This window comes from Plantactinospora sp. B24E8 (genome assembly GCF_039871735.1).
Classification (GTDB): Bacteria; Actinomycetota; Actinomycetes; order Mycobacteriales; family Micromonosporaceae; genus Plantactinospora.
Window position 1 is genome coordinate 57,672 of the sequence record NZ_JBDPMH010000007.1, and the last position, 56,798, is coordinate 114,469.

The 56,798-nt window shown below is 72.2% G+C and carries 49 protein-coding genes and 2 pseudogenes (1 of these 51 only partly in view); 33 read left to right on the forward strand and 18 right to left on the reverse strand.

Annotated features, from left to right (window positions below):
• Both upp and ABGB21_RS13450 read left to right on the forward strand, forming a co-directional pair.
• Positions 1-454 carry the 3' portion of a uracil phosphoribosyltransferase gene (upp, locus tag ABGB21_RS13445; protein ID WP_347653021.1) on the forward strand. Its footprint begins 179 nt before the window's first position, so 454 of the gene's 633 nt are visible here — the last part of the coding sequence; the start codon falls outside the window, past its left edge; its stop codon occupies positions 452-454.
• Between the two features lie 98 nt (positions 455-552).
• Positions 553-1,230, forward strand: coding sequence for a GPP34 family phosphoprotein (locus ABGB21_RS13450; RefSeq protein ID WP_347677977.1), 678 nt, complete (start codon positions 553-555; stop codon positions 1,228-1,230).
• Positions 1,231-1,282: 52 nt separating this feature from the next.
• Here ABGB21_RS13450 and ABGB21_RS13455 read toward each other — a convergent pair whose 3' ends face one another.
• Positions 1,283-2,953, reverse strand: coding sequence for a phospho-sugar mutase (locus ABGB21_RS13455; protein WP_347677979.1), 1,671 nt, complete (start codon positions 2,951-2,953; stop codon positions 1,283-1,285).
• 141 nt (positions 2,954-3,094) lie between these two features.
• Entirely contained in the window at positions 3,095-5,044 is a 1,950-nt protein-coding gene (locus tag ABGB21_RS13460) for a protein kinase (RefSeq protein WP_347677981.1), read from the reverse strand.
• A gap of 320 nt (positions 5,045-5,364) precedes the next feature.
• On the opposite strand from ABGB21_RS13460, the gene ABGB21_RS13465 reads away from it, so the two are divergent.
• Both ABGB21_RS13465 and ABGB21_RS13470 read left to right on the forward strand, forming a co-directional pair.
• Complete coding sequence (locus ABGB21_RS13465; RefSeq protein WP_347677983.1) at positions 5,365-6,948, forward strand: methylmalonyl-CoA mutase family protein; 1,584 nt, start codon at positions 5,365-5,367, stop codon at positions 6,946-6,948.
• 311 nt (positions 6,949-7,259) lie between these two features.
• Positions 7,260-8,699, forward strand: coding sequence for an amidohydrolase (locus ABGB21_RS13470; protein ID WP_347677985.1), 1,440 nt, complete (start codon positions 7,260-7,262; stop codon positions 8,697-8,699).
• A gap of 79 nt (positions 8,700-8,778) precedes the next feature.
• Here ABGB21_RS13470 and ABGB21_RS13475 read toward each other — a convergent pair whose 3' ends face one another.
• Positions 8,779-9,141 carry a DsrE family protein gene (locus ABGB21_RS13475; RefSeq protein WP_347653015.1) on the reverse strand — a complete coding sequence of 121 codons (363 nt, stop codon included), beginning with the start codon at positions 9,139-9,141 and terminating at the stop codon, positions 8,779-8,781.
• Positions 9,142-9,464: 323 nt separating this feature from the next.
• Between ABGB21_RS13475 and ABGB21_RS13480 the strand changes: the two genes are divergently transcribed.
• The 8 genes from ABGB21_RS13480 (at position 9,465) to ABGB21_RS13515 (ending at position 20,942) form a co-directional block, all read left to right on the forward strand.
• Complete coding sequence (locus ABGB21_RS13480; RefSeq protein WP_347677987.1) at positions 9,465-11,861, forward strand: WD40 repeat domain-containing protein; 2,397 nt, start codon at positions 9,465-9,467, stop codon at positions 11,859-11,861.
• On the forward strand, positions 11,842-13,236 hold the full coding sequence (locus ABGB21_RS13485; protein WP_347653013.1) for a hypothetical protein: 1,395 nt from the start codon (positions 11,842-11,844) through the stop codon (positions 13,234-13,236). Before ABGB21_RS13480 ends, ABGB21_RS13485 begins: the two co-directional genes overlap by 20 nt.
• Positions 13,237-13,258: 22 nt before the next feature.
• Positions 13,259-15,220, forward strand: a complete 1,962-nt coding sequence (locus ABGB21_RS13490) for a hypothetical protein (protein ID WP_347677989.1) — start codon at positions 13,259-13,261, stop codon at positions 15,218-15,220.
• 206 nt (positions 15,221-15,426) lie between these two features.
• The gene (locus tag ABGB21_RS13495; protein WP_347677991.1) at positions 15,427-16,146 is read left to right on the forward strand and encodes an aspartate/glutamate racemase family protein; all 720 of its coding nucleotides are present in this window, start codon (positions 15,427-15,429) and stop codon (positions 16,144-16,146) included.
• Between the two features lie 160 nt (positions 16,147-16,306).
• Positions 16,307-17,203, forward strand: a complete 897-nt coding sequence (locus ABGB21_RS13500) for a pyridoxal-phosphate dependent enzyme (RefSeq protein ID WP_347653010.1) — start codon at positions 16,307-16,309, stop codon at positions 17,201-17,203.
• Entirely contained in the window at positions 17,200-18,123 is a 924-nt protein-coding gene (locus ABGB21_RS13505; protein ID WP_347677993.1) for a serine O-acetyltransferase, read from the forward strand. Before ABGB21_RS13500 ends, ABGB21_RS13505 begins: the two co-directional genes overlap by 4 nt.
• 95 nt (positions 18,124-18,218) lie before the next feature.
• Positions 18,219-19,301, forward strand: a complete 1,083-nt coding sequence (locus ABGB21_RS13510) for an aminotransferase class I/II-fold pyridoxal phosphate-dependent enzyme (protein ID WP_347677995.1) — start codon at positions 18,219-18,221, stop codon at positions 19,299-19,301.
• A gap of 30 nt (positions 19,302-19,331) precedes the next feature.
• Positions 19,332-20,942: a hypothetical protein gene (locus tag ABGB21_RS13515; RefSeq protein WP_347677997.1), complete on the forward strand. Its 1,611-nt coding sequence runs from the start codon at positions 19,332-19,334 to the stop codon at positions 20,940-20,942.
• A gap of 106 nt (positions 20,943-21,048) precedes the next feature.
• On the opposite strand, the gene ABGB21_RS13520 is transcribed toward ABGB21_RS13515, so the two are convergent.
• On the reverse strand, positions 21,049-22,059 hold the full coding sequence (locus ABGB21_RS13520; protein ID WP_347677999.1) for a DUF4349 domain-containing protein: 1,011 nt from the start codon (positions 22,057-22,059) through the stop codon (positions 21,049-21,051).
• A gap of 118 nt (positions 22,060-22,177) precedes the next feature.
• Here ABGB21_RS13520 and ABGB21_RS13525 point away from each other — a divergent pair, with 118 nt between their 5' ends.
• From ABGB21_RS13525 to ABGB21_RS13535, 3 genes are read left to right on the forward strand one after another with little or no spacing between them, the layout of a single operon-like run.
• Positions 22,178-22,807 carry an MBL fold metallo-hydrolase gene (locus ABGB21_RS13525; RefSeq protein WP_347653005.1) on the forward strand — a complete coding sequence of 210 codons (630 nt, stop codon included), beginning with the start codon at positions 22,178-22,180 and terminating at the stop codon, positions 22,805-22,807.
• 13 nt (positions 22,808-22,820) lie between these two features.
• Positions 22,821-23,948, forward strand: a complete 1,128-nt coding sequence (locus ABGB21_RS13530; RefSeq protein ID WP_347678001.1) for a hypothetical protein — start codon at positions 22,821-22,823, stop codon at positions 23,946-23,948.
• Positions 23,949-23,992: 44 nt separating this feature from the next.
• A complete protein-coding gene (locus ABGB21_RS13535) occupies positions 23,993-24,751 on the forward strand; it encodes a hypothetical protein (RefSeq protein ID WP_347678003.1) in 759 nt (252 codons plus the stop codon).
• A gap of 57 nt (positions 24,752-24,808) precedes the next feature.
• Here ABGB21_RS13535 and ABGB21_RS13540 read toward each other — a convergent pair whose 3' ends face one another.
• A complete protein-coding gene (locus tag ABGB21_RS13540; RefSeq protein WP_347678005.1) occupies positions 24,809-25,615 on the reverse strand; it encodes an ABC transporter permease in 807 nt (268 codons plus the stop codon).
• On the reverse strand, positions 25,612-26,361 hold the full coding sequence (locus ABGB21_RS13545) for an ABC transporter ATP-binding protein (protein WP_347678007.1): 750 nt from the start codon (positions 26,359-26,361) through the stop codon (positions 25,612-25,614). The genes ABGB21_RS13540 and ABGB21_RS13545 overlap by 4 nt, the downstream gene beginning before the upstream one ends.
• A 132-nt stretch (positions 26,362-26,493) precedes the next feature.
• Here ABGB21_RS13545 and ABGB21_RS13550 point away from each other — a divergent pair, with 132 nt between their 5' ends.
• The gene (locus ABGB21_RS13550; RefSeq protein WP_347678009.1) at positions 26,494-28,452 is read left to right on the forward strand and encodes a histidine kinase; all 1,959 of its coding nucleotides are present in this window, start codon (positions 26,494-26,496) and stop codon (positions 28,450-28,452) included.
• A gap of 61 nt (positions 28,453-28,513) precedes the next feature.
• On the opposite strand, the gene ABGB21_RS13555 is transcribed toward ABGB21_RS13550, so the two are convergent.
• Positions 28,514-28,969, reverse strand: a complete 456-nt coding sequence (locus ABGB21_RS13555) for a gamma-glutamylcyclotransferase (protein WP_347652999.1) — start codon at positions 28,967-28,969, stop codon at positions 28,514-28,516.
• 106 nt (positions 28,970-29,075) lie between these two features.
• On the opposite strand from ABGB21_RS13555, the gene ABGB21_RS13560 reads away from it, so the two are divergent.
• From ABGB21_RS13560 to thrS, 6 genes and pseudogenes are all read left to right on the forward strand, one after another.
• Complete coding sequence (locus ABGB21_RS13560; protein ID WP_347652998.1) at positions 29,076-30,479, forward strand: NAD(P)H-quinone dehydrogenase; 1,404 nt, start codon at positions 29,076-29,078, stop codon at positions 30,477-30,479.
• Between the two features lie 230 nt (positions 30,480-30,709).
• Positions 30,710-31,144 carry a hypothetical protein gene (locus ABGB21_RS13565; RefSeq protein ID WP_347652997.1) on the forward strand — a complete coding sequence of 145 codons (435 nt, stop codon included), beginning with the start codon at positions 30,710-30,712 and terminating at the stop codon, positions 31,142-31,144.
• 61 nt (positions 31,145-31,205) lie between these two features.
• Positions 31,206-32,822: a circularly permuted type 2 ATP-grasp protein gene (locus ABGB21_RS13570; protein ID WP_347678011.1), complete on the forward strand. Its 1,617-nt coding sequence runs from the start codon at positions 31,206-31,208 to the stop codon at positions 32,820-32,822.
• Positions 32,807-33,769: an alpha-E domain-containing protein gene (locus tag ABGB21_RS13575; protein WP_347652995.1), complete on the forward strand. Its 963-nt coding sequence runs from the start codon at positions 32,807-32,809 to the stop codon at positions 33,767-33,769. Before ABGB21_RS13570 ends, ABGB21_RS13575 begins: the two co-directional genes overlap by 16 nt.
• A gap of 46 nt (positions 33,770-33,815) precedes the next feature.
• Positions 33,816-34,679 carry a transglutaminase family protein gene (locus ABGB21_RS13580; protein WP_347678013.1) on the forward strand — a complete coding sequence of 288 codons (864 nt, stop codon included), beginning with the start codon at positions 33,816-33,818 and terminating at the stop codon, positions 34,677-34,679.
• A 329-nt stretch (positions 34,680-35,008) separates the two neighbouring features.
• Positions 35,009-36,220, forward strand: a pseudogene (gene thrS, locus ABGB21_RS13585) (threonine--tRNA ligase); the annotation flags it as partial.
• A 46-nt stretch (positions 36,221-36,266) separates the two neighbouring features.
• Here thrS and ABGB21_RS13590 read toward each other — a convergent pair.
• Both ABGB21_RS13590 and ABGB21_RS13595 read right to left on the reverse strand, forming a co-directional pair.
• The gene (locus tag ABGB21_RS13590) at positions 36,267-37,256 is read right to left on the reverse strand and encodes a BtrH N-terminal domain-containing protein (protein ID WP_347678015.1); all 990 of its coding nucleotides are present in this window, start codon (positions 37,254-37,256) and stop codon (positions 36,267-36,269) included.
• Positions 37,257-37,439: 183 nt separating this feature from the next.
• Positions 37,440-37,889 carry a DoxX family membrane protein gene (locus ABGB21_RS13595; protein WP_347652992.1) on the reverse strand — a complete coding sequence of 150 codons (450 nt, stop codon included), beginning with the start codon at positions 37,887-37,889 and terminating at the stop codon, positions 37,440-37,442.
• An 89-nt stretch (positions 37,890-37,978) separates the two neighbouring features.
• On the opposite strand from ABGB21_RS13595, the gene ABGB21_RS13600 reads away from it, so the two are divergent.
• Positions 37,979-38,626 carry a TetR/AcrR family transcriptional regulator gene (locus ABGB21_RS13600; RefSeq protein ID WP_347678017.1) on the forward strand — a complete coding sequence of 216 codons (648 nt, stop codon included), beginning with the start codon at positions 37,979-37,981 and terminating at the stop codon, positions 38,624-38,626.
• Between the two features lie 64 nt (positions 38,627-38,690).
• Here ABGB21_RS13600 and ABGB21_RS13605 read toward each other — a convergent pair whose 3' ends face one another.
• Positions 38,691-40,130, reverse strand: coding sequence for a GuaB1 family IMP dehydrogenase-related protein (locus ABGB21_RS13605; protein ID WP_347652989.1), 1,440 nt, complete (start codon positions 40,128-40,130; stop codon positions 38,691-38,693).
• A 52-nt stretch (positions 40,131-40,182) separates the two neighbouring features.
• Entirely contained in the window at positions 40,183-41,955 is a 1,773-nt protein-coding gene (locus tag ABGB21_RS13610) for a biotin carboxylase N-terminal domain-containing protein (RefSeq protein WP_347678019.1), read from the reverse strand.
• Between the two features lie 407 nt (positions 41,956-42,362).
• Between ABGB21_RS13610 and ABGB21_RS13615 the strand changes: the two genes are divergently transcribed.
• The 4 genes from ABGB21_RS13615 (at position 42,363) to ABGB21_RS13630 (ending at position 45,290) form a co-directional block, all read left to right on the forward strand.
• Entirely contained in the window at positions 42,363-43,052 is a 690-nt protein-coding gene (locus ABGB21_RS13615; protein ID WP_347652987.1) for a PadR family transcriptional regulator, read from the forward strand.
• A 111-nt stretch (positions 43,053-43,163) separates the two neighbouring features.
• Positions 43,164-44,120, forward strand: coding sequence for an ATP-binding cassette domain-containing protein (locus ABGB21_RS13620; RefSeq protein ID WP_347678021.1), 957 nt, complete (start codon positions 43,164-43,166; stop codon positions 44,118-44,120).
• Positions 44,121-44,176: 56 nt separating this feature from the next.
• Positions 44,177-44,941, forward strand: coding sequence for an ABC transporter permease (locus ABGB21_RS13625; protein ID WP_347652985.1), 765 nt, complete (start codon positions 44,177-44,179; stop codon positions 44,939-44,941).
• A 73-nt stretch (positions 44,942-45,014) separates the two neighbouring features.
• Positions 45,015-45,290, forward strand: a complete 276-nt coding sequence (locus ABGB21_RS13630; RefSeq protein WP_347652984.1) for a hypothetical protein — start codon at positions 45,015-45,017, stop codon at positions 45,288-45,290.
• A gap of 22 nt (positions 45,291-45,312) precedes the next feature.
• Here ABGB21_RS13630 and ABGB21_RS13635 read toward each other — a convergent pair whose 3' ends face one another.
• From ABGB21_RS13635 to ABGB21_RS13655, 5 genes are all read right to left on the reverse strand, one after another.
• Entirely contained in the window at positions 45,313-46,026 is a 714-nt protein-coding gene (locus ABGB21_RS13635) for a Maf family protein (protein WP_347678023.1), read from the reverse strand.
• A gap of 70 nt (positions 46,027-46,096) precedes the next feature.
• Positions 46,097-47,239 carry a type VII secretion-associated serine protease mycosin gene (gene mycP, locus ABGB21_RS13640; RefSeq protein WP_347678025.1) on the reverse strand — a complete coding sequence of 381 codons (1,143 nt, stop codon included), beginning with the start codon at positions 47,237-47,239 and terminating at the stop codon, positions 46,097-46,099.
• Entirely contained in the window at positions 47,236-48,669 is a 1,434-nt protein-coding gene (locus tag ABGB21_RS13645) for a hypothetical protein (protein WP_347678027.1), read from the reverse strand. Before ABGB21_RS13645 ends, mycP begins: the two co-directional genes overlap by 4 nt.
• A gap of 1 nt (position 48,670) precedes the next feature.
• Complete coding sequence (locus ABGB21_RS13650; protein ID WP_347678029.1) at positions 48,671-49,123, reverse strand: hypothetical protein; 453 nt, start codon at positions 49,121-49,123, stop codon at positions 48,671-48,673.
• Positions 49,124-49,225: 102 nt separating this feature from the next.
• Complete coding sequence (locus tag ABGB21_RS13655) at positions 49,226-49,453, reverse strand: acyl-CoA carboxylase subunit epsilon (protein ID WP_347652978.1); 228 nt, start codon at positions 49,451-49,453, stop codon at positions 49,226-49,228.
• A gap of 90 nt (positions 49,454-49,543) precedes the next feature.
• On the opposite strand from ABGB21_RS13655, the gene ABGB21_RS13660 reads away from it, so the two are divergent.
• Together ABGB21_RS13660 and ABGB21_RS13665 are read left to right on the forward strand one after the other, a co-directional pair.
• Positions 49,544-51,547 (forward strand): protein kinase, encoded by a 2,004-nt coding sequence (locus ABGB21_RS13660; RefSeq protein WP_347678031.1) that lies wholly within the window; start codon positions 49,544-49,546, stop codon positions 51,545-51,547.
• Positions 51,548-51,606: 59 nt separating this feature from the next.
• On the forward strand, positions 51,607-51,870 hold the full coding sequence (locus ABGB21_RS13665) for a hypothetical protein (protein ID WP_347652976.1): 264 nt from the start codon (positions 51,607-51,609) through the stop codon (positions 51,868-51,870).
• Positions 51,871-51,971: 101 nt separating this feature from the next.
• On the opposite strand, the gene ABGB21_RS13670 is transcribed toward ABGB21_RS13665, so the two are convergent.
• Positions 51,972-52,178: a hypothetical protein gene (locus ABGB21_RS13670; RefSeq protein WP_347652975.1), complete on the reverse strand. Its 207-nt coding sequence runs from the start codon at positions 52,176-52,178 to the stop codon at positions 51,972-51,974.
• Between the two features lie 204 nt (positions 52,179-52,382).
• On the opposite strand from ABGB21_RS13670, the gene ABGB21_RS13675 reads away from it, so the two are divergent.
• The 3 genes from ABGB21_RS13675 to ABGB21_RS13685 all read left to right on the forward strand — a co-directional run bounded on the left by ABGB21_RS13675 (position 52,383) and on the right by ABGB21_RS13685 (position 54,595).
• Positions 52,383-52,631: a winged helix-turn-helix domain-containing protein gene (locus tag ABGB21_RS13675; RefSeq protein WP_347652974.1), complete on the forward strand. Its 249-nt coding sequence runs from the start codon at positions 52,383-52,385 to the stop codon at positions 52,629-52,631.
• 186 nt (positions 52,632-52,817) lie between these two features.
• Positions 52,818-53,558: a M50 family metallopeptidase gene (locus tag ABGB21_RS13680; RefSeq protein ID WP_347678033.1), complete on the forward strand. Its 741-nt coding sequence runs from the start codon at positions 52,818-52,820 to the stop codon at positions 53,556-53,558.
• Between the two features lie 38 nt (positions 53,559-53,596).
• Complete coding sequence (locus tag ABGB21_RS13685; RefSeq protein WP_347678035.1) at positions 53,597-54,595, forward strand: 2-dehydropantoate 2-reductase N-terminal domain-containing protein; 999 nt, start codon at positions 53,597-53,599, stop codon at positions 54,593-54,595.
• Between the two features lie 27 nt (positions 54,596-54,622).
• Here ABGB21_RS13685 and ABGB21_RS13690 read toward each other — a convergent pair whose 3' ends face one another.
• Entirely contained in the window at positions 54,623-56,218 is a 1,596-nt protein-coding gene (locus ABGB21_RS13690; RefSeq protein WP_347678037.1) for an acyl-CoA carboxylase subunit beta, read from the reverse strand.
• A 36-nt stretch (positions 56,219-56,254) separates the two neighbouring features.
• Here ABGB21_RS13690 and ABGB21_RS13695 point away from each other — a divergent pair.
• Positions 56,255-56,680: pseudogene (locus ABGB21_RS13695) on the forward strand (biotin--[acetyl-CoA-carboxylase] ligase); the annotation flags it as partial.
• Positions 56,681-56,798 lie beyond the last annotated feature (118 nt).

The following is a 56,798-nucleotide window of genomic DNA, read 5'->3' on the forward strand; positions in this document are numbered from 1 at the left end:
GACCCGGGGCATCCGGCTGGCGAACCCGCCGCTGCTGGTCCCGGTGCTCCGGGCCGGGCTCGGGATGGCCGACTCGGCGCTGGCGCTGCTGCCCGAGTCCTCGATGGGTTTTGTCGGGCTGGCCCGCGACGAGCACACCTACGAGCCCCGCGCCTACATGGAGTCGCTGCCGACCGACCTGACCGGCCGGCCGGTGCTGGTCCTGGACCCGATGCTGGCCACCGGAGGGTCGCTGGAGCACTGCTGCCGGCTGCTCGCCGACCGGGGCTGCACCGACATCACCGTGCTCTGCGTACTGGCCGCGCCGACCGGCATCGAGCGGCTGGAGCGTTCCGGTCTGCCGCTGCGGCTGGTCACCGCCGCCATCGACGAGCGGCTCAACGAGAAGATGTTCATCGTGCCCGGCCTCGGCGACGCCGGCGACCGGCAGTTCGGCGGCATGCCCCGGTTCTGAACCGTCGTCGTGGTGGCCGGGCCACTTCCGGTCACCATCGGGACACCGACGGCCGGGACGCATGCACGGCTGGCCCGGACCGGCTACCGTTCCGGGCCATGACAGGTGTTGGGTTGGCCGAGGAGTTGCTGCTGCTCGGCTATGACGACAAATCCGGCAAGGCGACCGGCTCCCGGATCGGACTCGACCTCGGCATGGCCGCCGCCGTCCTGGTCGACCTGGCACTCGCCGGCCGGCTCGCCTTCTCCGACGGTTCGCTGGTGGTCACCGACCCCACCCCGACCGGCGATCCGATCGCCGACGACGTACTCGCCCGGATCGCGGCGGACACCCCGCACACGCCGGCCTCCTGGCTGCAGCGGCTCCGGCACGGGCTGCGCGACCGGATCCTCGGCGACCTCTGCGCCCGGGGTGTGATCAGCGACGTCGACGAGACCCGGCTCGACCACATCCACGTGCACCGCTACCCGGTACTGGACCCGTCCGTCGAGGCGGAGATCCGCGGCCGGTTGGTCGACGCGCTCACCGGGGAGCGGGCCCCGGACGAGCGGACCGCCGCGCTCGCCGCGGTGATGGCGGCGATCCGGGTCGAGCCGAGCCTCGGGCTGACCGGGCCGGCCGCCGAGGACGCCCGCAACCGGCTGCTGGAGATCGCCCGCAGCGCCGGCTTCGCCGACGGCGTCAGCCTGGAGGAGTCGACCATCCGCCCGTCGGTGGCACTGGTCATCGCCGCGCTCTCCCGGGCCATCGAGACCGCGCTCGGCACCCGCGCCTGAACACCGTCGCCGGTGGCCCGGCCCGGGCCACCGGCGACGCCAGCGGCCGCGCCTACCAGATGCCGAGCGCCGCCGCCGTCTCGGTGCGCAGCGCCCGTACCGAGGCCGCCGCGCGCTCCCGGGCCGCCGGCAGGTCACCGTCGACGACCGGCTCCACCACCTCCAGGTACGCCTTCAGCTTCGGTTCCGTGCCGGAGGGCCGGATCACCACCCGGGCGTTGGCGGTACGCAGGATCAGCACGTCCGCCTCGGGCGCGAGGTCCTCGACCGAGGTGACCGGCTCGTCCAGCAGCGTGCCCGGGGTTTTGGTCCGGATGTACGTCATCGCGGTCCCGATCTCGCTCAGGTCGTCGACCCGGACCGAGAGCTGGTCGGTCAGGTGCACCCCGAACTCGCCCGCCAACTCGTCCAACCGGTCGGCGACGGTGCGCCCCTGTGCCTTCAGGGTCGCCGCCAGCTCGGCGACGGTCAGCGCGGCGGTGATCCCGTCCTTGTCCCGGACCTGTCCGGGCGCCACGCAGTAGCCGAGCGCCTCCTCGTAGCCGTACGTCAGTTCGGCGTCCCCGGACTCGGCCCGGACGATCCACTTGAACCCGGTGAGGGTCTCGGCGTACGGCACACCGCGCGCCTCGCACACCGCGCCGAGCAGGGACGACGACACGATCGTGGTGGCGTACAGCCCGGCCCGGCCACGCCGGATCAACTGGTCGGCGAGGAGTACGCCCACCTCGTCGCCGTGCAGCATCCGCCAGCCCCGGACCGGGTCCGGGATCGCCACCGCGCACCGGTCGGCGTCCGGGTCGTTGGCGATCGCCAGGTCGGCGTCGATGGTGCGGGCCAGTGCGATCAGCCGGTCCGTCGCGCCTGGCTCCTCCGGGTTGGGGAAGGGAACGGTCGGGAAGTCCGGGTCCGGCTCGGCCTGCTCCGGCACCACCCCGGGCACCCCGAATCCGGCCCGGGCGAAGACCGAGGTGAGCACCGCCGCCCCCACCCCGTGCAGCGGGGTGTAGGCGATGGTCAGGTCCCGGGGCCCGTCCGGGGCGATCACCGCGGCGGCGGCCCGGACGTACCCGGCGGTGACGTCGTCACCGAGCACCTCGCCGCCCGGCCCGAGCGGCACCGCCGCCAGCGGGCCGACGGTGCGGATCGCCTCCTCGATCTCGGCGTCGACCGGCGGCACGATCTGGGCGCCGGCGCCCCGGGCCCCACCGAGTTCCGTGCCGAGGTAGACCTTGTAGCCGTTGTCCTGGGGCGGGTTGTGGCTGGCGGTGACCATCACCCCGGCGACCCCGCCGAGGGCCCGGACCGCGTACGCCAGCACCGGGGTGGGCAGGGGGCGGGGGAGCAGCAGCGCCGGCCGGCCGGCCCCGGTGGCGACCCGGGCGGTCCGTTCGGCGAACGCCTTCGAGCCGTGCCGGGCGTCGTACCCGATGATCAGCGGGCCGGGGGTGTCGCGGGCCGCGAGCCAGCCGACCAGCCCGGCCGCCGCCTGGGTGACGACGGCGAGGTTCATCCCGTTCGGGCCGGCCCGCAGCGGGCCGCGCAGGCCGGCGGTGCCGAAGGTCAGCGGCCCGGCGAACCGGTCGGCCAGCTCGGCCGCGCTCGCCGGCAGCCGGTCGAGCAGCTGCCGTAGGTCGTCGCGGGTGGCCGGGTCGGGATCGTCGTCGATCCAGGCCTGGGTACGGGCGCGGAGGTCGTCCAGCTCGGTGAGTTCAGCCGCCATCCCGACTTGATAGCACGCCGGCCGGCGGGTCGCCGGGACCGACCCCGGGACAGCCCGACACAACCGGCGTGAAACGGGCACGTGGCGGGCCGGGCCGGGCGTGGCGCCCGGGGATACGTCCGCCGGTCACCGCGCCCGGGTTCAGCCCGCGTTGGTCAGCTTGAACGAGCCGACCATCTCGTCGAAGATCGCCTTGCTCTCCTCGAATCGTGCGTCCGGGGTGGTCAGGTAGAACGAGAAGACCTTGCCGTCCGCGACGACTGCCCGCCAGACGCCGTGTCGCTTCTTGTCACCGTCACCGCAGGTGTACTCCAGCTCTGCCGACGGCTCGCCGGCCACCTCCGCCTCGGTCAGTCCGACCTGCTCGTACGGTTTGGCGCAGCTCTGCGAGTTCTGCGACAGGCGGGTGCCGGCGCTCCTGAGGAACGACATTGGCTGGGTGCTGGAACCCGCCTTCTCCACCAGGATCCGAACCCGGCGGCCGGCGTCCTCGGGGTCGGTGTAGTCGACGTAGACGGCGTTCTTCGGCCCGTTCTTCTTCCAGCCCTTCGGCACGTTGATCGAGACGCCGCGTTCGCTGTGCGTCTGGGTGGGGAAGGCGGCGGCGACCGTGTCCGGGGATCCGCCGGCCTGCGGCGGGGTGTCGGTCCCGCCCGGCTCCTCGCCGCCGCCGAGCGAGAGCACCAGGATGCCGAGCAGCAGCACCACGGCGACCCCGCCAGCGGCGGCGAGCTGCAGCTGACGCGGCCAGCCCTTGACGGTCCGCACCAGGTTGCCGCCGGCGCCGCGGGCTCCGGAGGTGACCCGGCCCAGGCCGCCGCCGCTGGCGACGTGCACCGTGCCGGGGCGGTCGGCCGGCCCGGCCATCGCCCCGGTCGGCGTGTCCAGCGGGCCGCGGCTCGGTGAACTGACCCAGCGGCCGGCACCGGCGGCCGGCATCACCCCGGTCGGCGCGTCGGCCGGATTCGGGCCGCTGTTCGGGGGACGGGTCCCGTTGGGGGTCGCGGCGGCGGTGCTGCGGGCGATCCGGTCGGCGAGGGACTCGCCGGGGGCGAGCATGGCCGTGCCGCCGATCTCGGTGCCCGACCGGGGGCGGGGCTGGCCGGCTGTCGGGTCGCCGGGTTGTTGCCCCGGGGCGTCCGGCTGCTGCCACGGCGACCGCTGGGCCGGCACCACCGCGTACGGGTCGGTGACCAGGTGGCCGGCGGCCTTGCTGGCCAGCGGTCCGGCCAGGAGTTCGCGGAGCATCGTCCGGGCGGCGGTGACGTCCAGCCGGCGGGCCGGGTCCTTCTCGAGCAGTCCCATCAGCACCCGGGTCAGCGGGCCGGACCGGGTGGGCGGCGCCGGCGGGTCCTCCACCACGGCGTGCATGGTCTCGATCGGGTCGCCCTTGTCGAACGGGGGCCGGCCCTCCACCGCGGTGTAGAGGGTGACGCCGAGCGAGAAGAGGTCGCTGGGTGGGCCGAAGTCCTGGCCCATCGCCCGCTCCGGCGAGATGAAGTGCGGGGAGCCGAGCACCATGCCGGGGGTGGTCAGCTGGACGTCGGTCGGCATCCGGGCCACGCCGAAGTCGGTGAGCACGCACCGGCCGTCGGAACAGATCAGCACGTTCGCCGGCTTCACGTCCCGGTGCAGTACGCCGCTCGCGTGCGCCACCTCCAGCGCACCGAGCAGGGCGATACCGATCTTGGCGACCGCGCGCTGGGCCAGCGGCCCGTCCTCGATCACCATGTCGGCGAGGCTGCGCGAGTCGAGCAGCTCCATCACGATCCAGGGCCGTCCGGCCTCGGTCACCACGTCGTAGACCTGGACGACGGCGGGGTGTTGCAGGGCCGCGGCGGCCCGGGCTTCGCGCAGGGTGCGCTGGTACATCGCGTCGCGGTCGCTGGGGGCGAGCCCCGCGGGGAGCACGACCTCCTTGACCGCCACGTCGCGGCGCAGCAGCGTGTCGGCGGCACGCCACACCGTGCCCATGCCGCCGTGGCCGACCGCGGCCCGCAGCGAGTACCGGCCACCGATGGTGATGCCGGGTGCCGCGCGTCCGTTCGGGGGATTGACCGGTCCGCCACTCCACGTCGGGATCTGAGTCACAGAAGAGCCACCGAGAGAATTGAGGGGCACAGGACAGAACCCCCCTATATTGCGGGTTCCGACCGCAGAAGGGAAAGACAACCGGCGGAGTATGGCAGAAGTCGACCGTATGTGTTGATCTCTTCACGGACCGCTCGTTTTTCTCACCGGGAGTGCCGGATCACTCACCCGGTTCCCGACCCGGTGTCCGATTCCCCGGTCCGTCGGGCATCTCCCCCGGTCCACCGGGCGGCCGGCTCCGGTGCCCGGCGGTGCCGGACCGGTCACCGTCGCCCCGCTCACGTGCGCCGTCCCGAAAGCTGGGATCTACCATGCCGGTCATGAGTGAAGGTCGGTTGAGCGAGTCCGGATTCCCGATCAAGGCGGTCTACGGGGCCACCGACGTACCGGCCGGGCTGGACGAGCGGCTTGGCGCGCCGGGGCGGTTCCCGTACACCCGGGGGGTGTACCCGACGATGTACACGTCGCGGCCGTGGACCATGCGGCAGTACGCCGGCTTCGGGACCGCCACCGAATCCAACGCCCGCTACCACCAGCTGCTCGCCGCCGGCACGATGGGCCTCTCCGTCGCCTTCGACCTGCCCACCCAGATGGGGTACGACTCCGACCACCCGATCGCGCACGGCGAGGTCGGCAAGGTCGGGGTGGCGATCGACTCCATCGAGGACATGCGGACCCTGTTCGCCGGGATCCCGCTGGACAGGGTCTCCACCTCCATGACGATCAACGCGCCCGGCTCGGTGCTGCTGCTGCTCTACCAGCTCGTGGCGGAGGAGTCCGGGGTGGCCGGTACGGCGCTCAACGGCACCATCCAGAACGACATCCTCAAGGAGTACATCGCCCGGGGGACGTACATCTTCCCGCCGAAGCCGTCGCTGCGGCTGGTCGCCGACACCTTCGCGTACTGCCGGGCCGAGGTGCCGAAGTGGAACACCATCTCCATCTCCGGCTACCACATGGCGGAGGCCGGGGCGACCCCGGTGCAGGAGATCGCCTTCACCCTGGCCAACGGGATCGCGTACGTCCGGGCCGCGCTCGCCGCCGGGCTGGCCGTCGACGACTTCGCCCCCCGACTGTCGTTCTTCTTCGTCGCCCGGACCACGCTGCTGGAGGAGGTGGCGAAGTTCCGGGCCGCCCGGCGGATCTGGGCCGCGCTGATGCGCGACGAGTTCGGCGCCCGGGACCCGAAGTCGCTGATGCTGCGCTTCCACACCCAGACCGCCGGGGTGCAGCTGACTGCGCAGCAACCCGAGGTGAACCTGGTCCGGGTCGCGGTGCAGGGCCTCGCGGCGGTGCTCGGCGGCACCCAGTCGCTGCACACCAACAGCTTCGACGAGGCGATCGCGCTGCCGACCGAGAAGGCCGCCCGGCTGGCCCTGCGGACCCAGCAGGTGCTGGCGTACGAGACCGACCTGACCAGCACGGTCGACCCGTTCGCCGGCTCGTACGTGGTCGAGGCGATGACCGACGAGATCGAGACCGGGGTCCGCGAGCTGATGGCCCGGGTCGCCGATTACGGTTCGGCGGTGGAGGCGATCGAGGCGGGCTTCCAGAAACGGGAGATCGAGACCTCGGCGTACCGGGTGGCGCAGGAGATCGAGTCCGGGGACCGGGTGGTGGTCGGGGTCAACCGGTTCACCGTGGACGAGGAGGAGCCGTACGAGCCGCTCCGGGTCGACCCGGCGATCGAGGCGGCCCAGGTCGAGCGGCTCGCCCGGCTGCGCGCCGAGCGCGACGCGGAGGCGGTGCGGCGGACGTTGGACGAACTGCGTACCGCCGCCTCCGGGACCGGGAACGTGCTCTATCCGATGCGGGAGGCGCTGCGGGCCCGGGCCACCGTCGGCGAGGTGTGCGGGGTGCTGCGCGAGGTCTGGGGCACGTACCGGCCCAGCGACCAGTTCTGACAGGCCGGGGCGGGCGGCACCGACGGCCCGGGCGACCAGCACCGACGCGGCGGCGGGAATGTTCCGGCGGCATTCGGGGTAAGCCGCCGGAATGGGTCGGGTGGGCACGGTGACGGACATCCTGTCCGTACCGTCTCCGGCCCGGCCTGTCAGGATGCAGATCCCTGTCACCCACACGGTGCCGGTCGGCGATCGTGGTCGCCGGTCTCGGGAAACCGCCCGGATGGTGCGACATTCCGGGCAGGTGACCTGACTCCGGGTCGGGATCGTGACCGGCGATTCCGTCACGCGTTGTAGGAGGTGTGGGACAGATGGCGGCTTCCGAGGGTGGCTTGAGCAGCTACCCGTACGCCGCCGAACGCTCCTACCAGGGATTTCGTGACGCTGTGCTGTCTGATCATCACCAGAACGAGGTTGCGCAGCGTCACCATCGGCGGTTTAGGCTGTCCGAGTCCCATTCCATTCACAGTGATCGAGAATTCGACGTGACAAGTGCAAGTACGTTGGCCGTGCCGCCGCCCGGGGGACCCGGCTCGCCGCTGTCGGAGAGCTTGTCGGGTGAGGTGACCGCGCAGGGCTGCCTCGACCGGTGGCTGGCCGCCCGGGGTGGTCACCTGGTGGCGATCCGTCGACACATCCACGCGCATCCCGAGCTCTCGCACCAGGAGTTCCAGACCGCCGCGCTGGTCGCCCAGGAACTCGCCGCGGTGGGGCTCGAACCACGCCTGCTCGCCGGCGGGAACGGGGTCATCTGTGAGGTCGGGAGCGGGGACCGGGTGATCGCGCTCCGCGCCGATCTGGACGCCCTGCCGCTGCCGGACACCAAGAACGTCCCGTACCGGTCGACGGTGCCCGGGGTGACCCACGCGTGTGGACACGACGTACACACCACGATGCTGCTCGGTGCCGGTCAGGTGCTGGCCCAGCTCGCCGCGAACGACATGCTGACCGGTCGGGTCCGGCTGCTCTTCCAGCCCGCCGAGGAGCACGCGCCGCTGGGCGCACCCCAGATGATCGCCGCCGGGGCGCTGACCGACGCGGAAATGATCTTCGCGTTGCACTGTGCGCCGCACATTCCGACCGGCTACGTCGGGATCCGCCCGGGTCCGATCACGGCCGCCTCGGACCTGGTCGAGGTCCGCCTGCTCGGCCGGGGCGGGCACACCGCCCGGCCGCACCTCACCGCCGACCTGGTGCACGCGCTCGGTCGGGTCGTGGTGGACGCGCCGGCGCTGCTGGCCCGAAGGGTCGACCCGCGGGCCGGGGTGTCGATGGTCTTCGGGGCGGTTCGGGCCGGCGAGGCGCCCAACACCATCCCGATCGAGGGGGTCGCGCGGGCGACCGTCCGGGTACTCAGCCGGGAGACCTGGCGACAGGTGCCGGACCTGGTGACCCAGCTGATCCGGGACGTGGTCGCCGGTACCGGCGTCGAAGTGGAGATCAACTACATCCGCGGCGTGCCACCGGTGATCAACGACCCCACCGCGACCGCCGTCGCCACCGCCGCCGTGGGTGTCGCGCTCGGCCCGGACCGGGTGGTGGAGGCCGAGATCAGCATGGGCGGCGAGGACTTCGCCTTCTACGCCGAGCAGGTGCCGGCCTCGATGCTGCGGCTCGGCACCGGCATCGCCGGAGCCGAGCCGCTCGACATCCACCAGTCCAACTTCGACGTCGACGAGCGGTCGATCGACTGTGGCGTACGTGTGCTGGTGCAGACGGCACTCACCGCGTTGGCCACGCCCGGTCGGTAAGCGGGTACCGGACGGGCTCCGCGGAAACCGGCGGACCGGTCGGTCCCGGGCGCGTCGGCCGCCCGGGTGAACCGATCGGTCAGTAGACCACGGCCCGGGTCGCGTGCAGGCACTCCTCGACGAAGACCGGGGCACCGGCCATCCGTACCCCGGGGCAGAGCGCCCCGGCGGTGATCTCCCGGCGGTTGGCGCAGTGTTTGCAGAGGGTCACCCGGCTGCCGGTGGTGAGCGTGCCGAGCAGTTCCCCCAGCGGCGCGGCGTCGGGTATCTCGATGCCGTCCGTCCGGCCGGGCAGGGCGAACCAGCTGGCGTCGCCGGCGAGCCAGAACGAGACCACGGTCCCGGCGGCGGCGGCTTCGGCGGCGGAGACGAAGGCCAGGGCGCAGCGCTCCGGCGCCTCCCGCATGTCCACCGTCACCTTCACGACCAGCGAACGAGGCATTACCTGAGGGTAGCCATGTCGCGGGGGTACCGGCTCCACTGTGCGGTCCCGTCGACGGGACCGGGTGGCGGCGCCGGGCGCCGGCGGTGCGTCGGCCAGAGAATGATCGTCGATACCGGCAGACCGTCGGTCATCGTCCGATAGCGAAACGTTGTCGCTTTCATCGCCGGACGGGCGCTTGTTGAGCACGCCTCCACTTGGAACACTTTGTCCTCACGGGGATTCCACGGGCTGTTCGCCCGGTTTGTCGAGCCGACCGCCGCTCGGAGGGCCTCCCACATGCCGTCCAGCCACCACACCCGCCAGCCTCCCGGGCCGGTCCGGTGCTGACCGAACCACCACCGTCGCCACCGGCCGGGGCGGACGTGCTGGCCGACCGGCACCGCGCGATCTCCCGCGCGCTCATCGGGGTGGTCCGGACCGGCCTACCGGCCGCGCCCAACCCGTACGTGGTCCGCTACCTCGCCGAACACGTGGCCGAGGCCGGGATCTGGTCCGAACTGGCCTGCGAACCCGACGTGCTGGACGAGTTGGCCCCGAGCGCGGTCGCCGCCGAGGTGCTGCGTACCGAGTTCGGCCGGGCCGACCTGCCGGCGCAGATAGCTGGTGCGCTGGTCGCCAGCCATCGACTGTCCCTGGTGGAGCCGCCCGAGCGCGGGGTGGTACGCGCGGTGGCGGCGGCCCGCTCGACCGGACAGGCCCCGGCGGTACCGGACGAGGGTCGTGGCCGGTGGCGGCTGCGCTGGTCCCGGCTGCGCCGCGACCCGCTGCACGTGGTGCTCACCGGACACGGCAGGGGGGTACGGGCACTGGCCCCGGTCGGGCTCGCCGACGGTCGTGCCCTGCTCGCCAGCGGCAGTCTCGACGGCACGGTACGGCTGTGGAACCCGATCACCGGTCAGCCGGTCGGGGAACCGCTGGACGGCGCGGGTGGTGCGGTCCTGACCCTGGCCGCCACCCGGCTGGCGGACGGCCGTACCCGGTTGGCCAGCGGTGGCGCCGACGGCACCGTCCGGCTGTGGGACCCGGCCGCCGGACGGCTGACCGGAACACTGCGGGCGCACGGTGGCGCGGTGACCGCGTTGACCCGACTGGCCGGACCGGACGGTCGGGACCGGCTGGTCAGCGGCGGGGAGGACGGGGTCATCCGATTCTGGGACCCGGCCACCGGAGAACCGGTCGGCGCCCCCCGCACGGGGCACCGCGGGCAGGTGCGCGCCCTGACCGTACTGCCCCGCCCCGACGGCCCGGACCTGCTGCTCAGCGGAAGCACCGACCACACCGTACGGTGGTGGGACCCGGCCGACCCGACGGCCGGCGGCACCGTCCTCGTCGCGGACGCCGGTCCGGTCAGCGCGATCGCCACGTTCGAGGCCGCGGACGGGCGACGGTTGCTCGCCACCGGCAGCATGGACGCCCGGGTCCGGCTCTGGGACACCTCCGCCGGGCCGGAGCCGGTCGGCGTGTTCGCCGGACACACCGGCCCGATCGTCGCGATCGCCGTGGTCCGGCTCGACGACGGCCGGCCGGTGGTGGCCAGCGGCAGCGACGACAACACGGTCTGGCTCTGGGATCCCGCCACCGGTTCGACCTTCGGCGACCCGCTCACCGGGCACACCGACACGGTCAGCGCCGCGGTCTCCGTCGAACTGCCGGACGGCCGGTCCCTGCTGGCCACCGGCAGCGCCGACCACACCCTGCGGCTGTGGGACCTGACCACCGGCCAGCTCGCCAGCCGACCACTGACCAGCCAGCTCCAGACCGTCGGCTCGGTCACCGCCGTCACCTTCGGCAACGGCCGCGCCCTGCTCGCCACCGGCGGCTTCAACGGCCAGGTACGGCTCTGGGAGCCGGCGACCGGCGACCCGATCGGTGGTCCGTTCGTCGGCCACCGGGACTGGGTCCGGGCGCTCGCCGCCGTGCCGCTGCCCGACGGGCGCAACATCGTGGCCAGCGGGAGCTACGACGGGACGCTGCGACTCTGGGACCCGGTCAGCGGCTGCCCCGTCGGCGGGCCGCTGGTCGGCCACTCGAGCTGGGTCACCAGCGTGGCCCCGGTGCCGCTGCCGGACGGGCGTACGTTGCTGGCCAGCGGCAGCGACGACACCACGGTCCGGCTCTGGGACCCGCGTACCGGGGCCCCGCTCGGCGAGCCGCTGCTCGGGCACACCAGCGCGGTGAGCGCCCTGGTGGCGACGGTGACCCCGCAGGGGGAGCCGATCCTGGCCAGCGCCGGGTACGACGCCACCGTCCGGCTCTGGGATCCGGTGACCGGTATGCCGCTGCGGCAACCGCTGGTCGGTCACACCGGCGGGGTGAGCACGCTCGCCGCGTTGTTCCTGCCGCCGGCCCGGACCGTGCTGGTGAGCGGCAGCGACGACCGGACCGTACGGTTGTGGGACCCGGTCAACGGTCAGCCGATCGGTGGGCCGCTGTTCGGGCACACCAGCTGGGTGACCGCGCTGGCGACGGTGCGGGTGCCGGGCGGCCACCCGCTCGTGGTGAGCGGCAGCATCGACGGCAGCGTCCGGCTCTGGGACCCGACCGACGGCCGACAGTTGCACGTACTCTCGCTCGACCTCGACGTCGCGGACCTGACCTCGGTCGGGTTGCGGCTGGTGATCGGCTGTGAGGTCGGCCTGCTGGTGCTGGAACTGGACCCGACCCGGTTGACCCCGGGCCGGGGCGGGAGGAGGTGGGATGCCGGCGCTGGCGCGTGACGTGAGCCGCGACGCGGTGATCGTGGTGCCCGGGATCATGGGCAGCGAACTGGTCGACGCCGACACCGGGCGGGTGCTCTGGGGGCTGACCGACCCGCGCTGGTACGTCTCGGCGTGGGCGTCGGGCCGGGGACTCGCCGCGTTGCGGGTCACCGAGGCGGAACTGGCCGGGACCGGACCGGTCCGGGTACGGGCGACCGGACTGCTGCGTACCCCGGCGTTCGCCCCCGTACTGCGCGGCGTCGAACCCTACCGGGACCTGCTCCGTGGGGTACGCGCCGCCGTCGCACACCCGGACGCGGTCGTCGCGTTCCCGTACGACTGGCGGCTGCCGGTGGCCCGGTCGGCGAGCGCACTGGCCGATGTGGCCTCGGCGCACCTGCGACGGTGGCGCGCCCATCCCGAGGGCCGCCCCGACGCCCGACTGGTGATCGTCGCGCACTCCATGGGCGGGCTGGTCGCCCGGTACTTCACCTCGGTGCTGGGCGGCGCGGACCTGGTCCGGGCGATGGTGACCCTCGGTACGCCGTTCTTCGGCGCGGCGAAGGCCGTGCAACTGCTCGCCGCCGGCCGGGGTGGGCCGCTGCCGCTGCCCCGCCAGCGGCTCCGCGAACTCGCGGTCACCCTTCCCGGCGTGTACGACCTGCTGCCGACGTACCGGTGTGTGGACGAGGGCACGGGCAGCCGGCTCCTCGGGCCGGCGGACATCGCGGCGATCGGCGCCGACGTGACCCTGGCGGAGCAGGCGGCCCTGACGGCCGGCAAACTCGCCGGGGTGTCGGAGGGGCCGGAACTGCACGCCGTGGTCGGGGTGGGCCAGCCGACGGTGCAGAGCCTGCGGATCCGGTCCGGGGTGGTCGAACCCTGCCACCACACCTGCGAGCCGGACGGCGCCGGCGGCCTGTACCGGGTGGACCGGATGGGCGACTCGACGGTCTACCGGGACGCCGCCGGCGGGCCGGGCAGCCGGCCCGCCTACCTGCCGCAGAGCCACGCGACCCTGGCCCGGTCCCAGGAGGCCGTCGCACATGTCCGGTCGGTGATCACCCAGCGCCCGCTCGGCCCGCCGTTGGGCGTACCGCCGGAGGAGGCGGTCGGGGTCGACCTGCCCGACGTCGTGGTCGCCGGCGAGCCGTTCCCGGTCACCGTACTCGCGGAGGACCCGGCGGCGGTCTCCTGCCGGGTCGTGGACGTCACCACCGAGGAGATCGAGGCGCTGCCCCGGCTGGCGGTCCGGGACGGTGCTCTGGCCGCCGTGCTCGCGCTGCCCCGGCCCGGTCTGTACCGGGTCGAGGCCGCCGGCGGCAGCTTCTCGCCGGTCGCCCAGCTGATGCTGGTGCTGCCGCCCGCGGGGACCGGGGACGGGTTGGCATGAGCGCGGGGCGCGAGGAGACGGCATGAGCAGTGCGGACGAACCGGTCGGGACGCGGGACGACGGATCCGGGACGTTCGCCGTCCTGCCCTTCGGGTTCAGCCGGTACCAGCACCACCGGGACCTGCCGGAGGTGCCCGAGGAGATCGACCGGATCACCACCGTCCTGGCCGGGCTCGGCGGCGTGTCCCGACCGTGGCTGCTCGCCCCGGCCGCCCGCGACCTCTCCCGGGTCGTGGACCGGTTGGCGGACTGGGCCGCCGAGCAGAATCCCGGCAATTCGGTCCTGCTCTGGCTCGGGCACGGTCAGGCGGTGGGGAACGAGGCGTGGCTGGCGGTGCAGGACACCCGCAAGCCGATGCGGGGGACCGGCCTGCATCCCCCGACGCTGGCCGAGCACCTGGTCAACCAGTGGCGACGCCGCGCGCAGGTGCCGGGGGCCTGGACGCTGGTGGTCGTCGAGGCCTGCGGCGCCGACACCTTCGTCCGCCTGCTCGGCGCGACCCTGCTGGAACAGGAGCGGACCGCCGTTCCGGAACGCCTCGCCATCGTCGGGGTGGGTGGCGCCGGAACCAACTACCTGGGGGAGTTCGGCCAGGCACTGGCGGCCACGGTGAACTCCTTCACCGACAACGACCGGGAGGTCCGGCTCAAGGACCTGGTCGCCCGGCTCGACGACCGGATCTCACCGGGCCGGGTGATGACCTTCGGCCTGCACGACGCGACGCCGCTGCGGATCGCCCGGGTACTGCCGGACGCGATATCGGCCCCGCTGGACATCTACGCCGAACTCCGGAGCTTCCTCCAGGAGTTGCCGGCCGACCTGCGCAGTCACTTCGTGGCCAAGGCGCAGGGCGCCGAGCAGGGCGAACTCGCCTGGTACTTCGTCGGCCGCCGGGCCGAGCGGGCGGCGATCGCCGGGTGGCTGCGGCAGCGTACGTCCGGAATGCTGGTTGTCACCGGACGGGCCGGGGCCGGCAAGTCGGCCCTGCTCGGCAACGTCCTGGTGCACACCAACCCGCGGCTGCGTGACCTGTTCCAGCGGGTCGGCCGGTTCGAGACCCGTGGGGAGGAGCAGCCGCCGGAGGACGCCTTCGACGCGGTCGTGCACCTGACCGGGCTCACCACGGCGGACCTGGTGGCCCGGATCGCCGAGGCGGCCAGGGTCGAGATGCCACTGACGAAGCCCGGCGCCGAGGTGGACTGGCTACTCAACCAACTGTCCCGGCAGACGTTCACCCTCCTGGTCGACGCGTTGGACGAGGCCCAGGATCCGGCGACGGTGGCGAGTTCGGTGCTGCGGCGGATCGCCGGGCTGCCGCGCTGCCGGGTCGTGGTGGGCACCCGCGCCTCGACCACCGAGGGGCCGGACCACCCGGACACCACCGCCGAGGACCTGCTCGACGCGCTCGGCCGGTCGGCGAAGACCGAGACGGTGGTGGTCGGCCGGGACCCGGACGCGATCGCGACGTACGTCCGGCAGCGGCTCACCGCCGCGCTCGGCACCGCCGGTACGGACTTCGCCGACCCGTTGGTCGACTCGGTCGCGAAGGAGATCGGCGACCGGGACCGGGAGTTCCTCTACGCCCGGCTGGCGGTGCACGAGATCCTGGCCCGTCCACACCTGCTGGAACCGGCCCACGCCACGGAACTCGCCGACCTGCTCGGCCGGGACCACCGGACCCTGTTCGGTGCGGCGGTCACCCGGCTCGCCGAGGTCGCGGAGATCAACGACCCGCTGCTGGAGGCGCTCGCCATGGCCCGGGGGCGGGGTCTGCCCCGGGCCGACCGGATCTGGGCCGTGACCGCCACCGCGCTCGCCGGCGGCGCGCTGGTCGGGGAGAGCGACATCGACCGGCTGTTGGAGTCGGCGGCGCCGTACATCACGTTGGACGCCGAGGACGGGCAGAGCGTCTACCGGCTGGCCCACCGCACGTTCCAGGAGTTCTTCGAGGCCCGGGCCAGGGAGACCGCATCGGGAGGTTGACGACGAGGGTCGCCGCTCCTCCGACGCCGGACCGGCCACCGCCCGCCACGCCGTTCCACGGCTGTCGGGAATTCGTCGACTTGATTGCCGTCAAGGCTGATGCATGCCGGTTGGCGGAACCTTATCATGCAGGAAACCGGCCTCCGGCCAGGTGGGTTTTGCGGCGAACAGTCGGTTTCACATCCACGGTCTCCGGGAGGAGAGTCATGCAACTGATCGGTCTTCTGGGCGGAATGAGCTGGCAATCTTCGGCGGAATATTATCGCCTTTTGAACGAGCTCGTCCAGGACAGGCAGGAAGGGCTCCACTCGGCGCGCTGCCTGCTGTATTCCGTCGACTTCGCCTCCATCGAGGCCATGCAGATGGAAGGCAGATGGGACGACGCGGCGGAAGCGCTCGCCGCTGCGGCGAAGGTGCTCGAGGACGCCGGCGCCGACTTCATCGTGCTCTGCACGAATACGATGCACAAGGTCGCGGACCAGATCCAGGCGGCGATCGGCGTACCGCTGCTGCATCTCGCCGACACGACGGCCACGGTGGTCAAGGAACACCGCGTCCGCCGGGTCGGACTGCTCGGCACCCGGTTCACCATGACGCAGGAGTTCTACCGGGACCGGCTCGCCTCCCACGGGCTGGAGGTCCTGGTGCCGGAGGGGGACGACCGGCAGGTCGTGCACGAGATCATCTACAACGAACTCTGCCAGGGGATCGTGCGTCCCGAATCCCGGGCCCGGTACCGGGAGATAATCCGGCGACTCGTCGACGCGGGCGCCGAGGGGATCATCTACGGCTGCACCGAGATCGAGTTGTTGGTCGACCAGACGGACAGCAGCGTTCCGGTCTTTCCCACCACCCGGCTGCACTGCGAGGCGGCGGCGGACCGGGCGATGGGCGCCGGACGGGTCCGCCGACCCCGGTTGCCCTAGCCGGCGACCCTCGGGGCCGGACGCTAATTGAATTGTCCGGTCGACGGTTCTGCTGTGTTCAGTTCTGTGTGTATCCGTTCGGCCCGACGCGGCGACGCGGCGCCGTCGTCGGACCGATGAGACAATTGAGTAACTTCATTCTGTGTTGTACTCTGTGTCAATGTCGGCGGATCATTTTCGTACCCCTCTTATCCGCTTAGCAGAGGACATCTTCGTCAAGTGCGACTTTCTCCACCCCGGCCGTAGCCACAAGGCCCGGGTCGCCCGCGCTCTGATCGACGACGCGGAAGCCCGGCACGGACTCTCCACCGGACAGGGCCGGGTGCTGCTGGAGCGCACCGGCGGCAACCTCGGCGTCGCCCTGGCCATCGAGGCCTATTCCCGCGGATACCCGCTGACCCTGGTCACCGATCCGCAGTCGTCGCCGGTCAAGCGGGGGCTGGCCGCCGCCCTGGGTGCCACCGTCATCAACCGCGGCGTCGCCTACCCGCAGGCCCGCGACAACGGCGAGGTCGTCGCCGAACTGCTCGCCGAGCCGGGCACCCCCTTCCACTACCTGAACCAGTTCGCCAACCCGGCGAACCCCAGGGTGCACGAGGAGGTGACCGGTCCGGAGATCCTGGCCGACCTCGTGACCTCCGGCTGCACCCGGGACAGCACGGTGGTACTGGTCACCGGCCTCGGCACCGGAGCCAGCATGCGGGGCATCAGCACCGCGCTCCGGACCTGGTTCACCCGGGTCGTCACGGTCGCGGTCGAACCCCCCGGCTGCGACCTGCGGGCCGGCAGGTACGACGACCACGAGGCGTACGGCATCGCCGTCGGCGAGCCCGCCCCCTTCATGCCGATCGAACTGGTCGACGCCGTGGTGCCGGTCACGTCGGCCCAGATCGCAGCCGCCCGGGACCGCCTGCTCCGGGAACGGGGACTGCTGGTCGGCCCGAGCAGCGCGGCGAACATGGCCGCGCTCCCGTCGGCCCGCGCGCATCCCGCGGGTCCCGACGAGCCACGGATCTTCGTCACGCTGCTGTTCGACCGGGGGGAGGACTACCTGTGAGGGGGGACCAGATCCTCGACGACCTCCGGTCCGACATCGGGGCGCTGCTGTCCGACGCGCTCGACCGACCGGTCGGCGGGCCCACCGCCGGGCTGTGCGACCAGGTCGTCCGGGAGTGCTGGGCCGACCTGTCCGCGCTGGCCGACCGGGACGCCGCCGCCGGCGGCGATCCGGCGTACGCCTACCGCAGCTACGCCAGCTTCCGGGCGGTCCTCGTCCACCGGGTGGCCCACCGGCTGCTGGACCTGCCGGACCCCGACGACGCACTGCGGACCGCCGCCCGGCGACTCTCCGAGGAGGCGAAGGTACGGACCGGCGTGGAGATCCACCCGGCGGCGGAGATCGGCCGGCGGTTTGTGATCGACCACGGGTACGGAACCGTGATCGGCGAGCAGACCCGGCTCGGCGACGACTGTTACCTGCTGCAGGGGGTGACGCTCGGCGGCACCTCGATCGGACACTCCAGCGCGTACGGGCAGTCCCGTCGACACCCGTGGATCGGGGACCGGGTCGAGATCGGCGGCGGCGTGTCGGTGTTCGGGCCGGTCACCATCGGAGACGACTGCCGGCTGGAGGCCGGGGTACGGGTCACCTTCGACGTGCCGGCCGGAGCGCGGGTCCGGCTCGTCTCGGTGAGTCAGGTCTCGCTGGCCCCGGCGCGGCGGGTCGAGGTCCACTCGGTGTCGCCCGTCCCGGACGGCCTGCTGGTCACCGGCGCGGGACTGCGGAACCTGACCCCGGCGCTGCTCAACGATGACCGCACCGTCGCGTCCTACCTGCCGGTGCTGCACGCGGACGAGCAGTCCATCCGGTGCGGGGTACCCACGGTCCGGGCGGCCCGGGCCCGGTTGCTCGGGTTTTTCGAGGAGGCGACCCTGGCCCTCTGCATCGGCGGCGCCAGCGCGCTGCGCGACCTGTGACCGCCGGGACGTCCCGTCCGCCGGGTCCGAGCCGAGCGCTCCGTACCGCCCCGGACGACGTACTGCGGCAGCGGACCGGGATTAAGTGGTCGAGGGTGTCACCCGGCGAGTTGCCCGCCGACATCGCCGAACTCGACTTCGAGGTCGCCGAGCCGGTCCGAACGGCACTACGCCGGGCCGTCGAACTCCACGACTACGGCTACCCCGACTTCGACCAGGGCACCCCGGTGGCGCTCCGGGAACTCTTCGCCACCCGGATGCACGACCGGTACGGCGCGACGGTGGCGCCGGAACGGGTCGAACTCTCCGCGCAGATCACCCAGGCGCTCTGCGCCGTCGTCCTGACCCTCACCCGGCCCGGTGACGGGGTACTCGTGCACACCCCGACGTACCCGCCGTTCCTGGCGGCGATCAGCCAGCTCGGGCGGCGTCCGGTCACCGTACCGGTGCGGGACGTCGAGGACGCGGAGCAGCTCACCGAACTGCTGCCGCCGTCGGTCGGGCCGATCCGGCTGATCGTGCTCTGTCATCCGCACAACCCGACCGGGCACGTCTTCAGCCGGACGACGCTCGCCGCGTTGGCCGAGTTCACGGTGGCCCGGGACGCGGTGGTGTTCAGCGACGAGATCTACCAGGATCTTGTCGACGACCCGGCGACGTACCAGCCTGTTGCGACGGTACCCGGGCTGGCGGACCGGACCGTCACCTTCACGTCGGCCGCGAAGAGCTTCAACGTGCCCGGGCTACGCTGCGCGGTCGGCTACTTCGGCGGTTCCGGCATCCACCGGCGGTACACGGCGCTGCCCTGGCACCTGCGGGACGGGGCCGGCATCCTCGGGGTCGCCGCCACCCTCGCGGCCTGGCGGTACGGCGACGCGTGGCTGGAGGACCTGCGACGTACCCTGCGGGACAACCAGGCCCTGCTGGTCGAGCGGCTGGCCCGGCTGCCCGGAGTGGCCTGGACGCCACCGTCGGCGGGTTACCTCGGCTGGCTGGACCTGACGACCTCGTCGGTCGCCGCCGACCCGCGCGCCATCCTGCGCCGGCGGGCCGGGATCCTGCTGCAGGCCGGGGCGGCCTTCGGTGCCGCCTTCACCGGGTACGCCCGGCTCAACTTCGGCACCGACCGGGACCGGCTGGTGCGGATCCTCGACCGCCTGTCCGAGGCCCTCCGGTAGTAGGCGGTACGCGGCACGGAAAGGTGAACCATGTTCCCGACCCTGGACCGCCTCGACGAGACACTGGCCGGCCGTACGTCGCTCCGGCTTCGGTTGGTCTGCCCGTCCCAGGAGTTCAGCCCGGCCGAGATGGCGCACGGCGTCGGCCGCTGGTACTCCGGGGTACGCGGCCTGTGGGAGATCTACGGGCTGGTGGCGCAACCAGATCTGGTGGTGGTGATGCTGCAGGCGCCGGCACTACCGCCGGAGGTGCTCGACCACCTGCTCGGCCTGCCCCGGCCCGCTCCGGCCACGCCGGACGACGCCCGCCGCCTGCCGGCTCCGGCCACGCCGGACGATGCGGCCAGCCGGCTGGCGATGGTCGAGCCGGGCGACGCCCGCCGCCGGCTGGCGATGGTCGAGCTGGACGACGAGTCCGCCCGACATCTCAGCGAGAAGTTCCTGGCCCGGCCGGCCGTGCTGGCCCGGCTCCGGCAGACCGTGCGGCGGGCCCGGGAGCATGGGCACCGGGTCGAGGGGCTGGCCGGGTTCGCCTCCAGCCGGAGGATGGCCCGGCTCGCCGACACGCTCGGCGTCCCGCTACTGGAGACGCCGCCGGAGACGCTGCGCTGGGGTGGCAAGGCGGCGGGCCGTCGGCTCTTCCGGGACGTCGGCGTGCCGCACCTGCCCGGCGGCTACCGGCCGGTGCGTCGGGTTGACGGACTCGTCGAGGAACTGCGCCGGTTGACCGCCCGGCACGGGCCGGGGCCCTGGCTGCTCAAGGTCGACGCGGGCTTCGGTTCCGGACACGGCAACGCGATGCTGACCGTCGGGCGGCCCGACCCGGCGCGGCTGCGGGCGGCCCTGTCCGACGGGCTGCGGCCGGCCAGCGCTGCCGTCTCCGCCGAGGAGTTCCGCCGGCACGTCGAGGTTGTCGGTGCCGTGGTCGAACGGCTCGCCGTCGCCCCCGCCGGGGCGACGCTGCGCTTCCCGAGCGCTTCGCTGGAGATGACCACCGGGGACGACCAGCCGGTGGTCGCGCGGATCATCGGCACCCACGACCAGGTGATCGACGCCGACCACTCGTTCGTCGGGGCGACCCAACCCGCCGCCGGGGCCTACCGGGAGGCACTGGTCCGGTACGCGGACACGATCGGCCGGGAACTCGCCCGCCACGGCGTACGCGGACACGTCGGGATCGACTTCCTCGCGATCGGGGCCGGTCCGGATCCCGCCGACTGGCAGCTGTACGCGTTGGAGATCAACCTCCGGCAGACGGGTACGACCGCCGCGAACCGGACCGCTCTGCTGCTCACCGGGGCACGGTGCCGGGCGGGGCGACTGGTCACCCCCGCCGGCGACGACCTCTGCTACGCCACCACCGACGGACTGATCCGGAAGGCGTACCAGCAGATCACCCCGGCCCGACTCGTCGCGGCACTGCGGGCCGACCCACGGCTGCGGTTCGACCCGGAGAGCGGACACGGCGTCGTACCGCACCTGTGGACGACCCTGACCCGGTTCGGCAAGGTCGGGGCGACCGTGCTCGGCGGCTCGGTGGCCGACTGCCGCGCCCGGCTGGCCGAGTTCGAGCGGTTGCTCGACCGGCTCAGCCGGGAGCGGGTCCGGGCCCGCCGCGCGCCGGACGGTAACCGGAGCTGACCGTCCGGCGGCGGGTCGGCGCCCCCGGGGTCGTCCGCCGAGCGCCCGGCGCCCGGCGTCCGGCGCCCGGCGTCCGGCGTCCGGCGTCCGGCGCCCGGACGTCCGCTCAGACAGCCGGGTTACGAGCCGCCGGTACGGAGGCCGACGGCTGCTCCACCGGCCCGGCGGGGGCGACCGGCCGGGCCCGCCGGCGACGCAGCCGCCGGACCAGCCACACCACGCCGACCACCGGCAGGCCGAGCGCGACGAGCCAGGGCAGCAGCGCGCCGAGCACGGTCAGCAGGACCTGTAGCGAGACGACAAACGCCTGCCAGCCGCCCTTCAGCCCGGCCAGGAAACCGGTCGCCGGTTCCTCGTCGTGGTCGTCCCGGGTGTCCGGTCCGAGCAGGACGGCGGTGATCGTGGAGAGCGCGGTCAGGTCGGCCAGTCGCCGCTTCTTCGCCTCCAGCGAGGCGAGGTCCGCCTCCCGCCGGGCCAGCTCACTCTCCAGCATCACCAGGTCGGAGAGGGACTTTGCCTGCGCCAACAGCCGTCGGCCGCTCTCCACCCGGGCCTGCTGGGTGGCGATCCGGGCGTCCAGGTCCAGCGTCTCCTCGGTGACGTCGTCCGTCTTGACGTCCCGGCGTAGCGGCTCACCGAGCCCGGCGAGCGCGTCGACCACGGAGGCGAACCGGTCGGCCGGCACCCGCAGCTTCAGCGTCGCCTCGGCACCGGACCGGTCACTGCTGCGGGTGTCGCCACCGAGGAACCCGCCGGCACCGGCCGCGATGCCGACCGCCTCGGCCGCCGCCGCGTCGACGTCGTCCACCCGTACCGTGATCGACCCGGTGTAGACGATGGCCCGCTGGTTGACCGCCAGCTCCGGGGCGGCCGGGTCAGCCGGGTCCCGGGCCGGCTGTCCGGGTTCGGCCTGCGCCGGCCCGGCACCGCCCTCCGCCGGTTCCGCCGCACCGGGCTGGCCCGCCAGGTTCTCCCTGCCGGCCGAGTCGGCGGCCGTGCCGCTGGCGTGGTCGCCACCGTCCGCGCCGCACCCGGCCAGCGCGAGGGTGGCGGTGACCGTCACCGCACCCACCAGTACGGCCAGCCGTCGGCCCCGCCCACTCCGTCGTCCGCTCATCTCCCCGCTCCGTCCCTCTGGTCCCACCTCGAAGTGATCCGTCAGACGTGCGGCGAAGTGGTGTCGGTTCCGGCAGACTGCCCAAGGGACATCACGATTCGGCGACCGAGGAGTCTCGATGCGACTGACCAAGTACGGCCACTCCTGCGTCCGGATGGAGGAGGACGGCGCGGTCCTGGTCATCGATCCGGGCACCCTGACCGACCGGGCCGCCCTGGACGGCGTGGACGCCGTGCTGATCACCCACGAGCACGCCGACCACCTCGACGTCGACGCGCTCGCCGAGACGCTCGGCAGACGTCCGTCGGTGACCGTCCACACCCACCCCGAGGTGGCGATCAGGCTGGACGCCCTGGACGGGGTGGTGCACACCGTCCGGTCCGGGGACACCTTCGAGGCCGCCGGGTTCAGGATCCGGGCGTACGGCGGTTGGCACGCGGAGATCCATCCGGACATTCCCCGGGTGGTGAACCTCGGATTCCTGGTCAACGACTCGGTGTACCACCCGGGCGACTCGTTCGACGTACCGGAGGGGGCGCAGGTGGAGACGCTGTTCGTACCGATCTCCGGCCCCTGGCTGAAGCTCTCCGAGTCGGTGGACTTCGTCCGGGCGGTCGGCCCGCGCCGGGCGTACGCCCTGCACGACGGGCTGCTCGGCCCCGCCGGGCTGAACGTCTACGACACCAACCTGAGCCGGCTGGCGAACTGCGAGTACGCCCGCCTGGAGCCCGGGACCAGCGTCCACTGAGCGCGTCGACACGATGGCCGGAGTGTCCCGGGAACTCGTCGACCGGCTCTACACGGCGCCGCCGGACGGTTTTGTCGCCGCCCGGGCCGAGGCGGTCGCCGCCGCCCGGGCCGCCGGGGACGTCGCCGCCGCCCGGGAGATCGGCAGACTCCGTAAGCCGACCGTCGCCGCCTGGCTGGTCAACCTGCTCGCGGCGCGTCGTCCCGAGTTGATGGCCGAACTGGTCGAACTGTCGGCCGGGCTGCGTGCCGCCCAACGGGAGCTGCGCGGGCCACGGCTGCGGGAACTCTCCGCGCAGCGGCGCCGGATCGTCTCCACGCTCGTCGGGCAGGCGCGGGCCCTGGCTGTGGTGGCGGATTCCCGGCTGGCCGCCGGCAAACTGCCGCTGGCCGAGGTGGAGACGACGCTCAACGCCGCACTCGCCGATCCGGAGGTCGCCGAGCAGGTCAGGTCCGGTCGGCTGGTCCGGGCGGCCAGCTATGCGGGCTTCGGTGAGGTGCCCCGCCCGCAGCTGCGGCTGATCGTCGGAGGGCCGGATGAGGTCGAGCCGGCCGGCGCGAGGCCGGAGGAGCCCGGGGCGGGGACCGAGAAGGCCGGGCCGCCGGCCGACGACACCGGCGCGGCCCGAGCAGCGGCGCAGCCGTCCCGAGCAGCGGCGCAGGCGGCCCGGGCAGCGACCGGGCACGCCGACGCCGAGGCGGCGGCAGCCGGCGCGGAGGCGGCCCGGGCAGCGGAGCAGGCCGACGCGGCCCGGGTGGAGGCGGCGGCTGCCCGGGCCGAGGCCGCCCGCAGCCGCCGACGTGGGGCCCTCGACCGGGCGTTGACGCAGGCGCGTACCCGGCAGGAGCGGGCCGAGGCGGAGCTGGCCCGGACGGTCGAGGCCGAGCGGGCCGGCGCCGCGGCCCTGACCGAACTGGAAACCGCGCTGGCCGAGCTGCAGAAGCGGCGGGTCGCCGCCGAGCGGGCGCTGGGCGAGGCCAGAGCGGCCCGGAAGGCCGCCGAACGGGGCGCGATCGCCGCCCGGCGGCAGGTCGGCGAGGTACAGGCCGCCGTCGAGGCGCTGGCCGCCGAAGACACGCCTTCCGGAAAATCGGGCAGGACTCCCGGAAAGTCGGTACGCGAGGCACACTCAAGCGGTTGACGCGGGCGGTACGTCCGCGCCCCCCGGACCGGAAGGCGGTGTCGTTGACCCCCGAGCAGGCCGCCACGGCGGCCAGGCCGAGCGTGCTGAGGTTGGGCGGTGCGTTCATCGAATGCCCACGCACGCTGCGCCAGGCACGCCGGCTCGGCATCTCCGGCTGGGCGTTCTTCGTGACCGGGCGGGGTGCGGTGCTCGGCGACGTACGGGCCGAGACGGTCGCCGCCGCCATCGGGATCGTCGCGCCGGACGCCGTCGCCGACGGCTGGGACAGCACCGCCGAGGTGGCGAAGCCGAGCGAGGTGGCAGAGGTCAGCCGGGCCGAGTGCTGCCGCTGGGGAATCGACTACCTGGCCGGGCTGCCACAGGTGGGACGGTTGGTCGAACTCCTGACCCCGGTGGTGGCGGCCGCGGACGCGGTCGGGATGCCGCTCTTCGCGGCCTGGCGGGGTCTGCCGGTGCCGGCCGACGCCGCGCCGGCCGCCCGGGCGGCGGTGCTGCTGCACCTGCTCTACGAGTTCTACTCCGGGGCGGCCCTGATGGCGGTCCGGGCCGCCGGGATGACCCCGGTCGAGATCATCCTGGCCGGCCCGGAGGGCGAGTCGGGCGCGGTCGCGTACGGCTGGTCGCCGCCGTACCCACCGGTGGGCCCGCTGGTACGACGGCGACTGTGGGTGGAGTCGGTGACCGACCGGATCGTCTCGCCCGCCTTCGGCCTGCTCGACCCCGCCGAACGGGGTGAACTCGTCAACCTGCTCGGCGGGGCGCTGAGCGCGGTACGGATGTCTCCGTCCAGGCCGGACTGAGCGCGGTACGGATGCCCCCGGCCAGGCCGGACCGAGCGCGGCGCCGTACCGGCGCGGTCAGCTCCAGCGGAACAGCCGGGCGGCCAGGGCGCCGAACCCGACCGTGCAGCCGACGAGCACTACCAGGTGCAACGGCCGCGGCCAGTCCCCGGCCCAGGCGTCCTGCAGCGCCTGCGAGGCGGCACCGAGCGGGACGAAGTCGGCGACCCGGCGGACCGCCTCCGGCATCAGCGGGCCCGGCGTCCAGACCCCCGCCGCGAAGAGCATCGGGTAGTAGACCAGGCTGCCGATCCCGACCGCCGCCCGGCTGGTGGGCGTGAACGCGGCGAGGAGCAGCGCCAACGTCACCATCGAGGCGGCGCCGAGGAGGAAGGCGAGCAGCAGCCCGGCGAGGTGTGGACGGGCGGTCACCCCGAGCAGCACCCGGGCCGCGAGCAGGGCCGCCACGGACCCGACGAGCAGGGCGACGATGTTGACCACGAGCTGGGCCACCAGCAGCCGGATCGGCGGGACCGGCGTGGTGGAGAGCCGGCGGAGCACCCCCTTCTCCTGGTCGGCGGCGAGCGCGTTGAGGAAGTTGACCAGAGCGACCGTGCCGATCGCCAGGGCCAGCACGATCGGCAGGTAGACCTCGATCGGCAGCCGGCCGCCCACGTCGGCGTTCGGCTCCCGGAAGCCCGGCATGGCGAAGCCGAGCACCAGGACCAGGACGGTGGGGAAGGCGACGCCGAAGAAGGCGCCGAGCGGCTCCCGGACGAACAGCTTCGCCTCGGTGACGATCAGCTTCCGGGTACTGCGGACCGCGACCCGGTGCGGTGCCGCCCCGGCTCGGGGGGTGGTGACCCGGGTACCGGTACGGCTCATCGGGATTCTCCTTCCCCGGACCGCGGACCGGTGGTCAGGGCGAGGACCGCGTCCTCCAACGTCGGCCGTTCGACTCCGGGCACCTCGGCCCCGGCGACCAGGTTCGCCGGGGTGTCGATGGCCACCACCTCGCCGGCCCGGACCACCGCCAGCCGGTCACAGAGCCGTTCGGCCTCGTCCATGAAGTGCGTGACCAGCACCACCGTCACCCCCCGGTCCCGGACGTCCCGGATGAGCTGCCAGGTGTCCCGGCGGGCCTGCGGGTCCAGGCCGGTGGTCAGCTCGTCGAGGACCGCGATCCGGGGACTGCCGACCAGCGCCAGCGCGATCGAGAGCCGCTGCTTCTGGCCGCCGGAGAGCCTGCCGAACACCGTGTTGCGCTTCTCGCCGAGGCCCATCTCGTCCAGCAGCGTCCGCCAGTCGGCCGGCGCGGCGTAGAAGGAGCTGTAGAGGTCGAGCGCCTCCCACACCTTCAGCCGGTCGGGCAACTGGCTCTCCTGCAGCTGTACGCCGACCTGGCGACGCAGCTCGGCGCCGGACCGGCCCGGGTCCAGGCCGAGCACCCGGATCGTTCCGCCGTCCGGCCGACGCAGCCCGGTCAGACACTCCACACTTGTGGTCTTGCCGGAACCGTTCGGCCCGACGATGCCGAAGATCTCCCCGGCCTCCACGCTGAACGACACGTCGCGGACGGCGACCTGGCCGCCGTACCGCTTCCGTAGGCTGTTGACTTCGATGACTGTCATGCCGTCGACGCTAGGGAGCGGGGCGGTGGACGGTAATGTGTCCAGCCGCCCGGTCGGGGTGGGGGAAACTGCACCCCGGTCAGGGGCCCAGCGGCAGTCCCCGGGCGGCGCCGACTCGCCAGACTGGTCCCCATGGAACGCCGGCATGCACTCGCGGTCGTCCGGAGTCTCGCCCTGCTCGGGCTCGGACTGGCCGGCCTGGTGATGGGGCTGCTGCTGGTCGTGGCGGCGACCCTGGTCGTGCCGTACCTGCCGGCGGCCCGGGCCAGCAGACGGTTGGCGGACCTGGGCCGGCAGCTCGCCGGACGCTGGGGCGGGATCCGGGTCGAGCCGGCACGCCGTCCCGGCCCACCGGAGCCGGAACGTCGGGCCGACGGCTGGTACGTGTACGAGAACAGCCTCTACCGGTCACCCCGCTGGCCGACGTACTTCCTCGAACTGACCTGGCGGGCGGAGGACCCGGCGCTGCTGCGCGAGCTGCTGTGGCTGTTGCTCACCCCGGTCTTCGGCGGGCTCGCGGTGCTGGTGCCGCCGGCGCTGGTCGCCGCCGGGACCGGGCTCGCCGGGTTCGCGCTGACCGGTGTGGCGGCCCCGGTCGTCGGCGTACCGCCGACGGTGGTCGGCCTGGCGGCCGGTCTGGCGCTGGTCGCGGCCGGATTCGCGGTCGGACCGGCGGCGCTGACCCTGCACGGCCGGTGGAGTCGGGTGCTGCTGCAGCCCGCCGACGAGTCGTGGTGGCACCGGTCCGGGCTGGCCCGCCGGACCGGGCGGTGGCAGAACACCGTCTGGCACGGCGCGGGGCTGGCCGGGCTCGGCTTCGCGGCCTTCGGTGGTTTCCTGCTCAACCTGGTGACCGGGCTGGTCAGCGGGACCACGCTCTCCCCGCAGCTGTCGGCGCTGACCCGACCGCTGGTCAGCCGCTACCGCCGGTACCTCGGGTCGTGGACGGGGGTGCCGGTCGTCGAACCGTACCGGCCGTTCCCGGCGCCGCCCCGGCCCGACCCGGACGGTCGCTACCGGGTCGGCCGGATCCTGCACCCGAACCGGGTGGCGGCCGTCCGGGCCCAGGAGTACGAGTGGCTCTTCACCGACCCGGCCACCTGGCGCGACCAGCTGTGGATGGCCACCAACCCGGTCGCCGGGGTGTTCGGGCTGCTGCCGGCGGGCCTGTTCGCGGTCGGCTTCTACGGTCTGGCCTGGCAGCCGCTGTCCTGGGCGCCGTGGGCCGTCCCGCTGGGGTTGGCCAGCGGCTACTGGGTCACCCCGTGGTACCTCTGGTACGGCGTCACCTACCTGGTGCCCGGGCTGGCCGTGATCCCCGGCTGGGCGAGCCCACTCGTCGGCTTCGCGATGGCCGGCCTCGGCCTGCTGCTCGGGCCGGCGGCGCTGCGGCTCCGTCTGCGCTACGACCACCTGCTGCTCACCCCGACCCGGGCGGCGGTCCTGGCCGGGCGGGTGCGGCAACTGACCGAGACCCGGGCGGACGCGGTCGACGCCCAGGCGGCCGAACTGCGCCGGATCGAACGGGACCTGCACGACGGGGCCCAGGCCCGGCTGATCGCGGTCGGGCTGAACCTGGCCGACGTCGAACAGTTGATCGAGGAGGACCCGGCCGCCGCCCGGGCGCTGGTGTCGCAGGCCCGGGACGCCTCGGCCGCCGCCCTGACCGAACTGCGTGACCTGGTACGCGGCATCCACCCGCCGGTGCTGGCCGAACGTGGCCTGCCGGACGCGGTCCGCGCCGTGGCGCTGGACAGCCCGGTCCCGGTACGGGTCACCGGCGACCTGCCCGGTCGGCTCGAACCTCCGGTGGAGTCGGCGGCGTACTTCAGCATCCTGGAGGCGCTGGCCAACGCGGTCCGGCACGGCGGGGCGGACCAGATCGAGATCACCATCGGGCACACCGGTACGGCACTGCGGGCCGTGGTCAGCGACGACGGTCAGGGCGGCGCCGACCCGACCCGGGGCAGCGGACTGGCCGGCGTACGTCGCCGACTCAACGCCTTCGACGGTGTACTGACGCTGGACAGCCCATCCGGCGGGCCGACCCGGCTGACGCTGGAGATCCCGTGCCCGCCACCGTTGCCGTGACCGTACGGACGGACGCCGCTGCGGTCGGTGCTGTCCGGCCCCACCGCCGCGCGGCGAGGCGTCAGGCGGAGGCGGTGCCGGTGGGTCGGGACCGCAGTTCGGCGACGTAGTCGTCCGGGGCGCCGGCCTTCTCCGCCGCGTTGGCGATCTCCGACAGGTACCAGGCGGTCGGCAGCCCGCCCTCGTAACCGGCGAAGACGTACACCCAGGCGGTCACCTCGCCGTCCAGGGTGACCACCCGGACGTGCAGCTTGCGGTAGGTGCCGGAGACCACCCCCTCGACCTCGTCGAGCTGGGCGGCATCCCAGGCGTGCACGTCGTAGAGCGCGACGAAGACCCGGTCGCCGGGCGACTCGACGATGGTGGTGACGGCGCCCTCCCAACCGAGCACGCCCTCACCGGCGAAGGTGAGGCGCCAGCCTTCGAGCCAGCCGGTACCCACCATCGGTGAGTGCGGACAGTAGGCCCGCATCCGGGCCGGGTCGAGGTTCGAGCCGTACGCGGCGTAATGACGCACGGCGATGACGATAGCCTTTGGGAGGGGCGGGGGAGAATACGACCGTGCGTGTCGGTTGGGTTGTGGGCAACTTTGTCACTCTGAGCATCGGGAGAGGGCGACTGCGGTGAGCCGGATCGTGATCATCGGCGGGGGGCCGGCCGGTTACGAGGCGGCGCTGGTCGCCGCGCAGCTCGACGCCGACGTGACGGTGGTCGAGGCGGACGGGGCCGGGGGCGCCTGCGTGCTGCACGACTGTGTCCCCTCCAAGACCTTCATCGCCAGCTCCGAGGTGGTGACCGGCTACCGCGACACGGAGGAGTTCGGGGTCCACTCCGACGGCCTGGAGGCGATCACGGTCGACGCGACGACGGTGCACGGCCGGGTCAAGCGGCTCGCCCTCGCCCAGTCGGCCGACATCCAGGCCAAGCTGGTCAAGGCTGGTGTGAATTACGTCTCCGGCCGGGCCCGGCTCGGCGAGGACACCCTCGGCCACACCCACCGGGTGCTGATCACCCCCTCCGACGGTGCCGAGACGTACGCGGTGGACGCCTCGACGGTCCTGATCGCGACCGGGGCCACCCCCCGGGTGCTGCCGACCGCCGTACCGGACGGCGAGCGGATCCTCGACTGGCGCCAGGTGTACGACCTGCCGGAGCTGCCGGAACGGCTGATCGTCGTCGGCTCCGGCGTCACCGGGGCCGAGTTCGCCAGCGCGTACCTGGCGATGGGGGTCGAGGTGACCCTGGTCTCCAGCCGCGACCGGGTGATGCCGCACGAGGACGCCGACGCGGCCTCCGCGATCGAGCAGGTGTTCCGGACCCGGGGCATGCACATCCTGAACAACTCGCGGGCCAACGCCGTCCGCCGGGTCGGCGACGGGGTGGAGGTCGAACTCGCCGACGGGCGCGTGGTCTCCGGCTCGCACGCGCTGATGGCGGTCGGGTCGGTGCCGAACACCGCCGACCTCGGCCTGCCCGAGTACGGCGTGACGGTCGCCCCCGGCGGTTACGTCACCGTCGACCGGGTCTCCCGGACCAACGTCCCCGGCATCTACGCCGCCGGCGACTGCACCGGAGTGCTGCCGCTGGCCAGCGTCGCCGCCATGCAGGGCCGGATCGCGATGTGGCACGCGCTCGGCGAGGCGGTCTCGCCGCTGCGGCTGCGTACCGTGGCCGCGAACGTCTTCACCGATCCCCAGTTGGCCACCGTCGGGGTGTCGCAGGACGAGGTCGACTCCGGGCGGGTCCCGGCCCGCCAGGTGATGCTGCCGCTGGCTGGCAACGCCCGGGCCAAGATGGCCGACCTGCAGGACGGTTTCGTGAAGCTGTTCTGCCGGCCGGCCAGCGGTCAGGTCGTCGGCGGGGTGGTGGTGTCGCCGCACGCCAGCGAACTGATCCTGCCGATCACCATGGCGGTGGAGAACAACCTCACCGTCGACCAGTTGGCGCTCACCTTCACCATCTATCCCTCGCTGTCCGGCTCGATCACCGAGGCGGCCCGCCAGCTGATGCTGCACGGGCTGGAGTAGCCCGGCCGGGTTCAGATCCCGGTACAGATGTTTCCGGGGCGGCGGCCCCGTCGCGCTCGGCGTACCGTGGTCGGCGCGCGAACCGTGGCCCCCGGGTCCCCCGTTCCTGGTGGCGAAGCGGTTCGCCACCGGGCCGCCGGCGGGTCCCGCGCCGGCGGCCCCCTCTGTCACCAGGGCAGCTGGCCCGCCGGAGCGTCGTACGACTGGTCGGGTGGGGGATGTTGAGTGGCATGTCGAGACGGGGACGGCTGGCGGCCGTGGTGGTCGTCGCGCTGTCCGGGCTGCCCGGCTGCGGGATAGAGCCGGGATCGCCTTCCTGCACCGTGACCACGATCGAGGTGCGGGACGTCGTGGTTACCGACCCGCTCGTTTCGTTGACCCTGGCGGCGACGATGACCGCGGACGGCAGGCCGGTCCGCGGGGCCGAGTTGGCCTTTTTTGTCGCGGTCGGCCGGCCGGGCGAGCAGTCAACCGGTCTGCGGGTCGGCGAGGCGACGACCGGCGACGACGGCGTGGCCCGCTACGTACGGCGGGACGGCGTCGACGGCCTCGGCTTCGCCGACGAACGCGCTGACGGGTACTCGGTGGAATTCAACCCGATCAGGAAACTCGACGGAGTGCAGTACTGCCGGTCCCGCTCCGACGCCAGGTTGACCGTCAACTGATCCACGGTCAGCACGCGGTCTGTGTTACGCGGGCGCAACGAGATCGGCGTAGCGTCAGCCCATGGCGGACTTGTTCGAGGACTACCGCCTCGGCCCGGGATGGGACGAGATGTTCGGCGCGCCGGGCATGCCCCGGGAGACGTACGAGGCGCTGCACGCCACACTGCAACCGTTGTCCAGCACCGAACTGCGGGTCCGGGCCGAGGTGCTCGCCCGGGCCTTCCTCGACCAGGGCATCACCTTCGCGCTCAAGGGCGTCGAGCGGCCGTTCCCGCTGGACATCGTGCCCCGGATCATCGCCGCCGACCAGTGGCGGGTGGTCGAGGTCGGGGTCGCCCAACGGGTACGCGCCCTGGAGGCGTTCCTCGCCGACATCTACGGACCCGGCCAGGTGCTGGCCGACCGGGTGGTGCCCCGCCGGGTCGTGGTGACCAGCGCACACTTCCACCGCGAGGCCGCCCGGATCACCCCGCACAACGGGGTACGCATCCACGTCGCCGGCGTCGACCTGGTCCGCGACGAACAGGGTGAGTTCCGGGTGCTGGAGGACAACGTCCGGGTCCCCTCCGGGGTCAGCTACGTGATGGAGAACCGTCGCGCGATGGCGCACGTCCTGCCCGAGGTCTTCGCCGCGACCCGGATCCAGCCGGTGGAGTCGTACCCGGGGCAGCTGCTGCGGGCTCTGCGGTCGGCGGCACCGGTCGGGGTCACCGACCCGACGGTGGTGGTGCTGACCCCCGGCGTGCACAACTCGGCGTACTTCGAGCACGCCCTGCTGGCCCGCGAAATGGGCGTCGAACTGGTCGAGGGTCGGGACCTCGTCTGCGTGGGTAACGAGGTCGCCATGCGGACCACGGCAGGCGAACAGCGGGTCGACGTCATCTACCGGCGGATCGACGACGAGTTTCTCGACCCGGTGCACTTCCGGGCCGACTCGGTGCTCGGCGTCGCCGGACTGCTGAACGCCGCCCGGGCCGGCAGGGTCACCATCGCCAACGCGGTCGGCAACGGCGTCGCCGACGACAAGCTGCTCTACTCGTACGTCCCGGATCTGATCCGCTACTACCTGGGCGAGGAACCAATCCTGTCCAACGTGGAAACGTACCGGTTGGAGGACCCGGACGTGCGTGACCACGTTCTGGGCCGGCTGGACCAGTTGGTGCTGAAGCCGGCCGACGGGTCCGGCGGGGCCGGCATCGTGATCGGCTCGCAGGCGACCGACGAGGAGTTGGCCGAACTGCGGCACCGGATCCTGGGCGACCCGCGCGGCTGGATCGCCCAGCGGGAGGTGGCGCTCTCCATGGTGCCGACCCTGGTCGGCAACCGGCTCCGGGCCCGGCACGTCGACCTGCGGCCGTTCGCGGTCAACGACGGCACCCGGGTCTCGGTGCTGCCGGGCGGACTGACCCGGGTGGCGCTGCCCGAGGGCGCGCTGGTGGTCAACTCCAGCCAGGGTGGTGGCTCGAAGGACACCTGGGTGCTCGCCGAGCCGCCCTCGGCGGTCAGCCCGGTCGACCTGACCGGCAGCGGCACGACCGATCAGCAGAGCCCGCCGCCGCTGGTGCCGGTGCCGCGCAGCCCCGACCCGGGTCCGGGCGCCGGCCCGGTCGCCGAGCAGCAGCAACAGCAGCAGCAGTCCGCCCGCGACCGGGGAGTGCCGGGGTGGTCGCCGTGCTGAGCCGGATCGCCGAGTCGCTCTACTGGATCGGCCGGTACGTCGAACGGGCCGAGGACAGCGCCCGGATCCTCGACGTACACCTGCACCGGATGCTCGCCGACCCCTGGGTCGACGAGACCGTCGCCTGCCGCTCCCTGCTCGGCGTGATGGGCGTCGGACCGCTGGAACAGCCGATCACCGCCGCCCGGGTCGTCGAGGCGCTCGGCCTCGACGAGGAGAATCCCAGCTCCGTCGTCGGCGCGCTGGCTGCCGCCCGTCAGAACGCCCGCGGCGCCCGGGAGACTATCTCCGCCGACATGTGGGAGTGCCTCAACTCGACCTGGCACGCACTGCCCGCCGCCCGGCAACGGGCCGAACAGCAGGGGGTGCACGCCTTCTTCCGCTGGGTCCGGGAACGCTGCGCGGTGATGGCCGGGCTGACCGATGCCACCATGAGCCGCGACGAGGGCTGGCTCTTCCTGGTGCTGGGCCGCAGTGTGGAACGGGTCGACATGACCGCCCGGCTGCTCTCCACCCACGTCCGGGCCGGCGGCAGCATCCCCTCCTGGCTGACCCTGCTGCGCTCGTGCGGCGCCTGGGAGACGTTCCTGCGGACCTACCGGGGCTCGCTCGACGACCGCTACGCCGCCGAGTTCCTGCTGCTCGACCGGCTCTTCCCCCGGTCGGTCTTCGCCGCGCTGCACCGGGCCGAGGCGTGCCTGACCGAGCTGGAACCGGCCGGCGGCCCGGGACAGCCGGCCCGGACCGGAGTGGCCACCGACGCCCAACGGATCATCGGCCGGACCCGGACCGGCCTGGAGTTCCGGGCCGCCGACGAGCTGATCGACGACCTGCCCGCCGTCCTCGCCGACCTGCAGCGCACCTGCTCCCAGGTGAACGACGCGGTGTCCCGGCGTTACTTCCGGCAGACCTCGGCGGTCGCCTGGGTACCGGAGACGGTGTCGTGACGAGCTGCGGCGACGGTGTACCGACCGGCGAGTGTGGAGGGAACGGATGACGGTGGACAGTTGGCGGTTGCGGATCCGGCACCAGACCGGGTTCACCTACGCCGGCCCGGTCGCCTCGTCGTACAACGAGGCGCGGATGTCGCCCCGGAACGAGGCCCGCCAGGCGGTGCTGGAGGCGCGGGTGGAGGTGTGGCCCGGGGCCCGGACCTACCGGTACGAGGACTACTGGGGCACCACCGTCACCGCCTTCGACGTGCACGACGCGCACGACACGCTGCGGGTCACCGCCACCTCGACGGTGGAGACCCTGGGCCCGGACGACCAGTTGACCGCCTCCGGTGGGATCAGCTGGGCCGAACTGCGTGAGCCGGAGAGCCTGGACCAGTGGTACGAACTCCTGCTGCCCACCCCACGTACCGCCCTCGACGAGGAGCTGACCGGGCTGGCCGAGTCCGTCCGGGCCGCCCAGCCGACCCCGCACGCCGCGGCGATGACCCTCTGCGAGCAGGTCCGCGACGAGGTGACGTACGCCTCCGGGGCGACCGGGGTGCAGACTGACGCGGTACAGGCCTGGCGGCAGCGCAAGGGCGTCTGCCAGGACATCAGCCACCTGGTGGTCGGGCTGTTGCGGGCCGTCGGCGTGCCCGCCAGGTATGTCTCCGGCTACCTGCACCCTGCCCCGGACGCCGCGATCGGGGACAGCGTGGTCGGGCAGAGTCACGCCTGGGTGGAGTGGTGGGTCGGGCGGTGGACCGCGTTCGACCCCACCAACGGGATACCGGCCGGCGAACGGCACGTGGTGGTCGGCCGGGGCCGGGAGTACGGCGACGTACCGCCGTTGAAGGGTGTCTACGCCGGACCGGCGAACACCGGCCAGGGCGTCGAGGTGACCATCACCCGCCTCCGCTGAGGCGACCGGGCCCGCAAGCCCGGGGTGCGGCCAGGGCGCGGACGTCATCCTGGTGTCGGGGTCCGACATCGACGGAGGACACCCGGCCGGCCTGCCCCGGATAATCGGCTGCGGTGGGTGTGGCGGGCGGCGTAGCGTGGCGGGCATGCGCAGCGGGCAGATGACGACGACGCCGGGACACCCCGGCGTGCCGCGCTGACGCACCACTTCGTCGACAGGCCCCGGGGCGATCCGCTCCGGGGCCTCGTCGTGTTCCGGGTCGGCTCGTCCCACCGCCCACCGCCCACCGCCAACGGGAGGGGCGCGGGCCGTACCCGAACCAGGAGACTGTCATGGTCGACCACCGCAAGCTCGGCCGCGAGCTTGAGCTGTTCCACGCCGATCCGCTCTCCGGCGCCGGCCTGCCGATCTGGCTGCCGGCCGGCGCCGCCGTCCGGCACAGCATCGAGGAGTACCTGCGCGAGCTGGAGCGCCAGGCCGGCTACCAGCACGTCTACTCCCCGCCGTTGGGCAAACGGGAGCTGTTTCACCTCTCCGGGCATCTCGGCTATTTCGCCGACGACATGTTCCCACCGCTGCGGCTCAGCGACGACGACGAGTTCCTGCTCCGGCCGGCACTCTGCCCGCACCACTGCCTGGTCTTCCGGTCCCGGGGCCGCTCCTACCGGGAGCTGCCGCTGCGGATCGGCGAGCTGGGCGGGATGTACCGGCCGGAGCGGTCCGGGGTGCTCGGCGGGCTGAGCCGGGTACGCGCGATCTCGCTCAACGACGCGCATGTCTTCTGTGCCGAGGAGCAGGTCGGCGCCGAGGTCGCCGAGATCCTCGACCTGATCCGGGTGGCCCACGCGGCGCTCGGCGTACGGCCGGCCGGGTTCCGGCTGTCGCTGCGCGGCCCGGGCGACAAGTACGTCGGCGACGACGTGATGTGGCAGCGGGCCGAGAACCTGCTCCGGGACGCGTTGTCCGGTGTGCCGTACGTCGAGGCGGTCGGGGAGGCGGCGTTCTACGGGCCGAAGATCGACATTCAGATCCGGGACGGGGTGGGTCGGGAGCAGACCCTCGCCACCATCCAGCTCGACTTCGACAAAGCCGTCCGGTTCGACCTCTCCTACACCGACCGACACGGTCGACGGGCCCGACCGGTGCTGGTGCACCGGAGTCTGGTGGGCAGCCTGGAACGACTTGTCGCGTACCTGATCGAGGTGCACGACGGCGCTTTCCCGCCCTGGTACGCGTCGGTGCAGGTGCAGATCCTCCCGGTCGGTTCCGGGCAGTTCGACGCGGCCGAGGCGGCCCGTCGGGCGTTCCTGGCGGCGGGGCTGCGGGCCGAGGTGGTGTCGGACGGCTCGCTCGGGTCCCGGGTCCGGTCCGCGGTCGCCCGCCGGGTGCCATACGCGGCGGTGCTCGGGGCCCGGGAGGCGGCGGTCGGGGAGTTGGCGTTGCGGCTGCGCGACGGACGGGAGCTGCCGCCGATGGCGATCGACGCCGCGGTGTCCCTGGTCTCCGCTGTGGTCCGGAACCGCTCGGCGGAGCTGTCGTAGGCGGCGTCACCGTGGTCGGCCGCCGGCCGTGGCGGTCGCCGGCGGGTCAGCGCGGGCGGACGCCGGACAGGACCTGCATGGCCTGGTGTTCCCGGGCCGCGAGGTCGTCGAGGAGGGCCGAGGCCCGGATCAGCCGATCCGGGTCGCCGGTCTGCCCGGCTTCGGTGATGTGTCGGGCGACCTCGGTCCAGAGTGGGGCGATGTCGGCGTACAGCCGGTGACCGAGACGGATGTCGTCGTCGTCGACGATCGTGGCGCACTCGGCGAGGAAGTCGCGGTACATGGCCCGGAACAGGGCGCCGCCGGTCCCGCCGCGTTCCATCAGCGCCGCCGCCAGTGGAAGGTCGCGGGCGGGGTCGGTCGAGCGGTCGAGCCAGCGGGTCACCTGCCGGGCCGCCTTGGCGATGCCGCGGTGGCCGAGGTTGGCGATCGGCGGGTTCAGGAAGGCGTGCGCGTTGCCCTGAATGGCCGCCCGGACGGCGTCGCCGAGTTCGGGCAGCTCGGTGGGGCGGGCGACGGTGTAGGAGAGGTTGCGGGCGGCCATCGGTCCGCGTTCACCCCGGGCCCGGGCCAGGCTCGCCAGCGTGGTGGTCACCGTCCCGCCCTGCTCGGCGGTGTCGACCAGGTGGGCCCGCGAGTCGTCGTAGCCGTACATCGCGACGAAGTGGCCCCCGAAGTGGACCTTCGTGCTGAAGTAGTCGAGGTGGTAGCAGTCCAGCTGCAGGCCGACCGGCCGTCCGGCGGCGAGGGCGGCGGTGACGTTCCGCCAGGCTCTGCCGGGTGAGGTGGTCTCCTGGACGTGCAGCGTCAGGTCCAGCCGGTCGGCGACGGTCCGGGTGATCGTGGCCGGTCTGGTACGGCCGCCGAGGAACGGGAAGGCCATGTTCCGGGCATCCCAGTAGACGAAGCCCAGACCCTCGCCGAGGCCGAACAGCATCGGCTCGGAGAGGTCGACACCCTCGTGACGCAGCAGGGCACCAAGCGTGGTGGTCTCGCAGTGCCGGCCGCCGGGGAAAGCCACGTTCTCGATGAGCATCCGGCCTCCGTCTCCGTCGTCGCTGTGGCCGTCGTCGGGGTCCCCATCGAGGTTAGGGGTCCCGGTCGGCCGCCGCCCCGGGGCATCGGTACCTGGCGAGCTCGGCGACCGACCGTGCGACCCCGGGCGCCGGCATCTCGGGCCGCCAGCCCGCCAGGGGTACGCGGCAGCTTGTTGCCCGGCTCATGCCGGCAGCAGGACCACCAGCAGGGCAGCGGCGAGGAAGATGCCCTGCTCGACGAGCCGGGGGCCGAGCCGGGTGACCGGGCGACCGGCCAGGGTCAGGCCGCGCCGCGCGGCGGAGACGTTGGCCGGAAACATCGCGAGCATCAGCAGGGCGAGCCCGGCGGCGGCCCAGCGGGCGGTGGCCGGCACCAGCAGGCCGAGCGCTCCGGCCAGTTCGAGTACGCCGGTCACCGTGACCAGCAGCGCGGGTCGGGGGAGTGCGGGCGGCACCATGGCGATCAGGTCCCGGCGGTGTGACGCGGCGAAGTGGGCGTACCCGGTGAGCAGGAACATCAGGGCCAGCCCGATCCGTAGGGCGGGCTGCCAGCCGTCCAGGGCGGTGACGCCGAGCAGCCCGATGATCCGGGCGGTGAGTGAGCCGGCGAGCAGGCCGATCAGTGGAGCCATCGGGGTGTCCCTTCGAGGGGAGGAAACTTTCCGTTGTAAAGATTGCCGGCATCCGAGCTATCTTGTCAATGGAAAGATATGCTGGTGCGATGACCGAGGCGAAGGCGGCCGGACGGCCGTACCATCACGGGGACCTGCGACGCACCCTGCTGGCGGCGGCGGCCGAGGCTATCGACGAGTCGGGGCCGTCCGCGCTCAGCCTGCGCGACCTGGCCCGCCGCGCGGGCGTCTCGCACGCGGCGCCCGCCCACCACTTCGGGGACAAGGCCGGCCTGCTCACCGCGTTCGCCACCGAGGGCTTCGAACTGCTCGCCCAGACCCTGGACCGGGTTCGCGAACAGACCGACAGCCTGCTCGAACTCGGTGTCGGCTACGTCCGCTTCGCGGTCGGCCACCGCGCACACTTCGAGGTGATGTTCCGCCCGGAACTCTTCCATCCCGACGATCCGGAACTCGTCGCCGCGCAGCAGCGGGCGGGCCGGGCGCTCCAGGCCGGGGTCACCACCCTGCCGACGGCACCCGAGGGCACGGCCGCAGCCCAGGCCGGCCGGGCCGCCTGGTCGATCGCGCACGGCTTCGCCACCCTGTGGCTCGGCGGCGCGCTCCCCGCCGACCAGGTCGGGCCCGACCCGGAGGCGGCGGCGCGGGAGGTGCTCCGAATGCTCTTCAGACTCGACGGTCCGACGCGCGACGAGCCCACGCCCGGCGGGTCGGACCGCACCCGGGACCCGGCCTGAGCCGCCGGCTGCGACTCACCAGCCGTCCGAATCAGCTCGCCACCAGCCCGTCAGGACCCGCTCGTCACCAACTTGTCGGGATCGGCATGCCCTCGGTGAAGCCCGCCGCGCTCTGCACGCCGACCAGCGCGTTGGCGTGGAACGACACCAGGTCCGCCGCGCCGGCGTACGTGCAGGCGCTGCGTACCCCCGCCACGATCTCGTCGATCAGGTCCTCGACTCCGGGACGGGACGGGTCCAGGTACATCCGGGCGCTGGAGATGCCCTCCTCGAAGACCGCCTTGCGGGCCTGGTCGTACGCGCTGTCCTCGGCCGTACGGGCGCTGACCGCCCGGGCCGAGGCCATGCCGAAGCTCTCCTTGTAGCGTCGGCCGTCCGCGTCCGTGTAGAGGTCGCCGGGAGACTCGTAGGTGCCGGCGAACCAGCTGCCGATCATCACGTTCGCGGCCCCGGCGGCCAGGGCCAGGGCGACGTCCCGGGGGTGCCGTACCCCGCCGTCGGCCCAGACGTGCCGGCCGAGTCGACGGGCCGCCGCGGCACAGTCGAGTACGGCGGAGAACTGCGGCCGGCCCACCCCGGTCATCATCCGGGTGGTGCACATCGCACCCGGCCCGACACCGACCTTGACGATGTCCGCGCCGGCCTCGACAAGATCCCGTACGCCGTCGGCGGTGACCACGTTGCCGGCGGCGACCGGCACCGGCGGGTCGAGGGCGCGGACCGCCCGCAGCGCCCGGAGCATCCGCTCCTGGTGGCCGTGCGCGGTGTCCACGACCAGGGTGTCCACCCCGGCCTCGAAGAGGGCGGCGGCCCGGCCGGCGACGTCACCGTTGATGCCGATCGCGGCGGCGATCCGCAGTCGGCCCTTGTTGTCCAGCGCCGGGCGGTAGAGGGTGGCCCGCAGTGCCCCCTGCCGGGTCAGCACCCCGACCAGCCGGCCCTCGACGTCGACCACCGGCGCCAGTCGGCGGCGTCCCCGGGAGAGCAGGTCGAAGCCGGCCCGGGGATCGGCCTCGGCCGGTACGGTGTGCAGCTCGGTGGACATCACGTGCCGGAGCTGGGCGAACCGGTCCACTCCGACAGTGTCCGCCTCGGTCACCACCCCGAGCGGCCGGCCGTCCGGGTCGACCACGACCACCGCGCCGTGCGACCGCTTCGGCAGCAGGTGGATGGCGTCACCGACGGTGTCGGTCGGGCCGAGGGTGATCGGTGTGTCGTGCACCAGGTGCCGCCGCTTGACCCAGGAGATCACCTCGGTCACCACGTCGATCGGGATGTCCTGCGGCAGCACGGTGAGGCCGCCGCGCCGGGCCACCGTCTCGGCCATCCGGCGGCCGGCCACCGCCGTCATGTTCGCCACCACGATCGGGATCGTGGTTCCGGTCCCGTCGCCGGTGGAGAGGTCGACGTCGAGCCGGGACTCCACGGCCGACCGGACCGGCGCCAGGAACACGTCGTTGTAGGTCAGATCCTGGCCGGGTGTCGTACCGCTGAGAAACCGCACCCGGCAATCATGCCCGAGCCGTACCCACCCGGTGGCCGGGTACGGCAGCCGTTCACTTGATCACACAGATGGTCGCGCCGGCGGTGAGCACCGCGCCGACCTCGGCGGTCAGCCCGCTGACCGTACCCGCCTTGTGTGCGTGCAGCGGCTGCTCCATCTTCATCGCCTCCAGCACCACGACCAGGTCACCCTCGGCGACGGTGTCACCGTCGGCTACCGCGATCTTGACGATGGTGCCCTGCATCGGCGAGGTCAGCGCGTCACCGCCGGCAGCACCGGTGCCGCCGGTCGTACCGGACCTGCCGGCTCGGCGGGCGGGCCGTCGGGCAGCGCCAGCGCCGGCCGGGGCGCCGGTCGCCGTACCCGTGCCGTAGCCGGCGGGCAGGCTCACCTCCAGCCGCTTGCCGGCCACCTCGACCACGACGGTCTCCCGGGCCGGGGCCGGCTCGGCGGCCGGGGCGGGCGCGGTGAAGGCCGGCACCGTGTTGTCGAACTCGGTCTCGATCCACCGGGTGTGCACCCGGAACGGCGCGTCGGTGAAGGCCGGGTCCCGGACGACGAGCCGGTGGAACGGCAGCGCGGTCGCCATGCCGTCGACCACCATCTCGTCCAGGGCCCGGCGGGCCCGTTCCAGCGCCTCGGTCCGGGTCTCGCCCGTGATGATCACCTTGGCGAGCAGGGAGTCGAAGTTGCCGCCGACCACGTCACCGGCGGTGACGCCGGTGTCCACCCGTACCCCGGGGCCGGTGGGCAGCCGCAGCGCGGTGATGGCGCCCGGGGCGGGCAGGAAGTTGCGGCCCGGGTCCTCGCCGTTGATCCGGAACTCGATCGAGTGGCCGCGCGGCGTGGGGTCGGCGTCGAACCGGAGCTTCTCGCCGGCCGCGATCCGGAACTGCTCCCGGACCAGGTCGATGCCGGCGGTCTCCTCGGTGACCGGGTGTTCGACCTGCAGCCGGGTGTTGACCTCCAGGAACGAGATGGTGCCGTCGACCCCGACCAGGTATTCGACGGTGCCGGCGCCGTGGTAGCCGGCCTCCCGGCAGATCGCCTTGGCGCTGGCGTGGATCCGGGCCCGCTGCTCGTCGGTGAGGAACGGCGCCGGCGCCTCCTCGACCAGCTTCTGGTGCCGGCGCTGCAGCGAGCAGTCCCGGGTGCCTACCACGATCACGTTGCCGTGCTGGTCGGCGAGGACCTGCGCCTCGACGTGCCGGGGCCGGTCGAGGTACCGCTCGACGAAACACTCGCCCCGCCCGAACGCGGCGACCGCCTCCCGGGTCGCCGACTCGAACAGCGCGGGGATCTCCTCCATGGTCCGGGCCACCTTCAGGCCCCGACCGCCGCCGCCGAACGCGGCCTTGATCGCCACCGGCAGCCCGTGGTCGACCGCGAAGGCGAGCACCTCGTCCGGTCCGTTCACCGGGTCGGGGGTGCCGGGGACCAGCGGTGCGCCGGCCCGGTGCGCGATGTGCCGGGCGGTGACCTTGTCGCCGAGGTCGCGGATCGCCTGCGGGCTCGGCCCGATCCAGGTCAGGCCCGCGTCGATCACCGCCGCCGCGAAGTCGGCGTTCTCGGAGAGGAAGCCGTACCCGGGGTGTACGGCGTCCGCGCCGGCCCGGGCGGCCACGTCGAGGAGCTTGTCGATCCGCAGGTACGTCTCGGCCGCCGTCTCGCCACCCAGCGCGTACGCCTCGTCGGCGACGGCGACGTGCAGTGCGTCCCGGTCGGAGTCGGCGTAGACGGCGACACTGGCCAGACCGGCGTCCCGGCAGGCCCGGGCCACCCGGACCGCGATCTCGCCCCGGTTGGCGATGAGTACCTTGCGCACGCGGCTGCTCCTCCTCGTCTGGCGGACCGCTCCTGTCGCGGATCCCTGTGTCGCGGACCGCTCCTGTCACGGATCCTGTTCGCGGACCGCTCCTGTTGCGGACGGCTCGGCTCGCGAACCGCTCCTGCTGCGGCCCGCTCCTGGCGGGGCCGCCGGGACGGCGGGCCGCGCCGGGCGCGGGTCGCGGACGGCCACCCGTGCGATGGTGGCTGGGTACAGTCACCGTGGCGGGGCGGCTTCCGGGGTCGCCGGGCGTCCGGCGCGGTTTGCCAGGACATTGTCGGTGACCGGACGCGTTGCCGCCGGCTGGGGTACGGCGTCATCGGACGGGTGTGGCCGAGGTCTCCCGGCCGCCGGCCGGGGTGTTGGCCCGCCGTTAGTCAAGTTTGGTTATTACGCTTCACCATGTGTCAAGTACCCGAATGATGATTCTCGGCCTGGTGCGGTGGATGCAACCGGTGCACGGCTACGACGTCCGCCGCGAGCTGCTGAGCTGGGGTGCGGACAAGTGGGCGAACGTCCAGCCCGGCTCGATCTACCACGCCCTGCGCAAGATGGCCGAGGAGGGGCTGTTGCGGGAGGTGGCGACCGAGCAGGTCGGGGCCCGGCCGACCCGGGTCACGTACGAGGTCACCCCCAAGGGCGAGGACGAGTTCCAGGGGCTGCTGCGGGCCCAGTGGTGGGGTCTCGCCCAGGTGGTCGACCCGTTCTCGGTCGCCTTCTCCTTCCTGCCGGCGCTGCCCCGGGACGAGGCGTCGGCGGCGCTGCGGAACCGGGCCCGACTGTTGCGGGCCGAGGTGGAGAGCCTCGAGGCCGCGATGGAGTCGGGCTGGATGCGGCAGGGGAAGCCGATCCACGTGAGCTGGATGTGGCAGCTGGCGATCGCCCGGATGAGGGGCGAGATCGACTGGTGCGAGCGGATTGCCGACCTGATCGACGCCGGGGTGTCCTACCTGCCGGAGGAGTACCAGAGCTTCCCGGGCTGGGAGCGGTTCGACGAGCTCGACGCCGATAACACCTGGCCGACCGGGCAGCCCCGGTCGACCTCCGTGCGTGGCGATGAGCCGGACGGGCCAACAAGTAATAATCAACGTTGACTAACGAAGTTATATCGCGTTAGCCTGCCCTCACGCGTGGGGTGGGCGCCGGCTGGCGTGGCCCCGGGGGAACGGTCGGCGGGACGCCGGCCCGGCCAACCAGGAGCAGGCATGATCGAAACGAAGGGGCTACGGAAGTCGTTCCGGTCCCGACAGGGCAGAACGCAGAAGACGGTCGAGGCGGTCCGTAGTGTCGACCTCGTGGTCGCCGAAGGCGAGATCTTCGGCTTCCTCGGCCCGAACGGCGCGGGCAAGACCACGACGCTGCGGATGCTCGCCACCCTCATCGAACCGGACGGTGGCGAAGCGGTCGTCGCTGGCGCCAACCTGCGCACCGAGCCCGGTGAGGTGCGACGCCGCATCGGCTACGTCGCCCAGGGCGGCAGCACCTGGGACGAGTCCACCGCCCGCGAGGAACTTGTCCTCCAGGCCCGGATGTACGGCATCGGCAAGGCCGAGGCGCAGCAGCGCGCGGTCCGCGCCCTCGAGGCGTTCCAACTCACCGAGTACGCGGACCGCAAGTGCAAGACGTACTCCGGCGGTCAGCGCCGCCGGGTCGACATCGCGCTCGGCATCATCCACGAGCCGAAGATCGTCTTCCTGGACGAGCCGACCACCGGCCTCGACCCGCAGAGCCGCGCCCACATGTGGGACGAGATCCGCCGGCTACGCGACGAGGGGATGACCGTTTTCATCACCACGCACTACCTGGACGAGGCGGACGCGCTCTGCGACCGGATCGCCATCATGGACCACGGTGAGATCGTCGCCGAGGGGACACCGGCAGAACTGAAACGGGAGATCTCCGGCGACGTGGTGCTGGTCGCCATCGAGGGCGCGGCGTCCGCCGCCACCAAGGCCCTGGAAACCGAGCCGTACGTCAGCCGACTCGAAACCACCGACGAGGGTGTCGTACGCCTCTACGTCAACGACGGCTCCCAGGACATGCCGCAGATCCTGCGCTGCCTCGACGCCGCCGGCGTCACGCTCAGCTCCATCGAGCTGCACCGCCCCAGCCTCGACGACGTCTTCCTCACCAAGACCGGGCGTTCGCTGCGCGAGTCCTGACCGGCGCCCTACCCTCCCGCCGGTCCCGCCCCGGCCGCTGCTACCAGGAGACCCTGATGAAGTTCGCCCGTGACACCTGGCTGATCTTCCAACGCCAGTTCCTGCTGCTCGTTCGCCAACCGGTCTGGCTATTTGTCGGCATCTTCCAGCCGGTGATGTACCTGCTGCTCTTCGCCCCGCTGCTCAAACCGGCCCTCGGCTTCCTGGGGGTGACCACCAACGCCGAGGCGTACCGGATCTTCGTGCCCGGGCTGCTGGTGCTGCTCGCCATCTTCGGCGGCCTCTTCCAGGGCTTCGGCCTGATCGCCGAACTACGGGCCGGAGTCATCGAACGGTCCCGGGTCACTCCGGTCAGCCGGCTGGCCCTGCTGCTCGGCCGTTCCCTGCGGGACGTGGTCTCGCTGATCGCCCAGGCGATCATCATCACCCTGCTGGCGCTGGGCTTCGGGCTGACGGTGTTCATCCTGGACCTGCTGCTGACGTACCTGATGCTGGCCCTGATCGCGCTGATGACGTCCGCCCTGTCGTACGGCATCGCCCTGGTCGTGAAGAGCGAGGACGCCCTGGCACCGTTGATGAACACCATCGCCCAGCCGGTGCTGCTGCTCTCCGGGATCCTGCTGCCGCTGGCCGGCGCACCCGGCTGGCTGCAGGGCATCGCGGACTGGAACCCGTTCTCCTGGGCGGTCGACGGGGCTCGGGCGCTCTTCGCCGGAGACCTCGGCAACGACGCCGTCTGGCAGGGGCTCGGCATCATGACGGTGATCACCGTACTGGCGGTGACCTGGGCGGCCCGGGAGTTCGCCCGCAGCGTCCGCTGACCGTTGAATCCAGACGGTCCGGGGTGGCCGGGGGCATGCACGGGTGGTGGCGGGGTACTGGCACCCTTGATCCATGCAGCCCCGCCCACCCCGGATCTTCGTCGCGAACGACCTCCTGACCGGCAGAGTGTCGTTGCACGGCTACCCGCTCCGGTACATCTACCTGACGCCGTCGTTCTCCTCCGTATGGCGGAAGGGGAGCGCCGGCTACCGGTTCGGGACCGGCAACAACGGCCCGGCCGACGAACTGCTCTCCGCGGTGGAGCTGCTGGAGAGCCAGGGCTGGGAGGTCGTCACCATCGACATCCAGGGACACGTGGCCTGCCTGCGGCGGATCGCGCCCCGCTGAGCGGGCTCCGCTGTCTTCAGTCTCAGCGCGAGCCGTTCGGCCCGGCGCCCCCGGCGGTCCAGAGGTCGGTGATCCGTACGCCGAACTCGGCGAGCATGCCGCGCAGCAGCGGCAACGAGAGCCCGATGACGGTCCCCGGATCCCCGTCGATCCGCTCGACGAACGGGCCACCCAGACCGTCGAGGGTGAAGGCGCCGGCGACGTACAGTGGCTCGCCCGTCGCCACGTACGCCTCGATCTCGTCGTCGGTGACGGCGGCGAAGTGTACGGCGGTGCCGGCGACCCGGCCGACCTCCTGGCCGGTGTTCAGATCGACCAGGCTGTGCCCGGTGTGCAGTACGCCGCTGCGGCCGCGCATGTTCCGCCAGCGGCGGATCGCCTCGTCGGCGTCGGCGGGCTTGCCCAGGATCTCCCCGTCGAAGGCGAGCACCGAGTCGCAGCCGAGAACCAGCGTGCGCGGTTGCCGGGTTTCTATGCCGTTGCCGCCGGTTCCCGTGTTGTTGCCGCTGCTGCCGGCTGTTGCTCCGGCGATGGACGGGTCGAGCCGGTCGGCGACCGCCTGTGCCTTCAGCCGGGCGAGGGTGAGGCTCAGCGCCTCCGGGGTCGAGTGGTCGACCTGTGATTCGTCGACCCCGCTGACCAGGACTTCCGGCTCGATGCCGGCGGCTTGCAGGAGTTTACGTCGGGCCGGGCTCGCCGAGGCGAGCACCAGGCGCGGCCGGATTGTCGTACCCACGGCGGCCTACGCTACCCGCCCGCTCGGCGCGCCTCGGCCGGGCGGGCGGGACTCGTCCCGTTGTCGACCGTCAGTAGGGGGCTCTGGGGGCGGGCGGCTTCCTGCGACGTACCAACATGATGATCAGGAACGTGATCAGCAGTGCGAAGAGGACGACGGCAGCGCATCCGACCAGGGCGACGGTGGTGAAAACGTTGCTCGCGTTGCCGCCATCCGGTGCGGCGTCGCTGGTCCGGGTCGGTTCCGGGGTGGCGGCTCCGGTCGGCTGCGCGTCACCCTCCAGCGGCGGTACGTCCGCGGTCAGCGCGGCCACGATGTCGAGTACGCCGTAGCCGTACTCCTCGTCGCGTCCTGGCGCACCCTTGTCGTCAGCGGTCGCCGTCAGCCGGTGTACGACTTCTTTCGCCGACAGGTCCGGATACTTACTCCGGATGAGAGCGGCCGCCCCCGCCACAATGGCCGTGGATGACGAGGTCCCAGATCGACTCAGGTACCTGCCGCCAGGCACCGTACTGAGGATGTCCTCTCCGGGCGCGGCAATCACAACCTTGGAACCGGTAACGGAGAAGTCGGCGTGGTTTCCGTTCCGATCTGTTGCGGCAACGGCTACAACACCTTCATATGCGGCGGGGAAACCAACCAATATGCCGCGATTTCCCGTCCCAGCCACAACTACCACGTCAGCCTGGATTGCCGCTGCAACTGATTCGCGCAGTTCGGTTGTAGAGCCCGCAGTGGTGGATATGCTGATTACTCTCGCGCCATGCGATACGGCCCAGTCAATGCCCCTGGCCATGCCGTCTGAGCTCTGGTCATTAGGGGATCGGCTATCGCGTATGGGAAGGATGTTAGCCTGAGGGGCAATTCCGAGAGCGCCCCTACCTCCCGGGCGGCCGTGCGCTGCGATCAGGCCGGCCATTCTAGTTCCGTGCCCGTCAGGGTCCGCTTGGCCTTTTCCTGTGCCGCCCGGATAGCTGTCTATGCCTGATAGAAGGTTGTTTCGTAGATCGGGGTGCGGGTCGACGCCGCTGTCGATGACGGCGACGGTGACGCCTTTTCCTTGGCTTGTCTTGTGCGCTTCGCTGATTTTGAGGTAGCGCAAATGCCACTGATCGTCGCGGATTTGATCGGCCTGAGCTGCGGTGGCGGGTAGGACGGCGACGGCCGTGGCGCAGAGGAGCGCCACGGCCGCGCGGGTCGTGCGTACGATCACCGGTTGTAGCCGATCGCAGGGCCCGGATCGATCCGGTTGTTCTGCCTGGAGGGCATCATGACCGGGGCGACGCCTTCATCGGTTTCCCAGGGGTTGTCGGGATCCCAGTGCTGGCTGTTTTCTTCATCCTGCTTCTGAACGCCGGTGCGACTGCTTGGCTGCATTCCGAAGTTCTGACCGGAACCCATCGGGGTGCGTCCTGCGCCAGCTCCCGGACGACCGGTGCTGCCGGCTGGCATCCCACCGCCCATGCCCGGCCGCTGACCGGCCCCGCCGAGTGGCGTTGTGCCCGCGCCGCCACCAGCGCCTCCACCAGCGCCTCCACCACCGATGACACCGCCGATCGGGTTAATCCGTCGTGCAGCGTTAGCGCCGGGAGCTGGTTGTCCCAGCCCTGCTCCCGGCGATCCGCCGATCATTCCGCCGGGCGGCATCGCGCGTGGGGTCAACCCCCCACTGGTACCGAGACCGGTCTTGGGTCCGCCTGTTCCGGGGCCCAGATTCGACGAGTTGGGATAACCGGTTGGCGGTAGACCCGGTGGCTTGGGGCCCGGCGGCAATCCCGTGCTGGGCGGCGGGAACGGCCCGGGGAGGCCAGGCCCAGGAGTAGGCGTCGGTGAAGGCGTGATGATCGGCGACGGCGTCGGTGAGACGGTTGGTGGTGTCAGCGTTCCCGTACTACCGAGAACCGGCCCGACACCCGGTGGCGGTTGCGTCGGCACAACGGTGTGGATGGCAGGTGTCGGTGAAGAGGTGTAGGCGGCGTTGCCTCCGCCTGTCGGCATAGGTACCACCGGTGGCAGGATGGGAGGGGTTGAAGTGCCCATTCCGCCGCTGCTAGGATCGCCAGACTCATCGATCCTAGTCTTTTTCTCGTAAACCGGCGGCTTCTGCAATCGCATCTGCGCGCCCGCGAGTTCGCCGCTCAGTGAATACATGATGCTGCGGGCCTTGGCGTCAACCTCGTCCAGGTCCGACTGCTTCACCTCGTCTTTGAAGATGGCGAGCAGCGGGTTGGTGTCCTCGTACTCCTTCTTCGCCCGCTGCTTCTCCTCGTATTCCCGGACGATGGGTTCGAGGTTGCGTCGGGCTTCGCCAATAGCCAGCGTGATGTTCGACAGCGTCTGGTGGTTACTGCTTGACGTGTCGTAGACGCCCTGCACCACGTCGATGAGGTAGTCGAGGCGTTCGACGTACGCTCGGGCGGCCTCGTTCTTCTCCGGTGGCCAGGCTTCGGCCAGCCCATCGCGGTACTGCCTCAGGCGTGACAGATGCATCAGGCTGAGATCGGCAGTTTTCTTCCAGGCGCTGACCTGTTCCCAGTACGGCTCGGTGTCCTGGTTGGCCAACGTGCTCCACATGTTCGGGGTGTTGTAGTTGTACCAGTTGGTCGAGCCGGAGTATCCGCCGCCGCCACCCGCGTCAAGCATCTCAACCCCCCGTGCTGTACGTGTTGCCCGATGCCTGCGGCACGGTCTCGCTGCCCGGCGTCGGGGGCGCGCCCGCTCCGCTCTGGTCTAGGGCCCGTTCGACCTCGGTCACCCGGGCGTGCGAGAACGCGTCGGCGTTGCCGTAGTTCTTGCTCACCGTCTCGGCGGCGGTCGCCATGCGACCCGTGCCATCACCGATTTCCCAGATCCGGTCCGAGGTGTCCTGCTGGACAATCCGGTGGGCCTGCATGAACTCGTACAGCTCGGCGAAGCCCATCGGGGTCGGCAGGTTGGGATTCATGTCGCTGTGGACTTGCTCCATGTGCGGTACGTAGTTCTTCTGCACCTCGGCCATGAGCTCTTTGGCGAACTGTTCCATCCGCTGGATGTCGGCTTCGATGGATCCGCCGTAGTCCCGCAGCCAGGCTGGGCCACGGTCTTCGTCAGGTATCACGTGTTCTCCCCAGGTGCTACGTACTGCCCCACGTTCAGGTTAGTGGGTGGGGGCCAGCCCTGGCAGCCCCAAAACGGCATGGGGAGCGGTGACCCGGTGCCGTCAGTGGGGGAGGCCGGAGACCCGCCACGCGTCACGGCCGGTACGGGTCGGCAGGCCGGACGGGGACACCGTACCGGGGCGGCCGTGCCGGGCCCAGGTTGACACGGCGGCGGAGTTGACCGGTGTGGCAGCTCGGGGATGTAGCAGGAGAGCGCCGACCACGGCGGCCAGTTCCTCGGCGGTCGGGGTGCCTCGAACCACCTGGAGCAGCGGTTTCTCGTCAGCCATGGGGTTCAGGGTACGTTGCCTGAGTTGGCGGACGTCTCAGATAGGCGTGCCGCGAGTGTGACCGGATGTGGCGTTGGGTACCGTCCATAGGTGTCCAGTGCGCCCCCGCAACTCATTGCTGACCGTTACCGGCTTGTCGAGCCGCTTGGCCAGGGCGGCATGGGTCGTGTCTGGAAGGCGCGCGACGAGGTGCTGCATCGCGACGTCGCGATCAAGGAGTTGGTCCCGCCGCCCGGTCTGACCGAGGACGAGCGCCGCGAGATGCGAGAGCGTTCGCTGCGCGAGGCGCGGGCGATCGCCCGGCTCAACCATGCGAACGTGGTCCGCGTTTTCGACGTGCTGCGTACCGATGGTGATCCGTGGATCGTGATGGAGTACATCCCGTCGCGTTCGCTGCAGGACGTCCTCGCCTCCGACGGACCGGTTTCGCCGGCCCGGGCCACCGACATCGGGTTGGGTGTGCTGGGTGCGTTGAAGGCCGCGCACCGGGCCGGTGTCATGCACCGGGACGTGAAACCGGGCAACGTGCTGCTCGGTGACGACGGGCGGGTGGTGCTGACCGACTTCGGCCTGGCGACCGTGCCGGGTGACCCGAACGTGACCCGTACCGGTCTGGTGCTGGGGTCGCCGGCGTACATCGCTCCGGAGCGGGCGAAGGATGGCACGTTCGGGCCGGAGGCCGATCTGTGGTCGCTGGGCGCGACGCTCTATGCGGCGTTGGAGGGGCAGTCGCCGTTCGCCCGGCCGTCCGCGATCGCGACGTTGGCCGCGCTGGCCACCGAGCCACCGCCGGTGTCCCGCCGGGCCGGGTCGCTGAAGACGGTGTTGGCGGGGCTGCTGCAGAAGGACCCGGCGTTGCGGATCGACGCGGACACGGCTGAGCGGCTGCTGCGTCGCGCGGCCCGGCGTGGTCGTCCCGGAGTGTCACTGCTTGATGGTGTACGACGGCCGGGTCCGAACGGCGCACGGGAGCCGCGGGTGCCGCGTACCCCGATCGTGCCGGTGGTGCCGGCGCCCCGGCCGGCGGAGGAGGAGCCGGCTGCGGCTGCCACGCCCCCGCCGGACGTGTCGCCGCCCTCGGTGCCGGTCATTCCGGCGGATGCGGAGACCGCCAAGTTCTCGGTGGACGACAGCAACGCTGGGGAGCCGACGTCGGCCGATTCGACGCCCGACGCCGAGGAGACCCGGCCGCCGGCGGAGCCGACGGTTGTCGTACCCGCAGGGGGAGTGACCGGGAAGACCGCCGACCCGGCGCCGACCGAGCTGGTCACCACGCCCGCACCGTCGTCCGGTCGCGCGCCGATCCCGACCGGTGCTCCGGTGGCGTACGACGAGAAGCCTGCCGGTCGTGGTCCGCTTGCCGCGCTTGGCGGTGAAAACCGGAAGGTGTGGCTGGTCGGCGCCCTGGTTGTTCTGGTGCTGCTGGCGATCGCGGTGATCGTGCCGCTGGTCAGGGGCGGCTCCGGCGGTGGGAAGGGCGACGGAACCGGCCCGGTCACGAACCCCACCAGCCAGGCGGCGAATCCGCCGGCTCCGACGGGTAGCGCGGCGCAGCCTCCGGCCCCGACGAGCGGACCTCCCGCCCAACCGTCCACCACCCCGAGCGACCAGCCCGGCGGCAACGGACAGCAGCTGCCGGCCGGCTGGCGCCTGCACAAGGATTCGACCGGCTTCTCCGTCCCCGTGCCGGAGGGCTGGACGATGCGGCGGGAGAAGTACGGGCGGGCGGCCGACCAGGTCCGGGTCTACTTCGATGATCCGAAGGGCGCGCGGATGCTGCTCATCGACCAGACCAACAGTCCGCTGGCGGACGCGGAGGCGGACTGGCGGCGCCAGGAGCAAGCCCGCAAGGGCAACTACCGCAACTACAAGCGGGTGACCATCAGGAGCGTGGACTACTGGCTGCGGGCGGCCGACTGGGAGTGGCTGTTCGACGACGACGGGGTCCGGTTGCATGTCCGCAACCGGGGTTTTGTCACGGCCAAGGACAAGGGGTATGCGATCCGCTGGGACGTCCCGGCCGACGACTGGGACGAGAACCTCAAGAACTTCGACATCATCGCGGACGGCTTCAAGCCCGTACGGGCAGACTAGACAGGCATGACCCTCCTTCCGTCGGGGTAGTGGTGATCTCGACGGAAGGAGTACAGCTGATGCGTTCCCGATGTCGTGCGAACAAGCCGAGCATCGCGCTCTGGATGCTGGTCGCGATCGGTGACCTGGTGCTGCTGGTGGCGAGTGTCGGCGTGGTCGCGCTGATCGCGCTCGTGGGTGTGGTGAGCGTGGCCGCCGGTGCCGTGGGCGGATGGCTGGTACTGCGCCGCGGTGGGCCGAGTCGGAACCTGGTGCCCGCCCGGGCGACGGGTGTGGTGTCGAGCCGGTCGAGCACCGGTGCGATGCACCGCCGACTCCGCTGATCAGAGCCGTTCGAACAGCAGGCGTGGGCGGCAGCGGGATCAGATGTCGACCGTACGGTGACAACTGGTCCCGCTGCCGTCGTTTGCGGTAGGGAGCCCGGTCACGGCGTCGGCCAACGGGTGTTGAGCCGTCGGGCCACCGCCGCCACGTCGTGCCGGTCATGACAGAGCAGGGCGCTGCGGGCGTCCCGGTAGCGGAGGCAGGGCCAGCGGCGCCGGCAGCCGGCACATCGCCACAGTCCGAGTAGTCGCCAGAGCGGTGCGGGTCGGTGTCGTTCGACGAGTGCCATGGCCTGATCGCGTTCCACGGACGACCTCCGGTGGATAGGCGGACGCGCGGCGGCCCGCCGCTTGCCGGGGGAGGCGAGCCGCCGCGCGAGGGAACCGACTCCACCAGTTGCGGACCAGGGGAATCAGCTTTAAGCAAGCTAATGCATAAGGTAGAGCAAGGCAAGAGCATGTGCATCTTGGTGCATCCTGATGCTTGTGGCACTTCGGTTCGCCGTGATCAAATGTCGGTGCGGACCAGGGAGTGCCTCTTGCCTACCTCAAAGACACAAAAGATCATCAACGACCTCACCGGTCAGATCGAATCAGGGAAGCTGGCGCCGGGCGACCAACTGCCGAGTACGGCGGAGTTGCGCGAGCAGTACGGCGTCTCGGTGACGGTCGTACGCGGTGCGATCAACTGGCTCAAGGCGAAGGGCTTGGTCGAAGGACATCCTGGCCTCGGGGTGTTTGTCGCCGAAGGGCGGGAATGACGCGGCGCCGATGGTCGCTGGACGACGTCCGAGCCGGGCGCCGGACCATCTGACCGGTCCGCGAACAAGGTCGTCCGCGAGGCGACCGATGGCTCCGACGTGGACCTGACGTGCCCGGTCACCGAGCCGGTCGCCCGTAAGAAGCGCTAACCGAGGGCCTTTCCAACATGCAGTAGGCTCGCTCGGATGTCGAGCGACGGGCTGTCGGAGCTGTGGGACAGGTTGTTCGGTGCGCAACCGGACCCGCCGGCGATGCTGGTGCTGGTCACCGGGCTGGTGGCGCTCGCCGTGGTGCTGACCCGGGTGCCGTGGCGGATCGGACGTAACGCGATCACGATCGCGCACGAGGGCGGGCACGCACTGCTCGCGCTGCTCACCGGCCGGCGACTGCAGGGCATCCGGCTGCACTCGGACACCTCCGGGCTGACCGTCTCGTCCGGTAAACCGACCGGACCCGGCATGGTGCTCACCCTGCTCGCCGGCTACCTCGCACCGTCGTTGATCGGGCTGGGCGGTGCCTGGCTGCTCGGCGGCAACCGGATCACCCTGCTGCTCTGGGTGGCGGTCGCGCTGCTGCTCGCCATGCTGGTGATGATCCGCAACGTCTACGGCATCATCTCGATCGTGGTCACCACGGCGGTGGTACTCGGGGTCTCCTGGAAGACGTCGCCGCAGGTGCAGGCCGCGTTCGCGTACACCGGGGTATGGTTCCTGCTGCTCGGGGGCGTACGGCCGGTGGGCGAGATGCAGACGCAGCGCCGCCGTGGACAGTTGTCGCAGTCGGATGCCGACCAGCTCGCCTGGCTGACCGGAGTACCCGGGCTGGTCTGGGTCGGGTTCTTCGGCGTGGTCAACCTGATCGTGCTGCTGGCCGGGGCGGCCCTGCTCGCCGGGCCACACCTGGACGGGGTCAGCCTGCCGGGCTGACCGGCGGGATAAGACGTTCCAGCAGACGGGGGAGACGGATGCGGTACGTGATCATCGGGGCGGGTGCGGTCGGCGGCACCATCGGGGTACGACTCAGCCAGGCCGGCCTGGACGTGGCGCTGGTCGCCCGGGGCGCCCAGTTGACGGCGATCCGGGAGCGTGGCCTGACCCTGGTCACCCCCGACGGCGAGCACACCGCCCGGCTGCCCGGCTACGCCGACCCGACCACCGGCGGAGAGGTGCCGACGCTGACCCCGGACACCGTGCTGGTCCTGACGGTGAAGTCGCAGGACACCGAAACCGCGCTGCGCGGCTGGGCGGACCTGCCGGTGGTCGGCGGCGGCACCGCGTCCGAGCGGCTTCCGCTGCTCACCGCCCAGAACGGCGTGGCGAACGAGACCGCCGCCGCCCGGCTCTTCGACCGGGTCCATCCGGTCTGCGTCTGGCTGCCGGCGACGTACCTGGAGCCGGGGCGGGTGGTGGCGAGTGGACATCCGTACTCCGGGATGCTGCACGTCGGGGCGTACCCGGACGGCTCGGACGAGACCAGCCGCAGGATCGCCGCCGACCTGGCGGCCGGCGGTTTTCTCGCCCCGGTCCGGGACGACGTGATGCGCTGGAAGTACGGCAAACTGCTCCGCAACCTCGGCAACGCGGTCGAGGCGCTGTTCGGCCGGGACTCCCGTACCGGCTCGACCGACGAGCTGTACGAGGCGGTCCGGGCCGAGGGCGAGACGGTGCTGGACAAGGCCGGCATCGGCTACACGTCGGTGGCCGAGGAGGCGGCCGAGCGCGGTGACCGGATCCGGTCCGTCCCGGTCGGCGGGACCGACCGGCAGGGCAGTTCCACCTGGCAGAGCCTGGCCCGGCAGACCGGCTCGGTCGAGACCGACCACCTCAACGGCGAGATCGTGCTGCTCGGCCGGCGGTACGGCGTACCGACGCCGGTGAACGCGGCGATCCAGCGGGCGATGCGCCGGGCGGTACGGGAGCGGATCCCGGCCGGCACCTTCCCGCAGGCGCACCTCTTCGACTGAGACCGGCACGCGGCCGCCGGAAACTGCTCAGAGCGGGATGTTGCCGTGCTTCTTCGGCGGCAGCGTCTCCCGCTTGGTACGCAGCATCCGCAGCGCCCGGACGATCTGCCCCCGGGTCTCCGCCGGGCGGATCACCGCGTCGACGTAGCCACGCTCGGCGGCGACGTACGGGTTGGCGAGGGTGTCCTCGTACTCGGTGATCTTCTCGGCCCGCAGTGCGGCCGGGTCCTCGGCGGCGGCGAGTTCACCCCGGTAGAGGATGTTCACCGCGCCCTGCGCCCCCATCACCGCGATCTGCGCGGTCGGCCAGGCGAAGTTGAGGTCGGCGCCGAGGTGCTTGGAGCCCATCACGTCGTACGCGCCGCCGTACGCCTTGCGGGTGATCACCGTGACCTTCGGTACGGTCGCCTCGGCGTACGCGTAGATGAGCTTCGCGCCGCGCCGGATGATCCCCTCCCACTCCTGCCCGGTGCCGGGCAGGAACCCGGGTACGTCCACAAAGGTCAACACCGGGATGTTGAACGCGTCGCAGGTGCGGACGAAGCGGGCGGCCTTCTCCGAGGCGTTGATGTCCAGGCAGCCGGCGAAGTGCATCGGCTGGTTCGCCACCACCCCGACCGGACGGCCCTCGACCCGGCCGAAGCCGACCACGATGTTCTGCGCGTACAGCGGCTGGATCTCCAGGAACTCGCCGTCGTCGAGGACGTGCTCGATCACCTGGTGGATGTCGTACGGCTGGTTCGCCGAGTCGGGGATCAGGGTGTCCAGTTCCCGGTCGGCGTCGGTGAGGTCGAGGTCGGCGATGGTGTCGTCGACGACGACCGGCTCGTCGAGGTTGTTCGACGGCAGGTACGACAGCAGCGCCCGGACGTACTCGATCGCGTCGTCCTCGTCGGCGGCGAGGTAGTGGGCGTTGCCGCTGCGGGTGTTGTGGGTACGCGCCCCGCCGAGCTCTTCCATCCCGACGTCCTCACCGGTCACCGTCTTGATCACGTCCGGGCCGGTGATGAACATGTGCGAGGTCTGGTCGACCATCACGGTGAAGTCGGTCACCGCCGGGGAGTAGACCGCGCCACCCGCGCACGGGCCCATCACCAGCGAGATCTGCGGGATGACGCCGGAGGCGCGGACGTTACGGAAGAAGATCTCGCCGTAGAGGCCGAGGCTGACCACACCCTCCTGGATCCGGGCACCACCGGAGTCGTTGATGCCGATCACCGGGCAGCCGATCTTCATCGCCAGGTCCATCACCTTGACGATCTTCTCGCCGAAGACCTCGCCGAGGGAGCCGCCGAAGACGGTGAAGTCCTGGGCGAAGACACAGACCTTGCGCCCGTCGACCGTGCCGTATCCGGTCACCACCCCGTCGCCGTACGGGCGGGTCTTTTCCAGCCCGAAGTTGGTCGACCGATGCCGGGCCAGTTCGTCGAGTTCGACGAAGGAGCCCTCGTCGAGCAGCATGTCGATCCGTTCCCGGGCGGTTTTCTTGCCTCGGGCGTGCTGCTTCTCCACCGCTCGGGCCGATCCCGCGTGCACCGCCTCGTCGACCCGGCGGTCCAGGTCGGCGATCCGTCCGGCGGTGCTGTGAAGGTCGGGTTCGGTGGAGGTCCGCTGCGCAGTCACGTCCGCGATCGTAACGACGCCCCGTACGCTGGCCTGATGCCGGGATCGCCGTACACCGACCTGGACCGTCCGCCGCTCGACGCGCGACGGCTGCAGCGGGCCCTGATCGTCCCCGATGGCCTCTGGAGCCGCCTGGAGCTGCGGGCCGAGACCGGTTCGACCAACGCCGACGTGGCGGAGGCGGCCCGGTCCGGCGAGCCGGAGGGGCTGGTGGTGGTCGCCGAGCGGCAGACCGCCGGCCGTGGCCGGCGCGGACGCTCCTGGGAGTCGCCGGCCCGGGCCGGGATCGCGGTGAGCGTGCTGCTCCGGCCGGGCGTGACCGCGCCGGACCGGGGCTGGTCGGTCGTGCCGCCGGCCCGGTACGGCTGGTTGCCGCTGCTGGCCGGTGTCGCGCTGGTCGAGGCGGTGGATCGGCTCGCCGAGCTGGACTCCGCGCTGAAGTGGCCCAACGACCTGCTCGTCTGGCCCGGAACCGGGGCGGTGGCCGGTACCGGGGCGTCGGGTGATGGCGGGACGGCGGCTGATACCGGGGCGTCGGGCGATGGCGGGACGGCCTCGGCGGGCGGTGCGGCCGAGGCCA

Excerpts from the sequence above, each read along its gene's own strand:
- ABGB21_RS13545 (WP_347678007.1), bottom strand. The coding sequence starts at position 26,361 with ATGACAGTCATCGAAGTCAACAGCCTACGGAAGCGGTACGGCGGCCAG.
- ABGB21_RS13475 (WP_347653015.1), bottom strand. The coding sequence starts at position 9,141 with ATGCCTCGTTCGCTGGTCGTGAAGGTGACGGTGGACATGCGGGAGGCG.
- ABGB21_RS13490 (WP_347677989.1), top strand. The coding sequence starts at position 13,259 with ATGAGCAGTGCGGACGAACCGGTCGGGACGCGGGACGACGGATCCGGG.
- ABGB21_RS13515 (WP_347677997.1), top strand. The coding sequence starts at position 19,332 with ATGTTCCCGACCCTGGACCGCCTCGACGAGACACTGGCCGGCCGTACG.
- ABGB21_RS13645 (WP_347678027.1), bottom strand. The coding sequence starts at position 48,669 with ATGCTTGACGCGGGTGGCGGCGGCGGATACTCCGGCTCGACCAACTGG.
- ABGB21_RS13595 (WP_347652992.1), bottom strand. The coding sequence starts at position 37,889 with ATGGCTCCACTGATCGGCCTGCTCGCCGGCTCACTCACCGCCCGGATC.
- ABGB21_RS13655 (WP_347652978.1), bottom strand. The coding sequence starts at position 49,453 with ATGGCTGACGAGAAACCGCTGCTCCAGGTGGTTCGAGGCACCCCGACC.
- ABGB21_RS13495 (WP_347677991.1), top strand. The coding sequence starts at position 15,427 with ATGCAACTGATCGGTCTTCTGGGCGGAATGAGCTGGCAATCTTCGGCG.
- ABGB21_RS13485 (WP_347653013.1), top strand. The coding sequence starts at position 11,842 with ATGCCGGCGCTGGCGCGTGACGTGAGCCGCGACGCGGTGATCGTGGTG.
- ABGB21_RS13600 (WP_347678017.1), top strand. The coding sequence starts at position 37,979 with ATGACCGAGGCGAAGGCGGCCGGACGGCCGTACCATCACGGGGACCTG.
- ABGB21_RS13470 (WP_347677985.1), top strand. The coding sequence starts at position 7,260 with ATGGCGGCTTCCGAGGGTGGCTTGAGCAGCTACCCGTACGCCGCCGAA.
- ABGB21_RS13500 (WP_347653010.1), top strand. The coding sequence starts at position 16,307 with ATGTCGGCGGATCATTTTCGTACCCCTCTTATCCGCTTAGCAGAGGAC.
- ABGB21_RS13590 (WP_347678015.1), bottom strand. The coding sequence starts at position 37,256 with ATGCTCATCGAGAACGTGGCTTTCCCCGGCGGCCGGCACTGCGAGACC.
- ABGB21_RS13685 (WP_347678035.1), top strand. The coding sequence starts at position 53,597 with ATGCGGTACGTGATCATCGGGGCGGGTGCGGTCGGCGGCACCATCGGG.
- ABGB21_RS13465 (WP_347677983.1), top strand. The coding sequence starts at position 5,365 with ATGAGTGAAGGTCGGTTGAGCGAGTCCGGATTCCCGATCAAGGCGGTC.
- ABGB21_RS13450 (WP_347677977.1), top strand. The coding sequence starts at position 553 with ATGACAGGTGTTGGGTTGGCCGAGGAGTTGCTGCTGCTCGGCTATGAC.
- ABGB21_RS13550 (WP_347678009.1), top strand. The coding sequence starts at position 26,494 with ATGGAACGCCGGCATGCACTCGCGGTCGTCCGGAGTCTCGCCCTGCTC.
- ABGB21_RS13620 (WP_347678021.1), top strand. The coding sequence starts at position 43,164 with ATGATCGAAACGAAGGGGCTACGGAAGTCGTTCCGGTCCCGACAGGGC.
- ABGB21_RS13570 (WP_347678011.1), top strand. The coding sequence starts at position 31,206 with ATGGCGGACTTGTTCGAGGACTACCGCCTCGGCCCGGGATGGGACGAG.
- ABGB21_RS13630 (WP_347652984.1), top strand. The coding sequence starts at position 45,015 with ATGCAGCCCCGCCCACCCCGGATCTTCGTCGCGAACGACCTCCTGACC.
- ABGB21_RS13625 (WP_347652985.1), top strand. The coding sequence starts at position 44,177 with ATGAAGTTCGCCCGTGACACCTGGCTGATCTTCCAACGCCAGTTCCTG.
- ABGB21_RS13455 (WP_347677979.1), bottom strand. The coding sequence starts at position 2,953 with ATGGCGGCTGAACTCACCGAGCTGGACGACCTCCGCGCCCGTACCCAG.
- ABGB21_RS13680 (WP_347678033.1), top strand. The coding sequence starts at position 52,818 with ATGTCGAGCGACGGGCTGTCGGAGCTGTGGGACAGGTTGTTCGGTGCG.
- ABGB21_RS13565 (WP_347652997.1), top strand. The coding sequence starts at position 30,710 with ATGTCGAGACGGGGACGGCTGGCGGCCGTGGTGGTCGTCGCGCTGTCC.
- ABGB21_RS13540 (WP_347678005.1), bottom strand. The coding sequence starts at position 25,615 with ATGAGCCGTACCGGTACCCGGGTCACCACCCCCCGAGCCGGGGCGGCA.
- ABGB21_RS13580 (WP_347678013.1), top strand. The coding sequence starts at position 33,816 with ATGACGGTGGACAGTTGGCGGTTGCGGATCCGGCACCAGACCGGGTTC.
- ABGB21_RS13525 (WP_347653005.1), top strand. The coding sequence starts at position 22,178 with ATGCGACTGACCAAGTACGGCCACTCCTGCGTCCGGATGGAGGAGGAC.
- ABGB21_RS13665 (WP_347652976.1), top strand. The coding sequence starts at position 51,607 with ATGCGTTCCCGATGTCGTGCGAACAAGCCGAGCATCGCGCTCTGGATG.
- ABGB21_RS13520 (WP_347677999.1), bottom strand. The coding sequence starts at position 22,059 with ATGAGCGGACGACGGAGTGGGCGGGGCCGACGGCTGGCCGTACTGGTG.
- ABGB21_RS13675 (WP_347652974.1), top strand. The coding sequence starts at position 52,383 with ATGTCGGTGCGGACCAGGGAGTGCCTCTTGCCTACCTCAAAGACACAA.
- ABGB21_RS13530 (WP_347678001.1), top strand. The coding sequence starts at position 22,821 with ATGGCCGGAGTGTCCCGGGAACTCGTCGACCGGCTCTACACGGCGCCG.